Here is a 54,046-nt window from a genome sequence, read left to right on the forward strand (position 1 = left end):
TAAAGTCCTCTTCTGCTCCGCTTCCATCGCGGGACGAACACACGATACCATCTTCCAGACGAATTCGATCTGCCTGTGTCAGGTGCAGAATCGTATCTTTCAAATGATTTTCAATGACAGTGTCCAGAATCCGGTTATCTTCCACAAAGTCTTCTCGGCGCGGCTTATCGGTGTCTACCCAGCTATTTAGCCCAAGCCCGGGCGTTTTATTCGTTGACGGCATGCCAGTTCCTCCTGATTCCAGTCATTTCCATCCCTATTCCAATTCTTGGATTTGCTCCCAGGTCAAGTCTGCCCGTGCAAGTTCCCCAAAGCTTTTTTTCGTTTGATGAAGATAGTCCCAAGTGATTTTTCCAAAATCAAAACTCAGTTCCAAATGAGCAGGCAAAAAACGAATGACGGAATCTATCAGTCTGGCCCGCTCCATTGTTTGATCAAGGAGCTCCACACAGGAAATATAAAGTTTTTGATCCCTGAAATTTTCAAAAATAGAAGTGCGGATTCCCACTGCCAGCAAAGCCCGCTCCATGCCCGCTTTTGTGTTATCGTTAACGGTAACAGCGTTTCTGTGCATCAGCATATTCCGCCGATGGTTTAACGAAAGATCCCTTCGTTCTGACCCAAAGGCCAGCTCCCGCATGGCAAGCCCCAGTTCCCGAGCCGTGGGCAAAAAAGCCTCTTGCAAAAGCCTGTCTAGTTCTTCATAGACACAATCCAGCCCCTGTGCGGTAGCGGCCAGTTCTGCTTCTACAATCGTATTCCCGGTCAGCTGGTACAATCCCATGGGCCGAAGTTTTCGCACCATCGAATCCAGTGCCCGCATGCTACACTACACTCCCCATCAATTGTACATAAACGGGATCCGCCACCGCCAACTGTGAAATATCCATTTTTTTATCTTTGGTCAGCCCTCCGTCAAACCGATAATTCCGCACCATTCCGGTGTCCAGAATACGCTTGCCCAAATGCACCAAAATTACCGATTCCCCCACAGAAAGCAAGTCAAAATATCTTTGTATTTCTTGCAGAACCTGCTCTGTAGCAGCAGAAAACGTGCACCCCTGAGCAGGCTCGATATAAAGGGATAAAGGCACCGCCACCAGTTCTGCCGCCTGAACGGTAACCGCCACATTGATTTCTCGCAGGCGGTTCAGCTCCGCCTGAATCTGTACCAGCAAATCCTTTGGTGGTGCGGCTCCCTTGCCGGCCGCATACACAGTAACCGTACCGATTCCATCGGCTCGGGGCAAAACGCTGGCCGACTGAATCCCGTCATACTGCACCACATAACTGCGGTAAAATTCCGCATTGGTTCCGTTTGGCACTACCTCATAGCTTTTCAGCAGGCGCTTGCGCAGTTCTTCATCGGTTTCCGCATCTGCTCCGCCTGAAAATGCCTGGGGATTGGTAACGGTTTCTATCCCGGCCGGCGGGGTCAGCAAAAAGGTAATGGTTCCAGCCGCCGCGTTAGAAACTCGCCCGCCCTCCTGCGCAGCGGCCGCAACCTGCACTATCCGTTCTCCGGCTGCCAGCACCGCATCCTCTTCTGTCACAAACCGAAAACAACTTTCCCCCGAAGCGGCACAAACCGTTCCTTTGGGAATCGGCACTTCATAAGGCAATGGAACTGATCGGCCAAACGTCAGCATTCCGGCAGAAGGCACTGCGTCCTTGCGGGAAATTCCCCGCTGGGCGGCGTGCATCTCCAAATATTCCTGTTGTGCTGTCTGGGGGAACATCTGGTTTTTCAGCCACTCTGCCCCATGAAGCAACGAGTAGATTTCCCCAGCCAACACCTTGAGCCGAATTCCCAAATCTGACGCATCATCCGCATGAAATCCGGCCAGTTCCGAAAAGGTATTGTTCATTCGTTCCAGTATGGCATCGTAGCTTTCCATCTTATTCCCCCTTATTTTCCAGTTTTAGAGATATACTGCCCAATCCGTAAGGTGTCACCAATTCCACTTTTAAAAGGGCATGATTTTGATCCACAAGATCACAGCGTACTTTTTCCACAGAAAGCTCCGTCATTTTAGCCAGCGCTTCTTCCGTCAGTTCCCGGGCTCTTGCGTTTAAATCGCTTCCGGACAGTTTCAGCGTATGCAGCCTGCTGCCCAGCTGCGAATCATAAGAAAAACTTCCCTTCGGTACCGACAACCGTATTTTGGCCCGCTGCAGAAGCTCCTCTTTTGTGCTGACAGAAAAGGGCAGCCCATTCTGCCCCACGGCAAAGTCCCCCTGTTCCAGCTTTATGTCCACTCCGTTTCCTCCTCAGCGGCAAAAGTCTTTCCGTTAATCACAACTTCTCCCGAATTTTTCAGACAAATCCTCGCGCCTCCGGCAGAAAAGAGCATCAGCTCGCCCGGTTCTAGCCCGGATTCCTCCACAATAGTTCCGGCGCACACCGGTTTTTCCGCACCGCCAAGAATCACCGCCCGGGCTCCAGCCGGCGGAAGATAGGCGATTCCCCAGGGAGCCGCCAGCTCTAAATGGCGATATTCCTGTTCCCCCTGAACAGCAATCCGGGCACCTTGTCCTGCGGTTACCTGACCAGAGGCTACCGGATTTTCCGCCAAACGGTTCCCGGCTATTTTTCGTGAAATCCACATGATAGTTCCTCCTTACGAATATGCGCGGCGCAAAATAACGGAACAAAACATTCCATCTGCATCCAAAATACGGTTTACGCTCCAAATCTGAAGCCCTTCCTGCACGCCCAGATACGGGTTTTCCAGCCGTACATACATTCCGGGGCTTAGCCTTGGCCAGCCGGGAACCTGAAGAACCCATTCCCATGCCTTTTGGCGCGATCTTTGAAGAATCTGTTCGGCCCCGAGTCCGGCTGCGGAAAAAGCACTGAAACAACGGCGGCGCTGAACCCCATTGCGCATCGCCTCTGTGTCCGATACGCATCCCTCATAGTTTCCATTTCGAGCCGATTGCAATCTTATCTGGCTGATGCGCTCATAATTTTTTTGTTTTTTCGTAAAGGAACTATACGAAATTCCCTGCCCGGAATGAGAAAACAGTATTGTGTCCTGTCGATTCTCCGGGGTGACTGTCAGTACCTGATTTGGCCCTATCATAGGAACGGTGTTCCAAGCAAGGCGGCAAAAAAGTTCCAGCACCTGCCATTCACTCATCCCTTTTGTCACGGTCAATTCGCCAATTCTCTTCTGTCCGTCCGGCACCCGGTATTGTGTAAGACCGTAAGGGGCGGTATGGCGAGAAAAAATCGTAGAAAAAGGCGGAGAATAATAAGTTTGGGGCAAAGCTTGATTATCCAGCAAAAGGGCAGCCAAACTGCGTGCTGTCAGCCGAAGAACGGCTCCCTGTTCCGAAAATTGCTCCGTCTGCTCATCCACAATTCCATAAAATATAGTTTTACCATTTTGCTCCACATGCAGCCGAAACAAAGGGGGTAGTTTTTGCCACGGGAATTCCCCCGTTAAATCATCGGCGGGCGCATCCACCGCCTGACTAATCCGCACGGCAATGGGCCTCCCCAATAAAATGCGCATCCCCTGAGGGGTAATCCCTTCAAATTTCATGAAATTACCACCTTTTGCCCCTCTGTTAAATAATTTGGCCATCGAATCATGGGGTTTTGCTTTAAAAGAGCTTCCACTGTGGTGGAATACGCGGAGGCAATTTGCCACAAATTATCGCCTTCCCGGCACTCATAAATTTGCCCCGAAACTGATTGGGATGTAATATCGGTCTTGCCGTCTTCCCAAAACACAAAATGGTATCGCACCAAATCAGGCTCCGGATTTCCCATCATTTGCAAAGAAACAAACCGGGCGAAAAAGGGCAAAACATTCGGCAAAGACAGCACTGCACAACTGGTTTTTTCCAGATGAGAAGAAAGGTGCTGAAATTGCTGAATACAGTCTGAACCGTAAAATTCCCCCTCTCCTTCCACCACCCGTTTTTGTACCCCGTAATCCTGCATCACACTTCCGGAAAAGGGCATTGAAAGTTCCCTAATATTCCGTTTTAGGGAAATCGTCAATTTCTCCGGATTATGGGGCCAGGTATACTCCCCATATTTCATCGGCAAGAGCTTCATAACAGCTCCTCCTCTAAAATCAGGTGGGGATACCGCCGATAATCCTGCTCCAACAATTCAGACAACCGTTCTGCCGCCAGTGCATCTCGAACCAGCGAGGCATTCCATTTTGGAATTTCTGGTTTTTGTTCCATTCCTATTCCTCCCGCACCCGTTTTTTGGCGGTTATCACAGCCCGCTCCGCCAGCACACCATCCCCCGGTTCTGCCAGCTCTTCCAGCTCTTCCCACTCGCATCCGCTATAAGTGGTTCTTACACCGTCCTGCACCGCAACCAGCCGAAAGTTACTCATGCCGTAAAGAGATGTTTGGGCTGCGCCTTCCCCACACAGACTTAGCTGCCGAAGCTCCAGCCGATATATGCTTGGACGTTCCAAAAAGGCCACGGGTTCCGCCTCCCCAAAAGCCCGTATCGCTCGCCGTTCCCGCACACAGCGGCATGTTACTTTTTGCGCAAAAGCCAAACGAATTCCATTCATCTCTATAAATACGCTTTGTCTGCGGGGAATAAAAATTTCCATTTTACTTCCCGCTTTCCCGGCAGTATCCTGTCATACCCACTTGACTTTCCATTCGGAACGTCCCCGTTACTTCGGAATATTCCACCTTACCACAAGAGATGGTTTGCAGGCACAGTCCATTTTCGCCGAACAGTAATGCATCGCTGATTCGCGAAAAAGCATCCACACAGGCATTGGAGCCGTATTCTCTTGGCGCAGAGATCCAAATCCGAACTGTTAAATCCGCTCGGCGCAAAGAGCTGTCTAAAGAAGCCGGTGCAAACCGCACGGGGGAAATCTTTAAAAAAGCACTTACCCCTGCGCTCAACCTTCCCCTGCGTTTTTCCCCGCCCAGTTCAAACCGGATATCCCCAAGGGATTCTTCCGATTGCAGCTTGTGCAGCAGCTGCTGTTCCAATTGATCAAATTCCGTCATCTATTTCCTCCTTTGGCATTTCCCTGAGAACTGCCCATACATATAAAAGTTGATTTTGCATCCAATATCCCCGGGAACGGATCACCATGTAATCGCCGTCATCCTGACTAACCACCGCATTTTTCATCTGATCCAAACGGCAGTCGGCCGGGCCCAAATAAAAGAAATGAGAATTGTCATAATATCCTTCCGGCAGCCAAACATCTTCGGGATACGCCTTATGTTTTACGCCCATTGCCTGTATCAAAGCATAGGCACAAACCGGTTCCGCATCCCGGCACCGCACCATCGTCTTTGCTCCGTATTGCCGAAGCATGCGCCGAACAAATTCTTTCTGGTTCATGAGCGCACCTGATAAAACGAAAAGGTATCATCCCGAAGATACGGCACGGCGGCACGGTAAGAATCCAGCCAAAGCTGTTTTGCCGCCCTGATTCCTCCAGAATCCTTTGTGATTTTAATTTCCCCGGCAGAAAAACTGCTTTCCGGCCCACAGGACTGAAACAAAGAGTAACGATAAAAAGCCAAGGCAGCACCGGCAGCATTCAAAAGGCTCTCCCCCCGGTCGGTATATCTTGCTTTGGCAGACAGCTCTTCCATTGCCTCCTGACAAAGCCCCTGCCAAAGAAGGGATTCTTCCCCAGAAAGCCCGGCCAGCTGCGCAAAACGCTCCAGAATTTTTTCCTGACTCATCGCCTTCCCTCTCCTTCATTCTTTATATTTCGGAATAGCAAACCGCGCGCCCGGCCCCGGCAAAAATTTTTGCAAAGCCTGCAATGGTGCTGATAGAGGCTCTTTCCAGCTGACGGTCAATCAGTTTGTCCGAATCCGTAATAATATCCCCGGCCTGCACCATTTCCAAAGCACAGTTTTTGTCCAGACCAATCAGGCAGTTCCCAGACAAAGACGGCACATGAAGCAGATTGGCACCCAAAGGGGTTGCCAGTTTTCCGGTTCCCTGAAAATTTAGTCCTGCCGCGGAATCCTGAAATTCTTTCAGGGTAAGAATATCTTCCATGGCAGGAGTAGAAGCCAGAATCGTATTTAGCTCATAGGGCTGAAGATTGCTCCACAGGCTGACCATATCCCGATAGGATAAGCCTGTGTCGAGTTCCGTTACCGGTGTGGGGTTGTCATTTCCATCACCTTCCAAAAGAACCTGAACCGCGTCTTCCAGTTGGGCGCGGGCAATATAAGCGCCAATTTGCCGCAGGGTAACCGTAAACAAATCCAACTTTTGAAACCGAAGTGCTTCATAAGAGGCCACCAGCATTCGGCCGCGTTTTTTCAGGCACACCAGGTTTTCCTGCGTTTTAATCACCGTGCGGGGAATTTCCGCTCCCTCTGCCACCGGCATCAATTCCTTCTCTTTCGGTGAAGGATCCGAAGTGATGGTGCGATAATCCATGGAATTGATTTTAGTGACCGTGGCCACAATGGCGGGCAGCAAATCGGTTCGTTCCATCCCCTGACGCACCGCCCGAGTCACATATTCGGGGAATAAAGCGGCACTGTCGCTGGTTTGAAAGAATTTTTCCACCGGATCCGACCCCGGCCCTCCCACACGAATGTCAAACCGTTTCAGCTGACGCTGATAAGCATCCAGCCCGGCCAAAGCAGTCCCTTCGTAATTTTCGGAAGGATCCAATTCCTCCAATCGCTGGGCAAAGCCCTTACCGTTCCCATACATGCCTTTTTCCAGCTTCAAAGAATCATAATAAGCCATGTCTTTTTCCTCCCCTGATTAAAGAATCACGCCGCAAAGCGCATTGGCAGTGTCTACATCCACCACCAGCAAAGAGCGCCCTGCTGCATCTGATTTGATTTTTCCGCTTCCCGCCCCGGCCAGTGTTTGGTAACCCACTGCCGGGGCTGTGCCGGAATAAGGCAGCCTTACATACCCGGCCAACTGAATGGCGGCAAAGCCTTCTCTAACATTCACTGCTACACCGCAAAAGTTTTTCCCCGCTTCACAGGGTGACACCAAGCCGTTTTGGGTCACCTGTACCGGCATGCGGGCCGTTACCCCATCCGTGGCCTCAAAGGTTGCCGTTTTTTCTCCATATCCGCCAAATGATACTTCCATGTTTTTTCCCCTTTTCTACTTTTGATTAAATGCGGAACATCTCGTTTCCACCCCTTGGCAGTTCACCCTTTTCCGGGGCCAGCTGCGGCCGAAGCGGAAGCACCTTATCCACTTGTTTTTGAAAGGCCTTCTCAAAATCCAGCAAATCCTCCAGACTCATGCTCTCGGCTGCACGCCGCATTGCTTCCGGTGAAATTCCTGTTTTGGCCAGCCCACACAGGCGCACTACACGATTACAAACTTTTTCCCGATACATCTGCCCCGTTTCTGCCAACTGCTCTAACTCTTCCATTCGTTTTTCCAATTGCCGCGCCTGACTGCCGGAAAGGATCACTTGATCTTCCGCCTGCCGCAATGCCTTTTTTAACTCCTCCATATTGTCCTCCTCCTTTTGGGGCAAAAATGCTTTGATAACCCCCGCCGCCCGCTGGGCAGGAACCGCCACAAACGACCATTCATAGGCGTCCCGGGGCTCATCCAGAACGGTACAGCAAATTTGTTCCTGCCCAGCCTGTTGATACATTTTTCCTTTTCTATGTTCGCAGCTTTTTTGGCTTCGATCCATCCCGCAAACCGAACAGCTCGAAATTCCCACTGCACATCCCACACTCACTTCTTTTTTAATTCCGGACTCCAATTCCAAAATTAAATCGGCATTTTTTTGGATTTTAGGCAGATACGCTCTGGCTGTCAGCCGGGTATACGGTTCCCCGGCCTGCGTCATTTTGCCCTCCACCGTTTCCACCTGAGTGGAATAAATTCGGGCAGTTTGGTCACCGCTTTTCATACTGTGGTCAAAAATGCCGGTCTTTCCCAAGAAAAGTTGACCGAGCTTATGAAGCGCTGGAATCGTAAACCGCTCAAAATCTCGATCCACCTCGTTGTCACACAGCACTACCGAAAACACATAAATTTCCTCCGGAAGAAAGGTGCGTCTGGTGTAACAGTTAATCTTCTCCATTTCTTCCGGTGAGGCAAAACCTCCCGATTCTCCCTTATAAACATAACCATCCCTCATGCTCGCGGCTCCTTTTCCTTTTGAATTTCCCATTCCATCTTTTCGGCCTGGGCGTTTTTCAGCCGGGCTTCTGCCAAAATCACCATATCCTGCAAGCTGATATCGTCCCACAGAATTTCCACTTTCTCTGGGTACCCGTTCATACATAGCCACATGCGGCAAATTTTCTGAATAACCGGATCCAACAAACGGCGATAACTTTCCAATTCGCTGGTCAGCAAATCCGATTGCTGAGAAGACATCCTTTCGGTGGATGACCATGACAACCCCAAAAGAAAAGGAGGAATCCCCAGTTTTGCCACAATCTGTTCCAGCAGCTGGCGCACGGGGATTTCGCTGTCCAAAATTTGATTGTCCGCCCCAATCACCTGAATCCGAACATCGCCTACCGCCACAAAATCACTGACCCCGGTGCCGGGCTGCATGGCACGACTCCACTGTTCGGCAATTTGCCGGGCTCGTTCCCCGGCCCAGGCTCGGTCCCCTTCTCCATTTGGTTTATAGGTAACGGCAAAACGGGTATTTCCCACCCTGTCCCAATTCACGCCAATCACATGATATATTTTCAAAAGCACATTCCCCAAAAAAGGCAGCCCCCGCAGCAAAGAAACCCCCTTCACCTGGCCAGGTTCCGGGTTCAGTGCCGTAAACAGAATCAAGTCCGGATATCGAACCGATTCTGCCTCTCCGGCTCCGGTTCTGAGACAAACCTGAACATCAAAGGGAGTATCCCCCTGCCGCAGTTCCAGATCCTCTAAATTAGCATTGTACAGTCCGGCAATACTTGTCCCATCCGAAAGCGGAACCATCTCCCCAACGGCAGTTCCATACATCAGAAGCTGATCTAAATAGGTATTTAGAAAGCTTTGAATTCCCGTTTGAGCAGCATTGACCTGCACATAACGCAAAAAACTTTCCAGTTCCTTTTGCGCCAGAACATTGGGGCACGCCACCTGAAAGGAACCGATCAGCCGCGTGGTTTTTTCCAACGCGGCAGCCACCATGGGTACTGCTTCCCGCAAAGCGGTATACAGCCTTTGCTCGTTTCCCACCAGCGGAACTCGCCTTTCCAGTTCCCACCCCACCTGCTGTTCCGGGCGCAGAGCCGTCTGCACCACGGGGTCGGCTGCCGGCCGTTTTGTTTTAAACCAACCCATCATACTCTCCCATCCGGCGCGGAGCCGCTATCGCAAAACAATCCCCCGCGTCCTGCTGTAATATCGTCGCAACAAAATAGCGGATATCATCCATGGCATGGTCGTTTTCTTTTACCGGCGCGTCCCGCGTCAAATCGGCGTTCCAGCGGTAAAGAGAAAATTCCCGCATCGCATCGATACACGTGTCACAAATACAGACATCCCCTTGTTTCAAGGCAACCCCCACCAGCCGAATCCCGTCCAGCACGTCGTTATTGGCTGGAACCACCCGATATTTTCCATGGCGGCCGATCACTGCCATAAAGCTGGCGGCAGAAGGATCTGCCACCACACAATCAATGTTCCTGCCATCAATCAGCTGTTCCAGCCCGGTGTAATGTTCCTCGTCTGTTCGCTGCAATCCCTCGCGGCGAGAATCGTAATAATACTCTTCCAAACGGTACCAGCAGCCATTTTGTTTTCCCCACAGCCCAAAGGAAGAAGGATTTGCCGTTCCATAATCGCAAGAAACCACAAACCGCTCAAAATCCCCTTTGGGCATCGGGCAAAATCGCTCAGCCGTCATAAACGGATACACCAAGCCCTGAGCGGCCACCCATTTTCCCAGCACAAAACGCTGATAGAAGGTTCCGGAATAAAGATCCCGGTATCGATCCAGCACCTGGCGGGACAAAGAAGGATTATCTTCCATCCGAAAATGTAGATACAAGGCATTTTTTCGCTTTGGATCTCGAATCCATTCCTGATAAAACCAATGGCCCGGATGTTCCGGATTGCAGTTAAACCAAAAGGCCGCACCTTCCACCGAACATCGGGCCAAAGCCTGCTCCACAAAAGAGCGGGGCATCAAAGCCACCTCGTCAAACAACACCCCAGCCAAAGTCATTCCCTGAATCAAAGCGGAAGAGGATTCATCTTTCCCTCCAAATAAATAAAAACGATTCGTGTACTGTCCTGCCGAAACTTCCAAAAGGTTCTCTGTCAAGCGAAAGGTACAGTCAAATCCATTGTCCTTTAAAATCGGCAGCATAGGGGTAACCAAATTTCGTTTGACCGATCGAATGGTTTTTCCACACAAGGCAAAAGACTGCCCTTGAAATCGATAAAAAGACCAAGCAATAAAAGAAATGCTCAGGCAAAGGGTTTTTCCGCTTCGAACCGCTCCGTCACAAATAACTGCATTGCAATGCTCATAAGGGCTGCCTTTGCACCACCAGCTCAAGGCCTGAAGCTGCTTTTGAGAAAAAGAATGAAATCCCACCGTCAGTCCTCCTTCGGATCTGCCGAGTCAAAACACCGGACACTTTGCTCCAAAGCACGGTAAAATTCCCCTAGCCCGCCAGTCTGTTCATCACTGATTTGCTCCAAACACTGCAGTGCTTTGATCCGATCAAAAAACCTTATCTCCATGCCGCCACCCTTGGGCCGTTTGATTTCTGCCACATTAAACAAATCCATATTTTCAATTTCCGTCACATCCATGTTTTCGCAGAACATCAGGCGCACCGCGTCAGAAATTCCACCGAAAGCTAACTTATCATAGCCCCGCATGATTTTTCGTTTGGATCTGCTTTGGTTTGCCATACGCCCTCCTTTTAAAACAATAGGTATAATATTTAAATAAAATTACCTATAGTAAGACATTTTTTACCCATTCATCCTGCCTTTTTTCAAAATCCAATTTTTCTAACATCATTTCTCTGAAAAAACTTTCGATTCTTCTGTAACCGACAAAAAGAAAAAAACTTTCCCTAAAAAGGGAAAGCTTTGAAAAAGAAAGAGAAAAAACAGAAAAAATAAGTTTTTATTTAACTTTATTGTAATTATATAAGTTTTTAATACATTTAGTATAAATGATTTTTTAATTTGAAAAAGTTTGAATTGACAAATATCTCCACCGTAACTATACTGTATATATAAGGTATACACAGTATAGAAAGGAGGCAGGCTTGTGAATATCATCATCAGCAATTCCGACAGCAAACCCATTTATGAGCAAATCACCTTTCAGATAAAAAATCAAATTATCAGCGGGGTGCTCAAAGAAGGGGACGCTCTCCCCTCTATACGAATGCTGGCCAAGGAACTGCGTATTAGTGTGATCACAACCAAGCGTGCCTATGAAGACTTGGAAAGAGAAGGCTTTCTCATTACCAAGGCGGGAAAGGGAAGCTTTGTGGCTCCAAAAAACCTGGAGGCCATTCACGAAGAATATCTCAGCCGAATCAATCATCTGTTGCTTCAGGCGGTGCATCTGGCTCAGGCAGGCTCCATTCCTTTGGAACAGCTTTGCCAAACACTCACTTCTGTTTATAAAGGAGAATCGGTATGAACTCTATTTTAGAAATAAAAAACTTATCAAAAGAATTCCCCACTTTCTCTTTGAACAAGATTAGTTTCTCCCTTCCCGGCGGCTGCATTATGGGCATGGTGGGGGAAACAGGGGCTGGAAAAACCACAACAATTAAGCTAATTCTAAATGAGCTGCATGCAGACAGCGGAGAAATCAAAATTTTCGGATTGGATCTCAAAGAACATGAGCGCAAAATCAAGGAACAAATCGGTGTGGTATTTGATGACGCCTATTTCCCCTCTGAATTTAACGCCATACATGTCAACGATATGCTCAGCCATTTTTTCGCCAATTGGGATAAAGACTTATATGAAACTTATCTGCGCGAGTTTCAACTGCCCAAAGAGCAAAAAATCAAAGAATTTTCTAAAGGCATGCGCATGAAGCTTTCCCTTGCGGCCGCACTCTCTCATCATCCCAAATTTTTAATTCTGGATGAAGCTACAGGGGGCTTGGATCCGGTCGCTCGAAACGAAATTTTGGATCTTTTATTAAACTTTGTACAGGATGAGGAACATTCGATTTTATTCTCTTCTCATCTTACCGCTGACCTGGAACGCATATCTGACTACATGACTTACATCCACAACGGCTCTATTCTATTCAGTGAATCCAAGATGGAACTGCTGGAGTCGTATGGCCTTGTGAAATGCACGCAAGAGGAACTGGAAAAAATAAACCCGGACGAGATTCTGGGAATCCGTGAAAATTTGTTTGGATGCGAAGCTTTGGTAAAAAACCGGGCAGATATGCTCAAACAGTACCCCCATCTGGTTATTGACCCCGCTTCTATTGAAGAAATTATGATCTTCTGGGGCAGGAGGCAGAAAAAATGAAGGGATTACTTTATAAAGATCTGATGAATTCCAAAGGCCCTCTCATCGGTACTTTCTTTTACTTTCTGGTTTTTGCTATCTTTGCAATTCCAAAACATGCCGATGGCAGAAGCCTGCCGGGCACACTATTTTCTGTTTTCTTGTTTTACAGTTCCTTAGCGTTAGCACACAACTCTTTTCAACAGGATGAGCAGAACAAGTGGAATGTTTATGCTCTTTCTCTCCCCATCGATAAAAAACTATTGATCCAAAGTAAATACCTTTTTCTGACCGCCTATTTACTGTTGGGCCATGCTTTGGCACTTGGCCTTACGGCGATTCAGCCGTCTATCGGTTCTGAAATACTCCTGGTACAAATAATGCTCATCGCTCGAACCTTCCTGTTTCTCAGCATGTTTCTTCCTTTGATTTATCGGTTCGGTTCCCGAAATGCAACCGTATTAATTGTATGTACTTTCTTCGCCCTGGGCTTACTAAAACTGGCAATCAATGATTCTGAAATTTTAAATTTGTTAACACAAAATCAGCAAACCATAGTTTTTTATTGCTGGTGTGCCGGTTGTGTAATCCTCTATTGTGCATCCTATCATTTTTCTTATAAAATGCTCGAAAAAGGCGATGTGCATTAGCATTGCCAAATATTTCGCCGGGATTTAATCTGACCTCCCGGATTTTGAATATTTTATGTAAGGAGCGAAACAAATGAAAGGGTTATTCTATAAGGATGTGAAGAACTCCCGATGGGCACTGCTCATAACAACACTTCTCCTAATTATTGACACCTTGATGTGTCCCTTCTTTATAAATTTTGTCGCTATGAATGGCTTGTTTATCACCAAATGGATCTACTGGTTTTTATTTTTATTGGTTTACACCTCATTCCAGCACGATGAGGCCAGCAAATGGAACCTTTATGCTCTTTCGTTGCCGGTAACGAAAAAAATGTTGGTACAAAGCAAATATATTCTTTTTACCCTCATCCTTTTTGTATTCAATATTTTTGCAATTTTGGTTTCCTATGGTTTCGGCAATTTGACCTTCGATATTGCTTGGGCACACTTGATGCTCATTGCCCTGTCGATGTTGATAATCGGCCTCTTTATTCCAATGATTTATCGCCTGGGCACCCAAAAAGCTTTTCTGTTTCTGATCCTCCTGATTTTATTGGCAAATGGAGTCTGTTTTGTCTTTGAGGAAAATAGATTTTATCTGATATATAAAAATTCGATCAACGTTGTTTTCTGCCTGTTGAGCCTATTTTCCTATTACTATTCCTATCGATTCTCCTGCCAGCTTATGGAACAAAAAGACTTCTGACGAATGCCTAACTGCTACCCCTTTACTCAATGGTATTGCTGCGCCTTTCATCTTGCGTTTGTTGTTCCATGTTTCAAAATATCCAAAAAAATAATGCAAATCCAAAAGAAAAGGCAGCAAAAAAACACCCTCTTTTTCAACATATACAATAAAAAAACCCAAGAAGGTCAACCCTTAATTGAGGGCTGACCTTCTTGGATTTTCGCTCTGCGCTGAATGCATTTTTATCTAAAAAACTCATAGTTCAGAAAACCTTTCGATTGCTATTTTTCTTCGACATTTCTCTACCGCTTTCAAAACAGTTCATGAAAAACAAACAAAAGGCGGTCAAGTCATTTCCTAGAACCAGCCATAAGAAAAAACTATATAGTTAAAATCTATGGCACAGCATAAAAAATACGAATTACCATATAACTCTCATTGCATGATAGAATAACTCAACCGATAACGAAAGGAAGATTATCATGCAGGTATCCGTTGTCAATTACCCCAGAGTGGGTGCGTTAAGGGAATTAAAATTTGCCACTGAAGCCTATTTTAAAGGCAATTCGTCAAAAGAAGAGCTGCAGGAGATCGCCGCTCAGCTCAAAGAATCGCACTGGAACATGCAAGACAAAAATCAAATTGATTTTATCTCATCGAATGATTTCTCTTTTTACGATACGATGTTAGATACTGCCGTTTTGCTCAACGCGGTTCCCAAACGCTATCAGCAATTAAATCTGGATCCTTTAGACGAGTATTTTGCCATGGCAAGAGGATACCAAGGCAAAAACGGCGATGTCAAAGCGCTGGCAATGAAAAAATGGTTTAATACCAATTATCATTATATGGTGCCTGAAATTGAGGACGACGCTGCAATTTCTCTGGTGGGAACCAAGCCATTTGATGAGTTCGCCGAAGCAAAAAAACTTGGAATAACAACAAAGCCTTCCATAATCGGGGCATTTACCTTTTTGAAGCTTGCCAAACGAACCGGACAAAAAACAAGTGAAGATTTTCTGCCGGATCTAATTCAGGCGTATGCCGATCTGTTAAAGAAATGGAACGAATTGGGCGCAGAATGGGTTCAATTGGAAGAACCGGCCCTTGTTATGGATTTGTCCTTAAAAGACATTCGTCTGTTTCATCAGCTGTATCGTGGAATTCTGCCTTTTAAAGGCAACGTAAAAATCCTTCTGCAAACATATTTTGGGGATATCCGAGACTGCTATGACAATGTAATTACAATGCCTTTTGATGGAATTGGATTAGATTTTGTTGAAGGCAGCAAATCACTGGAACTGGTGAAGCATTTTGGATTCCCCGCAGATAAAACGCTTTTTGCAGGAGTAATTAACGGAAAAAACATCTGGCGCAACCGCTATTCCAACACAGTAGCTCTTATGAAAGAATTAAGGCGGCATTGTCAGTCCATTGTTTTAAATACCTCCTGCTCACTTCTTCACGTTCCCTATACTCTAAGGAATGAAAGCAAGCTGACAGAAGATTACAAAAAACACTTTGCTTTTGCAGAAGAAAAGCTTTCAGAACTGTCGGAGCTAAAACGTATTTTATCCCGCAGTGCGCCAACATCAGCCGAAGAATATATTCAAAACGAAAAGGCATTCCGTCAAACCAGAAACAGCGAAAACTCAGCTGTTCAGTCTTCCGTTTCCGCTCTTTCTGAAAAAGATTTTATTCGTTCTCCCGCTTTCTCTGAACGTGAAAAAATACAAAAGGCCACATTCCGCCTGCCCTTTCTCCCAACCACCACAATCGGTTCCTTCCCGCAAACGGCAGAAGTAAAGACAAACCGTTCCCAATATAAAAGCGGTAAAATTTCATTGGAACAGTACACGGCTTTTAATCAGAAAAAAATTGCGGAATGCATTGCTTTGCAAGAAAAAATCGGTTTGGATGTACTGGTTCACGGTGAATTTGAACGCAATGATATGGTGGAGTATTTCGGCGAAAATCTAAGCGGATGTATCTTTACCGAAAAAGCATGGGTGCAGTCTTACGGAACCCGATGCGTAAAACCACCTGTGATCTGGGGGGATATTTCCCGCACCCGGCCAATGACAGTGGACTATGCTGTGTATGCGCAGTCCCTGACCCAAAAACCGGTCAAAGGAATGTTAACCGGGCCCGTTACCATTTTAAACTGGTCATTTCCCCGCGAAGATCTTTCACTCAAAGAATCTGCTTTCCAAATTGCTTTGGCAATTCGGGAAGAGGTTCTGGAGCTGGAGGCAAACGGAATTAAAATAATCCAGATTGACGAGGCTGCCCTTCGGGAAAAACTGCCTTTGCGAAAAAGCGACTGGCACCAAGGGTATCTGGACTGGGCCATCCCCGCTTTTCGTCTGGTTCACAGCGGCGTAAAACCCGAAACGCAAATTCACACCCATATGTGTTACAGTGAATTTGCAGACATCATCAAAGAGATCGACAATATGGATGCGGACGTCATCACCTTTGAAGCATCGCGATCTGACTTAACCATTATCGACACGCTGAAAGAATCTGAATTTCAAACAGAAGTCGGGCCCGGGGTGTACGATATTCATTCCCCGCGCGTACCTGACATTCTTGAAATGAAAGAAACCATATTAAAAATGCTGGAAAAAATCCCGGCAGAAAAACTATGGGTAAACCCCGACTGCGGCCTGAAAACCAGAGGAAATTCTGAAACAATTGCCAGCCTGACCAATCTGACTGCCGCTGTAAAAGAGATTAGAGAGAGTTTATTGCTATGAAAACATCAGAATTGTTTAAAAGGAAGCGAGTGCTGTCCTTTGAAATATTCCCGCCAAAACGCACCGATCCGATTGACACGATTTATGATACGGTAGAAAAGCTAAAAGATCTTTCTCCCGATTTTATCAGTGTAACCTATGGTGCCGGAGGAAACGAAAGCAATCGAAATACGTTTGAAATAGCGTCTGCGGTGAAAAATCGCTATGGCGTTGAAAGCGTTGCCCACCTTCCCTGCATCAACCTGACAAAAGAAGCTGTCCTTGACATGCTGGATAATCTAAAAAAAGCGGGAATTGAAAATATGCTGGCTCTGCGTGGGGATATCAATCCCGATTTTACCCCTAAAAATGATTTTAAACACGCCAGCGATTTAATTTCCTTTATCAAAGAGCACAGCGATTTTAACATCATTGGGGCTTGCTATCCCGAAAGACATATCGAATGCGGATCTGTCATTGAGGATATCCGCAACCTAAAAACCAAAGTGGATGCAGGAACCGATCATTTAATCACCCAACTGTTCTTTGACAACTCCTATTTCTATTCCTTTCAAGAACGAGCCGCCATTGCAGGAATCAACGTTCCGATTCAAGCTGGAATTATGCCTGTGGTTAATAAAAAACAAATTGAAAGAATGGTTAGCTTATGCGGTGTCGATCTTCCAAAAAAGTTTTTGTCCATTATGAATCGATATGAAAACAATCCAGAAGCAATGCGCGATGCCGGAATCGCTTATGCGGTGGATCAGATGGTGGATTTAATTGCACAAGGGGTGGACGGAATTCACCTGTACACCATGAATAACCCCTACATTGCATTCCGCATTTACGAAGCCATAAATGTTTTGCTGGCGGCTTGACAAATTCTTTCTTACTCAAAAGGAAAACATTTTTTCTATTTCAAACGAAAACAGATCTGTATACAAAAAAAGAGGCGCTGTCCCGGCTGGGATGGCTGCCTCTTTTTGTAATAAATGAAAAATCTCTCTGTTTTTAAACTCACCGGTTGTCGAAAATCGCAAAACAACATAACAAAATGTAGTAAAAAGCAGGATAATACCAACAGTAAATAAATTTACAACGATTCTACTATTCTTGTATTGTTTTTTGGGTTTCTCCGGTATCGGCCAAAAGCTTCACGCTGACTTCAAAGGTTTCCCCTTGCTTGCCCAGTGAACCCGGACGATAAATCGTTACCTTTAAAGAATCCCCCGCTTTGTGAAGCCCCAATTTCTGATATAATTCTGCCATAGTGGAAATTTGAACCCCTTCCACTTTGGTAATAATATCGTTGGCTCTTACCTTCGTTCCCTGAAAAGAACTGTCCTCATCCACACGAACGATAATCACCCCGCGTGGCCATCCCTGCACCTGTGCCTGTAAGTCAGACACCTGATTGGCACCAATGCCCAAGCGTGCCCGGCCGGAAACATATCCGCGCAAAATAAGATCATCCACAATGTTCTTGGCTTTGGTAATGGGAATGGAAAACCCCATGCCCTCATATCCTTCTGCCACCAGTTTAGAAGTATTGACACCAATCACCTGACCGTGCATATTCAGCAAAGCGCCACCGGAAGCACCGGGGCTGATAGCGGTATCCGTCTGAATATATGTCATGTTTCCTGCGTCGCTGTAACCCACCGAACGGTTCAGTCCAGAAACGACTCCCCGGGTCAAAGAACTGGCAAACGTCATGCCGCCGGGGTTCCCAATGGCCAGCACCCAATCGCCCACTGCAATGGCATTGGAATCACCAAAAACAGCAACCGGCAAACCGGATGCGTCAATTTTCAGAACTGCCAAATCGGTAGTTTTATCAAACCCAACCACAACGGCGTTATACTTCTTGTTATCGTGCAGAATAACATGCACCTGAAGATTATTCTTCGTATCATTGATCACATGAGAATTGGTAATAATATAGCCATCCGTGCGGCAAATAATCCCGGAGCCGGAGTTCTGCCCTTGCTCTGTCAGGCACACCACTCCTACTATAGAAGGGGAAACTTGATTATAAATCTCTCGGGCGCTGTGCTCCATCTCAGTGGGCAACGGCGTAATTACAACACCGGTAAACTTGGGATCCACCGCGGCTCCGGACGGAGCTTTCACCGCATCATCTGCCGCGTCAATCGGCGGCACACTGGATTCAGGAGAAGGCTCATAAGGACCCTCATCCGGCCCCGGTTCCGAAACAGATGGGGTTTCCGGTGCAGGGGCCAAGGCGGAATAAACACCAAAAGAAAAGAAACCCAGCACAAAAACCGCTCCCAGAACCGCCAAAGAACCCACAAACAGACGATATCCCCGATTCTTCGGCGGCCTCGGGGAAAAATCCGGCTGCGGCGGCTCAGAATAAGGAGCCTGACCGTAAGGCGCATAAATTCGCTGCGGCGGCACCCCAAAAGGCTGCCTTCTCTGGGAATCCGATGGATATCCATAGGGCGGGGTTGGTGACGGATGCGCAGGCGGGGTCTGATTTTGCTCCTGCGTTTCTGGAATTTCAGATGGCTGTTCCAAAGGAATCGACTGGGGTTCCTTTGGATGTTCCGGTACGGATGAGTCCGGTTGTTCCGGCGCAGAAAGTCTCACAGACTGTTCAAAAGGAGTAGCCTGCCGTTCCGGCTCCACCTGATGAACCGGCTCCGGGTGAACCAGTGTTTCTGCTTTTTCTGGCACAAAAGAGCTTGCAGACTCTTCAAAAGGAACCGCCTGCCGTTCCGGCTCTGCCTGATGAACAGGTTCTGCAGAAACCAGCGGAGTTTCCTCTGTTTTCGGCGAAAAAGAGCTTGCAGACTGTTCAAAAGGGGCAGCCTGCCGTTCCGGCTCCACCTGATGAATCGGCTTCTCTTCTTTTTCCTCAAAAGAAAAACTAGATGGGTTCTGCCGCACAGAAGATTCCTCCGTATTCTTCGGCGATTCTTCTTGCCGCCAAAAGGTATGTTGTTCTTCTGCTTTGGGTGAGTTTTCCTCTTTCAGGGAACGTCCCACACTCTCTAAAAAATCCCGGGGAAAAGAAGAATCCTCCTCCGGTTCCACACCCGAATGTTCCTCTTTTGAATCAGGTCTTTTCCATTCAAAATCACTCATGCTCACAAGCCCTCCAGAAAAAATTACTGCCCCTTTGGTTCCTTTTTCTCTTTGGATATTTCCTTGAAGGGAGCATCCTCCGCTTCTATTTTTAACTGTTTCTCTTTGTTCTTCGGCAGCCAGAACTGGAATTTGCAATATTCATTTTCTACGCTGGACACTGTAATTTCACCACCGTGCAAACCAATAATAGTACGCACAATATATAGGCCCAGCCCCATTCCGTTTTTATCCTGACTGCGGGATTTATCCGTTTTATAGAAACGTTCAAAAATCATATCCACTTCATCCGGAGGAATTCCCGCGCCACTGTTCTTCACGCTGACAATATCTTTATCCGGCTTATCTTCCACATGAATTTCAATGTAGCCGCCAATGTTTGTAAATTTTACGGCATTCTCAATTAAATTATACAACACCTGATGAATCATATCCGGATCCCCGTCTACAAACAGGCTTTCCGCATCTTCCAGTCCACGAACTTCCAGATGTTTTTCTTCAATCGCTTTTTCAAATGAAAGCAAAGCGGACAAAATTGTATTGGTCAAATCAAACCGGCCCGGCCGAAGCTTTAGCTCCCCGTTGTCAATCCGGGACAAGTCCAGCATGGTTCGTACCAGCCGAGACAGCCTTTTGACTTCGGTAGAAACAATTTTCAGGTAATGCTCCTGCTTTTCCGGCGGAATGGTTCCATCCAGAATGCCATCGATAAAACCCGCGATTGTTGTCATCGGTGTTTTCAATTCGTGGGACACATTGGCAATAAAATTACGGCGCACCGTTTCACCGGACGCAAGAGAGGCCGCCATATTATTAAAAGCCAAAGCCAGCTGGCCAATTTCATCATTGCTGGTAACCGGTACCCGCACGGCAAAATTCCCTTCGCCAAAGCTGTGTGCCGCCAAAGACATATCATGCAAAGGCCGCACCAGCTGATACGAAAACAGCCACACCAGCGCAAAAGACAGCATAAACACCATCACGGCAGCAAGCAAAAACATTCGCAAAGCTTCTGTTCGGTATACCTGCAGCGAATAGATATTCGAAGCGGTAAAAACTGCCCCAATGCTGACGGATACTCCGTCCTCTCCCTTTACCTGTATGGGAACACCAACAATATAATGGGGCTGCTGATAGATATCCCCCAAGGTTCCGGTTCCAAGATATCCACCCCGAAGAGCCTGAGCCATAATTTGCGCTTCCACATCTGCGCCGCCGACATCGCCCCCGCCCGCATAGGCAGAAAGAAGCCGCACCCCATTTTTATCGGTAACAAAAATGTCTGCATCAATATTCACAGAAAAGGCCGAAATAAACGCCTGCATGCGCTTTCCGTCCACCATATACTGGTTATCCTGAATCATAATAACGCTCTCTGAGGCTACGCTGGCCACGCTCTGAGCATTTTTGCTGAGCAAATCCCGCTTTTCATCCTGCCAATAGCGAGAGATAAAGCTGATCATCACCACGCCCAGAAAAATAAAACTGACCAGAATAATCAGCAGGGTGATGCGCAAATATTTTTTAAACAGCGTTTTTCTCACGCAACCAGACGTCCTTTCCCAGAATTAATCTTATTCCTTAACCTCAAATTTATAACCAACACCCCATACGGTTTTCAAAGCCCATCTGTCCGAAACGCCTTCCAGCTTTTCGCGCAACCGTTTTACATGTACGTCAACCGTGCGGGAATCACCGTAATAGTCAAAGCCCCAAACCTCATCCAACAGTTGATCTCGGGTGAATACTCGGTTCGGATTGCTTGCCAGATGATAAATCAGTTCCATTTCTTTGGGTGGTGTATCCACCTGCACGCCCTTTACCCGCAGCTCATAGTTGGTCAGGTTGATAGAAAGCTGATCAAATTTCACTTCTTTAATTAATTCGTCGGTATTCTGGCCCATGCGGCGAAGAACCGCTTTGATGCGGGCCACCACTTCCTTGGCCTCAAAAGGCTTGACCACATAATCGTCAGCACCCAGCTCGAGCCCAAGAACCTTGTCAAACACTTCGCCCTTGGCTGTCAGCATAATAATCGGGCACTGCGACTTTTTGCGAATTTCTCGACAGACCTGCCACCCGTCCAATTCCGGCAGCATAATGTCCAGAAGAATCAGATCCGGGTTTTCCGAATCAAAAATATCCACTGCCCTTTTTCCATCATTGGCAATTGCCACATGAAAGCCTTCTTTTTCCAGATACAGCCGCAGCAGTTCGCAGATGTTCTGATCATCGTCTACCACAAGGATTTTTCCTGCCGCCATTGCGATTCTCCTCCTGTAAAAATAAATAGGTATAAAAACACGCGGGCCATCTTGCCAAACCAGACTTTACGCGCATGGTATTCCAATCATTATTGTACTAAACCGGGACGAAAAAAGGATGAATATTTTATAAAACTTTTTTTCTCAACCTTCCTTAATCATTTGAAGATAAGGCAAGGCGGAATACCCCAAACGACAGTACAAATCTCGTGCCCGCTCATTATCCGGCTCCGTTTCCAGCCGCAGGCGCCTCACCTGCTTGCCCAAAAGCTGATCCATCTGCATCAGCACCTTGCTTCCGAGCCCTTTGCCCTGAAATTCCGGGCGCAGATACAGTTCTTCTACCCACAGCACCAAGCCGCCTGCTTCCTGCGAAAACGTTTTCGACAAAAGCACATATCCGGCCGTTTTTCCTTCTTCCTCCAGAATATATGCCTTGGCATATTGATCCGAGCGCATCAGCTCCTCAAAAGTTGCCTCACAGTGCTCCTTGGGAATATCATGCACAACCGCATCTGAAGCGTAAAATTCTCCCGTCATTTCCAAATATACATCTTTATCTTGCTGCGTCAATTCACGCATCATCTGAATCACACTCTCCGTTCTCTGTCTCTTTTTATCGTATCCAATCAGGATTTTTCTTCCTGTTCAGCATAGCATATTCTTTCGTTTTGGGCAAATTCTATTCCCGGCTTACGAATAGTATTCCTATTCACCTTTCTTTCTTCCCGCTTTGTGTAAATTTGCTTGCAGGAAGCGTCGGGGAATGTTACACTATAGTGTATGGCTATACGGGAGGAATTACCGATGGAAAAGCTAAAAAAAGCATGGCGGTTCCTGACTTCGCCGGAAATGCTTTCTTATCTGGTGTTCGGGGTCCTGACGACACTGATTAATATTTTGCTGGCTGGCCTTTTATATGATGCCCTTCACTGGAATTTGTATGTTGCCAACACGCTGGCCTGGGTGGCTTCCGTTGCCTTTGCCTTTATCACCAACAAGCTGTTTGTGTTTCAAAGCAAAAGCTTTGAGCCTTCTGTCCTGATGCATGAATCCATATCCTTTTTGGGGGCACGCCTGTTTTCTTTGGGTGTCGATACCTTGGGAATGGGGCTTTTGGTGCAGTTGTTTCATTGGAATTTCTGGTTGTCCAAGATCCTGATGAACGTGATCGTGGTCGTCCTGAATTATATTTTTAGCAAGCTGCTTATTTTCAACCAGAAAAAATAAAGGGGCGCAGCCAGCGTCCCGAAATCGGAGGATGAATTATGTTAAAGAACAGCGAAAAAACCATGGATAAAGTTGTCGGCCTATGTAAAAACCGGGGATTTGTCTATTCCGGCTCTGAGATTTACGGCGGATTATCCAACACTTGGGATTATGGCCCGCTGGGAGTGGAATTTAAAAATAACGTGAAAGCGGCGTGGCGCCAGAAGTTTGTTCAGGAAAGCCCCCATAACGTGGGGTTAGACGCTGCAATTCTGATGAACCCGCAAGTATGGGTGGCCTCGGGCCATGTGGGCGGATTTTCCGACCCGCTGATGGACTGCCGCGACTGCCATACCCGCCACCGTGCCGATAAGCTGATTGAAGATAAAGGCGGCGATGCCAACGGCATGACCTTCCAGCAAATGGCAGACTATATTCAGGAGCACGAAATTACATGCCCCGGCTGTGGTGCGAAAAACTTTACGGATATCCGCAAATTTAACCTGATGTTTAAAACCTTTCAAGGCGTTACCGAAGATGCTAAAAACGAAATCTTTCTGCGCCCCGAAACCGCTCAGGGCATTTTTGTAAACTTTGCGAACATTCAGCGCACCACCCGCCGCAAAATTCCTTTCGGCGTTTGCCAAATCGGCAAATCTTTCCGCAATGAAATCACTCCCGGAAACTTTACCTTCCGCACCCGTGAGTTCGAGCAGATGGAACTGGAGTTCTTCTGTAAACCAGGCACCGATTTGGATTGGTTCTATTACTGGAAAGATTTCTGCAAAAACTGGCTTTTGAATCTGGGACTCAGAGAAGAAAACTTGCGCCTGCGTGACCATGAAGCAGAAGAGTTGTCTTTCTATTCCAAAGCCACCACCGATATTGAATTCCTGTTCCCCTTTGGCTGGGGTGAGCTTTGGGGAATTGCAGACCGTACCGATTACGATCTCAAACAGCATCAGGATCATTCCGGCAAAGCGCTGGACTATTTTGATCCGGAACTGAACGAGCGCTATATCCCCTATGTGGTAGAGCCTTCCCTCGGCGCAGATCGCGTGGCTCTGGCCTTTTTAGTGGATGCTTACGACGAGGAACAGCTGGGTGAAAATGACAGCCGCATCGTCATGCACCTGCATCCGGCGCTGGCGCCTTATAAGGCGGCCATTCTCCCCCTTTCCAAAAAGCTGGGCGAAAAAGCGCAGGAAGTTTATGCACTGTTAGCCAAACACTTTATGGTGGAATATGACGATGCCGGCTCCATCGGCAAGCGTTACCGCCGCCAAGACGAAATTGGCACTCCCTTCTGCCTGACGTATGATTTTGAAAGTGAAGCCGATGGCTGTGTCACGGTTCGCGACCGCGATACCATGCAGCAAGAACGCATTTCCATCGACAAGCTGGTGGATTATATTAAAGAGCGCTTGCAATTCTAATTGATTTTGTAACGCATTCGTTTACCCCTGTGGCAGCTTGCCACAGGGGTGCGCTTTTATCCTTCGCAAATCAACAGTGTCCTGATAAAGATCATGAGGGCTCGCATTATAAGATTAAGGTACCGTATTCTTTCAAACGGTTGACGGAGGTTCCTATGCTGGGCGCAGTGCTTTACTATACCATAAACACTCTACCTGTATTGATCTGTTTGTTTCTGGTTTTTCTATCGTTTTCCATCTATTCCAGCCGAAAAAAGAACAGCAAATTAAACTGGAAATCGCTATTAATCCAATATGTATTTACCGCATATTTGGTTTTGGTCTTATCTATCGTCGGTGTCACATCCCTTCTGTTTTTCCTGCGAAACCCCCAGTACTTCAGGACATCAAACATAGATGTAAATCTGATTCCCTTTGTGAACATACGCTCCGACTTTAGTCAATACCTTGCAAATATTCTTTTATTTGTACCGTTTGGCTTTCTTTTTCCTCTGCTCACTCCAGAAAATCGTCCGTGTTCCACCCTGTTATGGGGAATCGGCTTTTCCTTTTCCATTGAATTTCTGCAGCTTTTTTCCCTGCGCACCACAGACATTAACGATCTGATGATGAACAGCCTGGGTGTCCTATTGGGGTATCTTTTCTTTTCTATTTTACAAAGAACTCGTCTTCACGCTGGATTTCAGGCATTTTCCACTGATCTCTACAAGAAAAAATGGGAACGAAGTTATTATTTTCTGCTGGCATATGGATTTCTGTTTCTCTATGATTTTTTCACTATGCTGAGAACAAAATAAAGACCTCACATGATCAGAAAGAATATCCCCTTTCTAAAATGATTTTCCCTATGTAAAACAGGATATCCCTGGCTCAAAAAGTACAAGCCAAAGCACGAACCATTTCCTCACATGCGAAAAGAGCGGCAGAATGTAACGTTACATTCTGCCGCTCTTTTGGCGTTGTATTTTATTTTACCCAATCACCATTCCACCGTTGACCCCCAACACCTGCCCGGTAATAAAATCGGACCGGCTGTCTGCCAAAAAGAACACGGCTTCCGCAATGTCGCGGCAAGTTCCCACCACCCCAAGCGGGGTTTCCTCACAAAGCTGTTCCAGGGTTTCCGGCGATAAGGCACAGTTCATTTCCGTATCAATCACACCGGGCGCAACGCAGTTAACCTGAATTCCAGATGGCCCCACTTCTTTGGCCAAGGCCCGGGTTAATCCAATCAGCGCAGCCTTAGCGGCAGAATAGTGTACTTCGCAAGAGCCGCCAATCTGCCCCCACATGGAAGAAACATTGATAATTTTGCCCCGGTGACGATGAATCATTCCACGAAGCGCACATTGACTGCAATGAAAAGCCCCGTCTACATGCACGGCAAACATCCTGCGCCAATCATCTTCCGTCAAATCGGTAAACAGCTTTTGCTGGGCAATGCCTGCGTTGTTTACCAACACATCCACATCCCCGAACCGCCCCTGAATTTGTGCAAACATCTGCTCCACCTGTTTGCGATCAGACACATCAGCATGAATGGGCAAAATCCGCTCCCCGGCAGAAACGCCCAAACATTCTTCCAGCGCTGCCGCCAATTCTTCCGCCTGCTTTTTGCTGGTATGATAATTCAGTGCCACCCGGCAGCCTTCCAACGCAAATCGGCGGGCAATTTCACTGCCGATTCCGCGGGATGCCCCGGTCACCAACACGGTCTTTTCCATTGTTTTCTCCTATCCCTGCCATCCTAAAAAATGAGATTACTCAGATATATTACATATTTCCGGTCAAAAGCATCAAAGCAGAGAGTGCAGCTACCGGCGCGGTTTCTGTACGAAAAATCCGGGGTCCCAAGGTTGCCACGTGGGCACCTTTCTGCTGGGTCAATTCCACCTCGCTGGTTTCAAATCCACCCTCCGGCCCGACAAACAAAGAAATCCGTTTTTCCTGTTCCACTGCAAGTGCCCTCAGGCTCTTCCCTTCCCCTTCATAAAAGAACAGCAGCCTGTCCCCATCCGCCACAGCCTGATCCAATGCCTTTGCAAAGGGGGTAATAGCCATTACCTGCGGCACAATTCCCCTGCCACACTGCTTGGCAGCTTCCAGTGCAATTTTCTGCCAGCGTTCCACCTTGCGGCGGGCAGCTTTTTCATCGGGCCGAGAAATACATCGGGCACTAAACACAGGCACAATCCGGCAAGCGCCGCTTTCCACCGCTTTTTGCACCACCGTGTCCATTTTATCGGCTTTGGGCAAAGCTTGGTACAGTGTAATAAATACCGAAGGCTCCCCCGCGCTGAGCTGCTGATCCAGAACCCTTACCTGTGCCCGTCCGCTTTCGGTCTTTATTAAAACACAGCGGTAATCTGTCCCCTGGCCGTTACATAGAGTCAGTTCCTCCCCTTCGCGCATCCGCAGCGACTTTACAATATGAGTTCCATTTTCCCCGTCAACCCAAGGCTCATCGCCCAGTGCACAGAAAAAATCAATAAAAAATCTTGGCAAAATACTCTCACTCTTTCCGGCTGAATGCCCTAGTCTGATCCCAATGGTTGGTTAAAAAGATCCGCTGGCTCCATATCCTTCTCTCGAATTCCAGATGCCTGCGGCAATTCCTGCTATTTGGTTCCCAGAAAAGGGCGCCTTTGCGCGGCAAAGATGCTTTTATATTCCCTTCGGTTCCCCAGTATTTATGAATTTAATAAACCTATAAACCAGCACACAGCCATACAAAAGGCAACCACAGGCAACCCATGGTGTGCAACCAGTAAATAGTCAAAAACACAATGAATGCACTTATTATATTCTACCGATAAACCCAAAGTCAATGCCATAATTTGAAAAAAGGTTCGGCGGTCAAATTCCGCCGAACCTTTTTTGTGGAACAGAAACAGAGGATTATCCTAAAATTGTTTTAAGATCTTGTTCCGGAGTTGAAATGGGGGTCAGTCCAAAGGTTTCTACCAGAACATTCAGCACACCGGGAGAAACAAAGGCGGGCAAAGACGGCCCTAACAAAATGTTCTTAATTCCCAAGTGCAGAAGGGACAGCAGAATGCAAACGGCCTTCTGCTCGTACCAAGACAGAACTAAGGTCAGCGGCAAGTCGTTTACGCCGCACTCAAAGGCTTCTGCCAAAGCCACCGCCACACGAATGGCACTGAAAGCATCGTTGCACTGTCCCATATCCATCAAACGGGGCAGACCGGCCACTTCGCCCAGATGCATGTCGTTAAAGCGGTATTTTCCGCAGGCCAATGTCAGGATAATGGAGTCCTCGGGGGTTTGCTTTACAAAGTCGGTATAGTAATTACGCCCGGGTCTTGCTCCGTCACAGCCGCCCACCAAAAAGAAGTGGCTGATTTTTCCATCTTTCACCGCCTGAATTACATCGCCGGCCACCGATAAAACCGTGCCGTGACCAAATCCGGTGGTGACATCTTTGCCGCCGTTGATTCCGGTCATCACATGGTCTTCGGGATACCCGCCCAGCTCCAGCGCTTTTTCAATAACCGGAGTAAAGTCTTTGTCATCGTCAATATGCACCATTCCGGGATAGGCCACCACTTCAGTGGTAAAGATACGGTCGCGGTAATTGTCCTTGACTGGCATCAGACAGTTTGTGGTAAACAGAACCGGCCCGGGAATATCTAAAAATTCCTTCTGCTGGTTCTGCCAGGCGGTGCCGAAATTACCTTTCAGATGCGGATATGCTTTCAGCTTGGGGTACCCATGAGCCGGCAGCATTTCACCGTGTGTATAAATATTAATTCCCTTGTCTTTGGTTTGTTCCAGCAGCAAATACAAATCATGCAAATCATGCCCGCTGATGACAATAAAGGGGCCTTTTTCAATGGTCAGCGGAACCGTGGTGGGAACGGGAGTGCCATAGCTTTCTGTATTGGCCTTATCCAGCATTTCCATACATTTCAGATTTACACGGCCCGTTTCCAGAACCAACGCCAGCAGCTCATCGCCGCTCATATTTTCGTCGCCGATAGCAGCCAGCGACCGCACGAAGAAATCGTTCACTTCGTCGTCGGAATATCCCAGCATCAGCGCATGAAACGCATATGCGGCCATCCCGCGAATTCCAAACAGAATCAACGACTTCAAAGAACGGACATCCTCGTTATCCTGCCAAAGTGTGTTCATGTCAAATCCCTGTTGGGGAACGGTTCCGGGCAACAATTTATGCTGCTCTTTGCGAATTCTTTGGGTGTGCTGCTCAATGGACTCATTGTCAAAACTAACATTGGTAATGGTGATAAACAGTCCTTCAATCAAAAGGCGGTAAGCAGCATCGGGCAGTTTCTTCCCGTTTGCCGCCTGACAGAAGTCCACCATTGCTCCGGTCAGTCCATCCTGAAAATTGGCGGTATCATCCTGCTTACCGCAAACACCTGCGCGTCCTGTGCAGCCTTTTCCTCCGGCTGTCTGCTCACACTGAAAACAAAACATCATTGCAAATCCCTCCGTTTTTCTGTTTCTTTCTTATTCAGACTGCGGAAAAACCACAGTCAAAAGCATTTTAAATTGCTTCGGCGCATAAACAGCGTGGGGCTTTTGTGCCGGCATAATTAAAAACTGCCCGGATGTTACGGTATGTTTTTCTCCGTTTACGGTAAACTCGCCGGTTCCGTCCAGTACATATACCATGGCATCGCCCTTAGAATCGTGGGTACTGATTTCCTCCCCCTCAGCAAAAGCAAACAAAGTCATGCTCACATGTGGATTCTGTGAAATCGTGCGGCTTACAATTTGCCCCGGCAGATAAGAGACCTGATCGGCCAGATTTTGAACCGATTCCGGATCCAAATTTTTTATAATTGCCACTACCATCCCAGCTTTCTTTTTAAAATTTGAATAGCAGCTTGTTCTGCACCCGCTTTCTAAAGTTATTATATGTAAAAACCCCGTATAAATCGGTTGCTTATGCAACAAACTATAAATTTTTTATTTTTATAAAAAAACAGGTTCCCTTCGCCGAAATTCGACGAAAGGAACCTGCTCTATTGCAGCGGTGCTGTTAACCGCTCATTATAATTTGAATAAAAAAAGATTCAGCGACTTGCCCTGGCTTCCAGCTGCTCATAGCGGAGTTTTGCATCGAACTCAGCCTTTTCAAACAGCGTCTCAGCACGATCCGGGAAAGCACGGGTCAAAGCACTGTAACGAACTTCACCCATAATAAAGTCACGATAGCTCTCTGTGGGAGCCTTGCTGTCAAGCTGGAAGGGGTTCTTGCCCTGATCCGCCAAACGGGGATCGAAGCGGAAGTTGTGCCAGTAACCGGCCGCAACCGCTTTCTTCTCTTCCTGCTGAGAAACAGTCATGCCACCCTTAATACCATGGTTAATGCAAGGTGCATACGCAATGATAAGGGACGGGCCGTTGTAGCTTTCTGCCTCGTGGAAGGCTTTCAGGCACTGATTGTAATCTGCGCCCATGGCCACGTGAGCCACATAAACATAACCATAGCTCATGGCGATGGCTGCCAAGTCTTTCTTCTTAATGGCCTTACCTGCCGCCGCAAACTGTGCCACAGAACCGGTAGGAGTTGCCTTAGATGCCTGACCGCCGGTGTTAGAGTACACCTCGGTATCGAACACCAGAATGTTGACGTTCTCACCGGTAGCAATCACATGATCCAGGCCGCCAAAGCCGATATCATAAGCCCAGCCGTCGCCGCCAAAGATCCACATGGACTTCTTGGCCAGATAATCTCTGTCGGCCAAAATCAGGTTTGCCAGTTCGCCCAGCTCGCCGTCTTTCTTTCCGTTTTCCAACAGGCTCAAAAGTGCCTGAGCGGCCTTTTTGTTTTCTCCGCTGCTGGAAAGGGTATCCAGATATTTCTGTGCCGCTTCCTTCAGCTCAGCAGATGCTTCACTCAAAGTCAGAATCTTTTCAACATATTCTGCCAAACGGTTGCGCACAGCCTTTTGTCCCAATGCCATACCCAAACCGAACTCGGCGTTGTCCTCAAACAAAGAGTTTGCCCAAGCAGGACCATGGCCCTCACGGTTTACAGTATAGGGAGTTGCCGGTGCAGAACCACCCCAAATAGAGGAGCAGCCGGTGGCGTTGGCAATAAACATCCGGTCGCCGAACAGCTGAGTTGCCAGCTTGGCATAAGGTGTTTCACCGCAGCCTGCGCAAGCGCCGGAGAATTCCAACAGCGGCTGACGGAACTGGCTTCCCTTAACGGTGGTATCCTTAAACTTCTCGAATACTTCCGGTTTGTCAGAAAGAGTTCTGCCATACTCAAATACTTCGGCAACCGGCAGCTGGGTGTCAATGGGTTTGAGAACCAAAGCCTTGTTGCCCTTCATACCGGGGCAAACCTGCGCGCAGGATCCGCATCCGGTGCAATCCAAAGTGGAAACCGCAATCGAGAATTTCAATCCCGGCAAGCCATTGAGATCCTTAGACTTGGTGTGGGCCGGAGCCTTTGCCAGTTCCTCAGGAGTCATAACCAGCGGGCGAATTACCGCGTGGGGACACACATAAGAGCAGAAGTTGCACTGAATGCAGTTTTCAGGCTGCCATTCGGGCACGTCCACTGCAATACCGCGTTTTTCATAAGCCGCACTGCCCTGAGGCACGGTGCCGTCGGCGTAGTTCTTAAAGTCTGCAACGGTCAGTTTGCTGCCGCGGAAGGAGTTAACGGGGTTAAGAATGTTCTTAACATAATCGACCAATTCGGGGCGATCTCCCAGAACCGGCACTTCAATGTCATCATCCTGTGCAGTCTTCCAGCTCTCGGGAACCGAAACCTCGTGTACGTCGGTAGCGCCTCTGTCAATCGCGGCATGGTTCATGGCAACAATCTTGTCACCCTTGGCGCTGTAAGACTTGGTCGCAGCATCTTTCATAAATTGTGCTGCCTGCTCAATGGGAATGATGTTGGCAATTTTAAAGAAAGCAGCCTGCAAAATGGTATTGATGCGTCCGCCCAGACCCAGTTCTTTACCGATTTTAATACCGTCGATAATATAGAAATGGATGTCGTTCTCCGCAATGTATCTCTTCATTTTACCGGGCAGGCGGTGCTCCAGCTCTTCTACACTCCAGGGGCAGTTCAGAAGGAAGCTTCCGCCTTTTTTCAGGTCTTCCACAATGTCATATTTGTGCAGATAAGAAGGATTGTGGCAGGCAACAAAGTCAGCCTGACTGATATAATAGGTGGATTTAATCGGCTTATCACCAAAACGAAGGTGAGAAACCGTCAGGCCACCAGATTTTTTGGAATCATAATCAAAATAACCCTGCGCATACATGTCGGTATGATCGCCAATAATCTTAATGGAGTTTTTGTTGGCACCAACCGTACCATCTGCGCCCAGTCCCCAGAATTTGCAGGAATGGGTTCCCTTGGGAACGGTATTCACACGCTCTGCATTGGTCAAAGACAAGTGGGTCAAATCATCCACGATACCGATAGTAAAACGTCTTTTGGGGGTCTCGCTCTGCATATTGCGGTAAACAGCGATGATATCATCCGGTGTGGTGTCTTTAGAACCCAATCCATAGCGGCCGCTATAAACCGAAACACCGTTAAAGTCGCTGTCTGCCAAAGCAGCCAGAATATCCAGGAACAAAGGCTCACCGATAGAGCCGGGCTCTTTGGTTCTGTCAAGAACAGAAATTCTTTTCACACTCTTGGGCAGAACATCCAGCAGATATTTTGCCACAAAAGGACGGTACAGATGAACTTTCACCAGACCTACCTTTTCGCCGGCAGCATTCAGGTAATCAATTACTTCTTCGGTACAGTCACAAACCGAACCCATGGCAACAATCACTCTGTCTGCCTCAGGATGTCCATAATAGTTAAAGGGTTTATAATCGGTACCGATTTTCGCGTTGACCTGATTCATATAGTCAACCACAATCTCCGGCACAGCATCATAATAGGGGTTGGTGGCTTCACGAGCCTGGAAGAAAATATCACCGTTCTGGGCACTTCCGCGCAGTACAGGATGCTCAGGGTTCAGTGAACGGCGGCGAAAGCGGCTCAGAGCCTCTTTGTCCAGCATATCGTCCAGATCCTGATAATCCCACATCGCTACCTTCTGAATTTCATGAGAGGTGCGGAAACCGTCAAAAAAGTGGAGGAAAGGCACTCTTCCACGGATAGCAGCCAAGTGTGCCACAGCACCCAAGTCCATGACTTCTTGGGGGTTATTGGAACACAGCATTGCAAAACCCGTTTGACGACAAGCATAAATATCCGAATGATCACCAAAAATAGACAACGCATGGGTTGCCAGGGCGCGTGCGGAAACATGAATTACAGAAGGCAACAGCTCACCAGCCATTTTATACATGTTTGGAATCATGAGCAACAGCCCCTGAGAAGCCGTATAAGTGGTGGTCAACGCACCTGCTGCAAGAGAACCGTGTACCGCGCCGGCCGCACCGGCCTCGGACTGCATTTCTGTTACCTGGACTTCTCTGCCGAACAGATTTTTTCGTCCGTTAGCGGCATACTTGTCCGTCTCATCCGCCATCACAGAGGAAGGCGTGATCGGATAGATGGCGGCAACATCCGTAAACGCATAAGAAACATGCGCTGCAGCGGTATTACCATCTATGGTTTTTGTTTTTCTTGCCATGTAATATTTCCTCCTTTAAGGATAAATGATTATGGTGAGCGAGCATAAGACTTGCACGGTCGCGCATCCATCTTTGCCTCGTTACATTTTATCATTTTTTTACAATAGTGTAAAGGCTAAGCAGCCCCATTTTCGGGGATTTCATTGCATGAAAAGACAATTTCAAAAAAAGTGTTACGGAATGAGGAAAAAAACTGGTACAATCTGCAAACAGCCAGATTTACTCATTTTGGGGTCAATCCGCCCAAAAATGGCGCACTTTGCAACACTATATCTCTCTTTCTGAGCCGCACCTCTTCGCAGAAAGCGCTGCCCAGCCGCAAGCTGTTTGACACATTCGCGTAAAATAAGATACAATAGAAAATAATTGAATCTTTTAGAAATCAATTGAATCCTTTTTGGCGGAAACACAATACTATTCTACATTTGAAAGGGGAAAAAATACATGCCTCCCGAACCTGCGGGCATATTATCCGACGCGCCCATGCTTTTGAGCGCGCAAACCACCGCTGTCGCTTCAGACTTTAATCCGTTTATCTCGCTGCTTATTCTGTTCCTTCTAATTTTGGTGAATGCATTTTTTGCGGCTTCTGAAATTGCTGTTATTACGCTTAACGACAATAAAATCAGAAAAATGGCCGAAGACGGCAATAAAAAAGCGGAAAAGATCCTAAAGCTGACAGAAAACTCCAGCCGGTTCCTTTCTACCATACAAATCGGGGTTACACTTTCTGGCTTTCTGACTTCTGCCTCTGCATCACAAAGCTTTGCCTACATTTTGACAGAAAAGCTAAGCTTTTTACCTTTTTCTTCGTCCATGATTCAGGGCATTTCAACAGTTCTGATTACCATTGTGTTGTCTTACTTTTCTTTGGTTCTGGGCGAACTGGTTCCGAAAAAAATTGCCATGCAAAAGGCCGAAGCGCTTACTTTTAAATTTGTGGGGATATTAAGTGCAACTGCCTCGATATTCAGTGTGTTTATTTCGTTCCTAACGCTATCCACCAACTTTGTACTAAAGATTCTGGGCTTTGACCCCAACTCTTCAGAAGACACTGTTACTGAAGAAGAAATTCTGATGATGGTGGATGTTGGCGAAGAAAAGGGCCTGATTGTGGGCAGCGCCAAGGATATGATAGAAAATATTTTTGATTTTTCTGACACAACAGTGGAAGAAATCATGACCCACCGTACCGACGTAACAGCGGTGGAAGACACCAGCACGGTACAAGATGTGGTAAACCTGGCCATTGAGGAAGGCTATTCCAGAATGCCGGTATTCCATGAAGATCTAGACACGGTTCTGGGCATTATTTATGTAAAAGATCTGCTGAAATATGTGGGCAGTGAAATTAACGGCGATGTAAAGATCACCGACTTGATGCGCCCGGCTTATTTTGTTCCGGAAACACAGCGTTGTACGGAACTGTTTGCCGAAATGACCGAGAAAAAGGTGCAAATTGCTGTAATTGTAGATGAATACGGCGGTACATCGGGTATTATTACACTGGAAGATTTGCTGGAAGCAATTGTCGGTAACATTCAGGATGAATTTGATGACGAAGAGGAAGAAATTCGCCGGGTCAGCGACAACAGCTACACCGTAGAAGGCAGTACCTCTATTGATGAAATATCCGACTTAGTAGGGGTTACCTTACCGGAAGGCGATTATGATACCATTGCCGGCTTGGTGGTGGAAAAAATCAGACGAATTCCCAAATCAGGCGAACATCCTGTGGTTCGGGTGGAAAACCTGACACTAACCGTACAGGAAGTGGAAGAGAATCGTATTTCCCGGATTTTAATTGTGAAAGATCTTCCTGTAAAAGAGGAAACTCCCCCGCCGGAACAAAAAGAAAAAAACAGCTTGTTCCGAAAAGAATCCGCCAAGGATACCGGGCCCTCTTTTATTGACACTGAATTATAATTGATTGATTAAAAAAACACCGTTGACTCCAAGCGTGAGTCAACGGTGTTTTTCACATATTAAAATTAGATTGTTTCCATGTAAAAGTGCATCAAGAAGTAAAATAGCTCAGATTTCTGGCTGCTACTCCGCCCTGTTTGACTCCTGCAGTCACCATCACCCGAATGGAGGAGTGAACTCCCCGTACGGAAGAAAAGACGGTAGTGGGATCATTGCTGGCCCGGTGCGCAGTAATGCGGTAATACACATCCACCTGTCCGTTGCCCCTGTCTACCCGGCGCAGCTCCCGAACCGATGCAATATGCGGGCGGCTGGAATAGGTGTTAACCTCATTGGCAGAAGCGCCCTGCAGCGTTACCTTATAGTCATAAATATTACCCGGCGCAAACTGATAAGAAAGCGTATCAATCATAACCCAACCGGTCGCTGGCTGTACAGTCAGCGTGTAGCTGGTGCTGGATCCGTTGGAAGACGTCACTGTAATTACAGAAACACCGGTGGAAAGTCCCTGCACTTTATATTGGGTTCCGCCATTAACAGCGGTTCCGCCCCCAATCACCTGTGCCACCGTCGGATTTCCAGAAGTCACCGTAAAGGTTCCTGTGGTTGGTTTCTGAATCAAAATCGATGCAGTAGCGCCAATCCCTACGGTTCCGGTATATGCACTAAGCTGTACCGAATCGGATGAACTGCTCCCCGAACTGGAAGAGCCGGAACCGGACAGGTTCAAATTCGTAGGAGTCAGCACATAAGTACCGCCGGTGGAAATGCCAAACCGAAACTCACAATCCTTATTCATCTTATATTTGCTGTTCGTTACATAAGCCAACTTCGAACCACTTTGCTTATACAGGAAAAAGGAATTTTTCTTGGCATACTCCAGCTCATCATCATAAAAAACCGGATAACCGATTTTTTCGTCATCATCACTTTCTTTGTCCACCGGAATAATCAGTTCTGTGTTCTGAGGCAATTCGGTGGTGTGCTTCATCTGCACCGCCGCACTGTTCACCGTAATCGGGTCTGTCAGTTTTAAAGGGCTGACCGAAGTGGTTTTCAGCGCTAAATTAATGTCAGCCATCTTATCCATTTTCCCTTTGTGAAAAACCCAGGCATATTCCATGCCCATATCGCTGCCATTTTCCGAGCCATTGTTAGAAAACACCTTAAACGTTGCTTTCCGGCCCGTTTTCTGAATAACCTGTAAGGTAGACTGTGGAACTGTAATCTTGCTCATGTCCTGCACCTGTTTTGAAGTGCCGTCAAAATGCAGCTCCACCACTACATCTTCCCGTTCATTGGTCAGAACATATTCAATTTCTGAAAGCTGTTTGGTCGTAAAACTATAAGTAGAAGTATACTTAATATCACTATATATCAGCTCTGTTGTCGCTGCCCTTGCCACCTGTAAGGGTATAGCCGACAACGTGAGTCCCAGCGATAAAGCAACCGCCAAACTCTTTTTCCACAAACCGCGCATTGGCTCAATTCCTCCTTATCGGCGACGCCTCACACCGCGCCGCAAATTCCCTGAATACTATCACAAATTCCCTATTTTTCCCTTTCATTATAAACAAAATCTAACCGGCAGTCAAGGTGATTGATTCTTTCCTCGTTATGTCAATAGATTCGTAATCATAAAACTAATCCGGCAAAACGATACAAATTCCATTGATTGACATCGGCCAAATCAATATGCTATGATTTGGGCAAGAAGCCCGCTATACCGACATTTTTTGTCGGAACAGTCTTCAATATTACCGGGAGGATTTGTTATGAAGAGAACCAAACCTTTAATGCTCTCTTTTCTGTCAATTGTCTTATTTCAGGTATTGTTTTTTACCACGCTGATTTTTTTATATCACATTATTCAAATTGCCCCGCCCTACATCAAACCCATTTCTTATGAATATTATAAACAGCTCATCGAACTCCCCTTTGTGCCACAGGACTATTTTTTTACGAGTCTGGTTCTGATACTGAACAGCCTGTTTTTGGTGTGTTTTGTGTCGATGATCACCTACATTTTGGTCACACGGGATCTGCGCCGGGCCGTGGGCGGAAAAAACTTTATTTTCTCAATTCTCATCGGTATTTTGGCGTATGTAATCTGTCTTTTGCTGATTCGATTTATAGCAGAACACTATCGGCTATATATGATTTTAATCCCCAACCAGATCCTCTCCCTCATGCTGCTCTATTATCTGACTGTAATTGGGCTGCACAAACTGTTTCGAAAAGATGCTGACGAGTCGGAGGAATCGGCAGAAGCCTTGGGTTCCTCTGTCAGTCAGGATACCGCCCCCATTCCAGAAATCCCAAATTTCAACCCGGATCTTAGTTCTGTGCCAACCGAAGAACCAATGGAAGATCAGGAAAACTCCTTGCCATAAAATAAATAGCGCACCCTTTTATTTCATCCGTTGAAGGAATCAATCTGGATACTCCGAATTCAGCCTGACAAAAAAACAAACAACCACCGGCATGGCCGGTGGTTGTTCTGTAATAAAAAAAACACCCTTCTGCACTGGTCAGAAGGGTGTTTCTCTATTTAAGAATTGATGGGAGAAACTCCAATCAAATCAGCTCAATAATTGCCATCTCGGCAGCATCACCGCGGCGGGGTCCGATTTTTGTAATGCGGGTATAACCGCCTTTACGATCGGCATATTTGGGGCCAATCTCTGAAAACAGCTTATGGGTTACGTCTTCCTTTGTAATAAAGGCAAGCGCCATGCGCTGATTGTGCAGATTGTTCTCCTTCGCCAGGGTAATCAGCTTCTCTGTCAGGGAACGAACTTCCTTGGCACGAGTCACTGTGGTCTCAATTTTGCCGTTTTCCAGCAAAAAGGTAACCATCCCTCTCAGCATAGCAGTTCTATGAGCAGTATCTCTTCCGAGCTTTCTGGTTCCAGGCATCGAAATATCACTCCTTTTACCTTAGGTTGCAAGTTTTTTGCTAAAAAATCATTCGTCGTCCTTGCGCAGGCTAAAGCCAAGGGAAGCCATTTTCCAAACAACTTCCTCCAGGGATTTACGGCCCAAGTTGCGAACCTTCATCATATCCTCTTCGGATTTATTGATCAGATCCTCCACTGTGTTAATGCCGGCGCGCTTCAGGCAGTTAAAGGAGCGAACGGAAAGATCCAACTCTTCGATGGTCATTTCCAGTACTTTTTCCTTGCCCTTTTCATCCTTTTCCACCATAATCTCGGTGCTGCTGCCCTTATCAGACAGGTCAACAAACAGATTCAGGTGTTCCGTCAGCACCTTGGCAGCCAAAGAAACTGCCTCTTGAGCGCTGATTACGCCGTTTGTCCACACTTCCATGGTTAACTTATCATAATCAATACTTTGACCAACGCGAGTATTTTCGACATTGTAATTTACTTTCAGAACCGGGGTATAAATAGAATCGACCGGAAGTTCACCAATCACGCTGCTGTTGCTGTTCCGCATATTCGCTTTATTCCGTTCAGCGGGAACATAGCCGCGGCCTCTATCCAGAGTCAGCTCCATATACAGCTTGGCGCCATCAGACAGCGTTGCAATATGCATATCGGGATTTAAAATCTCAACTTCACTGTCACATTTAATGGAATTAGCTGTCACTTCGCCGGGGCCCTCCACGCTGATTTCAACAGTCTTAGGACCGTCACAGTGCAGCTTGGCAGTTAAGCCCTTAATATTCAGTACGATCTCGGTGACATCCTCTTTCACGCCGGGGATTGTGGAAAACTCGTGCAGAACACCATCCAGCTTAATCGAAGTAACAGCCACACCGGGCAGGCTGGAAAGCAGCACGCGCCGCAGGCTGTTGCCAAGGGTAGTGCCAAATCCACGCTCCAGGGGCTCCACGACAAATTTGCCGTAGGTTCCGTCACTGGATAAGTCTTCTGTTTCGATTTTTGGCTTTTCAATCTCAATCATCAGCGAACCTCCTTCACACATAAGCAAATTGCTTTGCCGTCATGTACACTAGCCCTGCACAAAGGCATTACTTGGAGTACAACTCAACGATGAGAGTTTCGTCAACTGCCAGGTCAATGTCTTCACGCTGGGGCAGTGCCAGAACTTTTCCCTCCAAGGTGTTACGGTTCAGTTCCACCCACTTGGGCACGGGACGGGAAGCGTTCGCTTCCAGCACAGCCTTGATTTTCTCGCTGCTGCGGCTGGACTCTTTAATCGAAATGACCTCACCTGCTTTTGTCAGGTAAGAGGGGATATCCACACGCTTGCCATTGATGGTGAAGTGTCCGTGAACGACCAGCTGGCGAGCTTCCGCACGGGAGCTGCCCCAGCCCAGACGGTACACAACATTGTCCAGACGGCTTTCCAAGACGGCAAGCAAGTTGTCGCCTGTTTTTCCTTCGATGCGGGTAGCCATGTCATAATAGCCTCTGAACTGGCTCTCCAAAACGCCATAAAAACGCTTGGTCATCTGCTTTGCACGCAGCTGCAGACCATACTCAGAAGTCTTTTTGCGGCCCTGGCCATGCTGACCCGGGGCATACGCTCTGCGGCCTACTCCGCACTTATCTGTGTAGCAGCGTTCGCCTTTCAAAAACAGCTTTTGGCCTTCGCGGCGGCACAGCTTGCACACAGCCTCTGTATATCTTGCCATAATAAGGTTGCACCTCCTAAAAAATCGGTTTGGGTACTAGACGCGTCTTCTCTTGGGCGGACGGCATCCGTTGTGGGGGATGGGGGTAACGTCTTTAATCATGCTGACTTCCAGCCCGGCGCCTTGCAGCGCACGGATGGCGGCTTCGCGGCCGGCCCCCGGCCCTTTCACAAAAACCTCTACCGACTTCATACCGTGCTCCATCGCAATTTTAGCGGCTGTTTCCGCTGCAGACTGCGCGGCAAAGGGGGTAGATTTTCTGGAGCCTCTAAAGCCCAGCTCGCCGGAGCTGGCCCAGGAAATCGCGTTGCCCTGCACATCGGTAATGGTAACAATTGTATTATTAAAAGTGGACTGAATATGCGCAGCTCCGCGCTCAATGTTTTTGCGTTCGCGGCGTCTGCGGACTGCGGTATTTTTCTTACCGCCTTTTTGTGCTGCCATCTGAGTGATCCCTCCTGACTTAGCTTATTTCTTCTTGTTTGCCATGGTTTTTCTGGGTCCCTTACGGGTACGGGCATTCGTCTTAGAACGCTGTCCTCTTACGGGCAGGCCCTTACGGTGACGAATTCCACGGTAGCAGCCGATCTCAATCAATCGTTTGATGTCAAATGCCACGTCACGGCGCAGATCGCCTTCCACACGGCAACTACGGTCAATATATTCTCTCAGCTTGGCAGTGTCATCCTCGGTCAGATCCCTAACGCGGGTGTCCGGGCTAACGCCGGTTGCTTTCAGAATATCACTGGCGGTCTTGCGACCAATTCCAAAAATATAGGTAAGCCCAATTTCAATGCGTTTATCTCTGGGCAAATCGATACCTGCTATACGCGCCATACTGGTTGCACCTCCATAAGATCAAATTACGCCATCAACCCTGGCGCTGTTTATGCTTGGGATTTTCACAAATCACCATGATTTTTCCCTTGCGCTTGATAACCTTGCATTTTTCGCAGATTTTCTTTACAGAAGGTCTTACTTTCATTCTGTGCGCCCTCCTTGATGAAGTCGTTAACAATCGGATTTATCTTGTTTTATTTAGAACGCCATGTAATACGTCCGCGGGTCAGGTCATAGGGCGACAGCTCTACGGTAACCTTATCGCCGGGCAGAATGCGAATAAAATTCATACGCAGCTTGCCGGAAATATGCGCCAGTATTGTATGGCCGTTCGGCAGCTCCACCTGAAACATCGCATTGGGCAGAGCTTCTGTTACGGTACCTTCAATTTCGATAACATCTTGTTTTGACATAATTAGCATAACCTCCTCTTGCAGAAATCAACTGTTTTGCGAAAAGCTCCGCAAAGCACAGCGGATTTCACGGTTGGTGTTCATCGAGTCCAACAGGGTGTTCGTCGCGGCAAGGTGAATCGGGTTTTTTTTCTTTGGTTTTTCCAAGGTGCGGCGTTTGCCATCGCAAATAATGACTTCACCTGCGCCGGAATCCAGCACGACGAAAAACTCGCCCTTGTCGCGTCCTCTCAGCGACCGGACAACAAGCCCTCTAACAAAATCCATCCTGATTCCCCTTAATCCGGTAAGGTCAAAATGACAGGACCATCGGCGGTAATCGCAATTGAATGCTCATAATGAGCAGCCAGCTTACCGTCCGTAGTAACGGTGGTCCAGCCGTCAGATAATGTTTTGACGGTATGCACTCCGGCATTCACCATTGGCTCAATAGCTATTGTCATGCCAGGCAACAATCGCACGCCCCGGCCGGGCGAGCCAAAATTTGGTACACTAGGATCTTCGTGCAGCTTCGCGCCTACTCCGTGGCCGACAAAATCGCGTACCACCGAGTAACCGCGTGCTTCGACATAGGATTGCACCGCGTGACCGATATCGCCAACCCGGTTTCCCGCCTTGGCAGCGGCAATTCCCTGGTACAAACTTTCACGGGTAGTATCCATCAGACGCTGGGCTTCAGGTGAAACATCGCCACACGCAAATGTGTATGCGTTATCACCGGTAAAACCCTCGAAGAAGGCCCCGATATCAATGCTGACAATATCGCCTTGCTTCAAGATCTGATCCTTTTTAGGTATGCCGTGGATAACCACTTCGTTTACCGAAATACAGGCGCTGGCCGGAAAGCCGCCGTATCCCAGAAAGGAAGGTTTTGCACCTTCACTTTCGATATAACGGCGAACAATGCGGTCGATCTCCCAGGTGGAAATCCCTGGTTCGACCGCTTCGCCTGCCAGTTTTAACGCTCTGGCTGAAATTCTGCCGGCAACTCGCATGGCGGCGAGCTCTCGGCTTGTTTTTAGCACTATCATGGTTGCGCCTCTATAATGGAGAGGATTTTACGAGTCGTAGCCTCGATACCATCTTCTCCCTCCACAATAAACAGTTTTCCCTGCTGTTGGTAATATTCCTTCAGCGGTTCTGTCTGCTCATGATAAACCTTCAGCCGCTCCTTCACTGTTTCGGGTTGGTCATCCTTGCGCTGAATCAGGGTGCCGCCGCATTTGTCGCAAACGCCTTCTACCTTGCTGAGTTTGTACTTCACATGGTAGATAGCGCCGCAGCTGTCGCAGACACGGCGTCCGGATGTTCTGATGATAATATACTCATCGGCAACCTCAATATCAAGGACTTTGTCGATGGGAAACCCCATTTTATCCAGAGCCTCGGCCTGAACAATGGTTCTGGGGAAGCCGTCCAGAACAAAACCGTTTTTGCAGTCCTCTTCTTTCAGCCTTTCCTGAATGATCCCGATAACGGTCTCATCAGGAACCAGCTGGCCGGCATCCATATAAGACTTTGCCTTTCGGCCCATTTCAGTGCCGCTTTTCAGCGCTTCTCGAATTATCGTTCCCGTAGAAATAGCGGGAATGGACAAACGCTCGCAGATTATTTCCGCCTGCGTGCCCTTGCCGGCGCCCGGAGCGCCAAGAAGTATGATTTTCATAACCCTTCCTTCTTTCCCTATCTTATTTCAAAAGCTTACCTGTCAATCAAGAAAGCCCTTGTAGTGGCGCATCATCATCTGAGATTCCATTTGCTTCACTGTATCCAGAGCAACGCCTACCAAAATGATAAGAGAGGTACCACCCAACGACAGGTTATGCATACCGGTTGCCGCACCAAACAAAATGGGAAGCAAAGCAATGGCAGCCAGGAACAAGGCACCAATCAAGGTAATCTTGGAAAGGATCCGCGCAATGAAATCGGAGGTTGGCTTGCCCGGGCGAACTCCCGGGATAGTGCCGTTGCTTTGACGAAGATTATTGGCCATTTCAATCGGATTATACTGAATTGCTACATAGAAATAAGCAAACATAATAATCAAAAGGAAATACATGACCGAATACATCCAACCGGTGCTGGAAAACGCATCCAAAAAGCTTTTCCAAAACCCTTTTGTCGGGTTCGTAAACAGCTGGATGGTGCTGGGAATGGAAAGAATTGAGCTGGCAAAGATAATGGGAAGAACACCGGACATAGCCACTTTCAGCGGAATGTGGCTGGACTGTCCGCCGTACATTTTACGCCCCACCATACGCTTGGCGTACTGAATGGGAATACGGCGTTCGGAATTGTTCATCAGAACAATCACCCAAATAACTGCCAGGAACAAAATCACAAACAAAGGCACAAACGCATAGAATTTGCCATAGTTAGCCGGATCCTGATGCGCTGTCTGCAAATATTTGCCCAGCAAATTGATGGTATGCGGCAAACGCGCCACAATGCCCGAAAACAGCAGGATAGAGATACCATTTCCAATCCCGTATTTATTGATTTGTTCACCCATCCACATCAAAAGGGCAGTGCCCGCAGTAAAGGTGAAGATGATAACAAATGCAGAGAAAATCTGCTCCCAGCCCTTGTTAAACATCGTAATCGGAGCTCCCTCAAAGGAACTGTTATACAGGTAAAAATAGAACGCGGTACCCTGAACTAAACCGAGCACAACAGTGCCGTAGCGTGTAATGGAAGCAATCTTCTTACGGCCCTCCTCGCCCTCCTTGGCCAAACGCTCCAAAGGAGGTAAAGCCACGGTCAGCAGCTGCATAATAATGGAGCTGTTAATGTAGGGAGTAACGCTCATGGCAAACAGGGTGGCGTTCGCAAAAGCGCCGCCGGAAAGCATGTCTAAATACCCCAGTGCATTGCCGCTTTCCCCTATTTGACCCATTAACCCCTGCAGGGCTTCGACGTTCAGGAAAGGCACCGTAATAACGGAGCCAAACCGGAACACCACAATAATGAACAGTGTAAACAAAATCTTTTTTCGCAGATCGGGAATGGCCCAGGCGTTCTTCATTGTGGTAAGCAATTTAGATCACCTCTGCCTTCCCACCGGCAGCCTCAATCTTCTGCTTTGCCGCTTCAGAGAAGGCGGTTGCCTTTACTGTCAAGCTCTTAGTCAGCTTGCCATTCGAAAGGATCTTAATTCCATCAAAGGAATTTTTCACAATGCCTGCGTCAAGCAGCGCCTGAGCGTCAACCACTGCGCCGTTCTCAAAGGATTCCAGTGTACCAACATTAATTGCAACAATCTCTTTTGCAAAAATGTTGACAAAGCCTCTTTTAGGAATTCGTCTTTGCAGAGGCATCTGTCCGCCTTCAAACCCGGCTCTAAAACCGCGGCCGGCTCTGGCCTTCTGGCCCTTATGGCCTTTGCCAGAGGTTTTGCCCCAGCCGGAACCATGTCCTCTGCCGATCCGACGGGCCTTTTGGGTAGAGCCCGGGACTGCAGATAAGTCATGCAACTTCATTTACTCGCACCTCCTTGCTTACGCTTTGCTTACCTCGATGAGGTGGATAATCTTTGCCACCTTACCTTTGGTCTGTTCGTTGTCAGGCTGCGTGGTGCAATCCCCGATTTTTTTCAGACCAAGGGCCTGAGCGGTTGCAATCTGGTCCTTCTTGCTGCCGATAAGACTTTTTACCAGCTTGATATTAATCTGTGCCATATTGCTGCCCCCTCTGTTACAGAATCTCTTTTGCGGTTTTTCCGCGGGTCTTTGCCACTTCATCGGCTGTGCGCAGCTGGGAAAGTCCCTCGATGGTGGCGCGTACCACGTTGCACGGATTGTTAGAGCGCAGCGCCTTGGTACGAATATCTTTAATGCCTGCAGCTTCCACAACGGCACGAACCGCGCCGCCGGCAATCACGCCGGTACCGGGTGCTGCGGGTTTCATCAAAACACGGCCTGCGCCATAAGCGCCAATCGCCTCGTGAGGGATGGTGCTGCCGCGCAGGGAAACCTTAATCAGGTTTTTCTTGGCGTCTTCGATTCCTTTGCGAATGGAATCCGGAACTTCACCTGCTTTTCCGATGCCGAAACCAACAGTGCCATTTCCGTCGCCCACAACAACCAGTGCTGCAAACTTGAAGATACGACCGCCTTTAACTGTTTTAGAAACGCGGTTAATTGCAACTACGCGTTCTTTCAAATCCATAGTAGATGCGTCAATTCTAGCCAAAAGTATTCCTCCTTCTCTTAGAACTTGAGGCCGCCCTCGCGGGCGCCTTCGGCCAGCTCTTTGACGCGGCCGTGGAAAATATAACCGCCGCGGTCAAATACGACCTCGGTGATTCCCTTCTCAGCCGCGCGCTTAGCGATCAGCTCGCCAACCTTTTTCGCAGCATCCTTGTTTCCGCCATTGCCAGTGAACTCTTTGTCCAGCGTGGAAGCTGCCGCGAGAGTAACCCCCGCAACATCGTCGATGACCTGGGCGTAGATGTTTTTGGCGGAGCGGAATACATTCAGGCGCGGGCGCTCTGCAGTGCCCGAAACCTTGCCGCGCACCCTGCGGTGACGGTTCAGCCTGGCTTTATTGTTATCAGCCTTGTTCACCATATTGATTCACTCTCCTTCATTTACTTCTTAGAGCCCTTGCCGGCCTTACCTTCCTTGCGGCGGACATATTCGCCAGTATAGCGGATACCCTTGCCCTTATACGGCTCCGGCGGACGTTTCTCGCGCACTTCGGCGGCAAACTGTCCAACCTTCTGCTTGTCGGTACCCAAAATAATAATTTTGTTGGGCGACGGGACCTCTATTTTGATATCGTCGTTTTCAGACATGATAACCTGATGGGAATACCCCAGGTTCATGACCAAATCTTTGCCCTGCTTCTGCACACGGTAACCAACACCCAGAACATCCAGCTCCTTTTTGAAGCCTTCTGTCACGCCGACCACCATATTGCTCAGCAGTGTACGGGTCAGGCCGTGCAGAGCACGGTTATCTTTGTCGTCATTGGGGCGGGTAACCAACAGTTCGGCACCTTCCATGGTAATAGCCATGTTCGGGTGGAACGACTGAGTCAATGTACCTCTAGTGCCCTTAACGGTTACAACGTTGCCATCGATTTTCACATCGACGCCAGCGGGAATATTTATGGGTTTTCTTCCAATTCGCGACATAATAGCACCCCCTTGTTTACCAAATAAACGCCAGAACTTCGCCGCCAACATTCTCCTTGCGTGCCTGACGATCTGTCATGACGCCTTTGGAGGTGGAAATGACCGCGATGCCAAGGCCTTTTAAAACCCTCGGCAGCTCTTCTGCGTTGGAATAGATGCGCAGACCGGGTTTCGAAACCCTGCGCAGTCCTTTAATGACGGGGGTTTTGCCCTCGCCGTATTTCAGATTCACTTTCAGAATGCCCTGCTTGCCGTCTTCGATCACCGTATAATTCTTTACATACCCTTCTTCAACCAGAATCTTTACAATCGATTCTTTCATGTTGCTTTTGGGGATCTCAACGGAATCGTGCTTGGCAGAATTCGCGTTGCGAATACGGGTGAGCAAATCAGCAATTGTATCTGTAATCTGCATACCGTTACCTCCTTTGCTTTACCAGCTGGCTTTTTTCACGCCCGGGATCTCACCCTTATGGGCAAGCTCACGGAAGCATATACGGCAAACCCCGAACTTACGGAGATAAGCATGCGGCCGGCCGCAAATTTTGCAGCGGTTATGCTCTCTGGAGGAAAACTTCGCCTTCCTCTGCTGTTTGATCTTCATAGATGTTTTGGCCACAATAATCCCTCCTTATCTCGCAAACGGAGCGCCCATCAGTGTGAGCAACTCACGGGCTTCCTCGTCGGTTTTTGCGGTTGTGACAAAGCAGATATCCATACCGCGCACTTTGTCAACCTTGTCATACTCAATTTCAGGGAAAATAAGCTGCTCTTTAATTCCCATGTTGTAGTTGCCGCGTCCGTCAAAGGAATTGGGGTTAATGCCTCTAAAGTCTCTGACGCGGGGCAATGCGATGTTAAAGAAGCGATCGATGAATTCATACATGTTCTCGCCTCTGAGCGTAACCTTAACACCAATGTTCATACCTTCACGCAGCTTAAAGTTCGCAACGGATTTTTTCGCTTTGCAAATCTGGGGCTTTTGGCCGGTAATCGTAGCAATGTCAGCTACGATGGCGTCGATTACCTTAGCATTATCTCTAGCTTCACCGGCACCCACATTGATGACAATTTTTTCAAGCTTCGGAATCTGCATCACGCTGTCATAAGAAAACTTCTTCATCAGCGCGGGCGAGACCTCCTGCTTGTAGAACTCCTTCAGTCTGGCCATGTGTATCTTCCTCCCTTACAGCGACTCGCCGCATTTTTTGCAGATGCGGTCTTTGGTGCCGTCCTCATAGAGCTTATGCGCAACACGAGTGGGCTTTCCGCAGCGGGGGCACACGATTTGAACCTTGCAGGCGTACAAAGCGCCCTCGGCCTTGACGATCCCGCCCGGGGCACCCATCTTACGGGGCTTCACATGCTTTGTAACCATGTTGCGGCCCTCAATGATGACCTTTCCCTCTTTGGGGCTGACCGCCAGGATCTTGCCCTTTTTGCCGCGCTCTTTGCCGCTCAAAATGATGACGGTGTCACCAGTTTTTACATGAACTTTGTTATTCATTAGTGAACACCTCCAATCAAAGTACTTCCGGGGCAAGGCTTAAAATCTTCAAATAATCCTTATCGCGCAGCTCTCTGGCAACCGGCCCAAAAATACGCGTACCCCTGGGGTTTTTGTCGTCCTTAATAATAACCGCCGCATTCTCATCAAAGCGGATATAAGTTCCGTCCTGGCGGCGAACGCCAAAAGCGGTACGAACAATAACCGCCTTAACAACGTCGCCTTTTTTAACAACGCCGCCGGGTGCTGCTTTTTTGACCGAAGCTACCACAACGTCGCCAATATTGGCATACCTCCTGCCTGTGCCGCCCAGAACACGAATGCACATAAGCTCTTTCGCGCCCGTGTTGTCGGCAACCTTGAGGTAAGTCTGCTGTTGTATCACAGTGCGTTCCTCCTTTGCTGAAAGCTACCTTATTTGGCTTTCTCTATAATCTCGACAAGACGCCATCTTTTTTCTTTGGAAAGGGGACGGGTCTCCATCACACGCACACGGTCACCTATGGAGCATTCATTGTTTTCGTCATGAACCTTCAGCTTAACGGTACGCTTGATAATTTTTTTGTAAAGCGGGTGCTTCACGCTGTCCTGGATAGCGACAACGGCAGTTTTGTCCATCTTATTGCTGACGACCTTACCGACGTTGGTTTTTCTCATATTTCTGTCACTCACAGCTTAATCCTCCCTTCCCTTACGCTTTCGCGCTGTTCTTCAGCTCATTGTCACGCAACACAGTCTTGATACGGGCAATGTCTTTTTTAACAGCGGAAATTCGCATCGGGTTGTCAAGCTGATTAATAGCAAGCTGAAAACGCAGGTTGAAAAGTTCTTCTTTCAGATCCTTCAGCTTGCTCTGCAGCTCTTCTGTTGTCAACTCTCTAATCTCTGCGGCCTTCATGATTGCTCACCACCCGTTTCTTCCTTCTTGACAAACTTGCACTTAACCGGCAGCTTGTTCGCAGCAAGGCGCATCGCCTCTCTGGCAGCCTCTTCGGGCACACCAGCAATTTCAAACATAATTCTGCCGGGCTTAACCACGGCTACCCAATATTCAGGTGCGCCTTTACCTTTACCCATGCGGGTTTCGGCAGGTTTTTTGGTAATCGGCTTGTCAGGGAAAATCTTAATCCAAACTTTACCGAATCTTTTTGTATAACGGGTCATGGCGATACGGGCAGCCTCAATCTGATTGGCAGTAATCCATGCCGGCTCAAGTGACTGCAAGCCGAACTCGCCGTATGTGACCTTGTTTCCGCGGTGCGCTGTGCCGGTCATACGGCCACGGTGAACCCTGCGGTATTTTACGCGTTTAGGCAGCAACATTATTTATTGCCTCCTTCCCTCTTGGGTTTGCGGTTATCGTGCAAAACCTCTCCCCTGTAAATCCAAACCTTTACGCCAATACGGCCATAGGTGGTGGCAGCCTCGGCGAAACCGTAATCAATGTCGGCACGAATGGTCTGCAGCGGGATGGTACCCTCATGATAATGCTCGGTACGGGCAATTTCAGCTCCGCCCAAACGGCCGGAAACCTGAGTCTTAATACCCTTGGCGCCCAATTTCATGGAACGGCCGATGCACTGCTTCATAGCGCGGCGGAAAGAAATTCTCTTTTCCAACTGCTGGGCAATGTTTTCGGCAACCAGCTGTGCATTTAAATCGGGGGATTTAACCTCCACGATATTGATGGATACCGGCTTATTCAGCATTTTTTCGCACTGCACACGAAGCTTCTCAATTTCAGAGCCGCCCTTGCCAATGACCATGCCAGGCTTGGCGCAGTGGATATGAACACGAACCTTAGAGGCATCGCGCTCGATCTCGATTTTCGGAACACCCGCGGCTGTAAGCTGCTTTTTCAGCGTCTTGCGCAGGTTGTAATCCTCAACCAGGGTGTCGCCAAAGACATTGTCTTTTGCGAACCAACGGGAATCCCAATCTTTAATTACGCCCACACGAAAGCCGTGGGGATTGATTTTCTGGCCCATAGTTTACCTCCTCCGCTATTCTTTTTCCTTGAGCACGAGGGTTACGTGCGAAGTTCTTTTCAAAATTCTGAACGCGCGACCCTGCGCTCTGGGACGAATGCGCTTGAGGATCGGACCAGGGCTGACGAAGCATTCTGCAACGTACAGTCTGGAAACGTCCATGTTATGGTTATTCTCAGCATTTGCCATGGCCGACTTCAGCAGTTTCTGAAGATCTTCACAGGCGGCCTTTGGGGTATGCTTCAGGATAGCCATAGCAAGGTCTGTGTCCTTGCCACGGATCAAATCCAGCACAATTGACACCTTGCGGGGAGAAATACGGGCGTATTTCAAATAAGCCCTTGCTTCCATTGTATACACTCCTTTCGGCCTTTATCTGGTAGTTTTGGATCCGGCGTGACCTTTAAAGGTTCTGGTGGGGGCAAACTCACCGAGCTTGTGCCCAACCATATCTTCGGTAACATAAACCGGAACATGCTTGCGGCCGTCGTGGACGGCTATGGTATGACCGACAAAATCCGGGAAAATAATCGAAGCCCTGCTCCAGGTCTTAACGATTTTCTTTTCGCCAGCTGCGTTCATCTCTTGGATCCTCTTAAGCAGCACAGGCTGAACGTAAGGACCCTTTTTCACACTTCTGCTCATCAGTTAAGCTCCTTTCTGTCCGCCTTACTTGCTGTTTCTGCGCTTCACGATAAACTTATCGGAACGGTTCTTCTTAGAACGAGTCTTGTAACCCAGAGCCGGCTTACCCCAAGGAGTAACAGGACCGGGACGACCGATGGGGGCTTTACCCTCACCACCACCATGCGGGTGATCATTCGGGTTCATAACAGAACCGCGAACCGTGGGACGCCAGCCCATGTGGCGTTTGCGTCCGGCTTTACCGATTTTCATGTTCTCGTGATCCACATTGCTGACCTGGCCGATTGTAGCCATGCACAGCTGAGATACGTTGCGCAGCTCACCAGAGGGAAGACGCAGCAGAGCCATTCCATTTTCCTTCGCCATCAACTGTGCCTGGTTACCTGCAGAACGAGCCAGCTGGCCGCCCTTGCCGGGGTACAGTTCCACGTTGTGGATGAAGGTACCGGTGGGGATGCTGTGAAGGGGCAGCGCGTTGCCGGGTTTAATGTCGGCTCCGGTGCCAGAAACAACCTTATCGCCGACCTTCAGGCCATGAGGCGCCAGGATGTAGCTCTTCTGTCCATCCTCATACTGAATCAGAGCAATAAAAGCGGAACGGTTGGGATCGTACTCTAAAGTGAGAACGGTCGCCGGCATGTCTGCCTTCTGTCTCTTAAAATCGATGAGGCGATACTTTTTACGGTTTCCGCCGCCGCGGTGGCGAACCGTGATTCTGCCGTAGCTGTTGCGGCCGGATTTTTTATTAAGAGGTGCCAGCAGGCTCTTTTCGGGGCCTGTCTTTGACAACTGGGAATAATCAGTAACAGACATGCCGCGGCGACCCGCAGTAGTCGGTTTATAATTAATAATAGGCATTCGGTTTCACACTCCTTGTTGTGGCTTTGCGGGAACTTGCCCAGTCCCCATACTTTGCCCCTGCCTCAGGATTGGCAGGAAATTACATCATACCCTCAAAGAATTCGATTCCTTTGCTGTCGGGGGTCAAGGTAACAACAGCCTTTTTCCAAGCTGCGGTATAGCCCTGGGTTCTTCCCTGACGGCGCAGATGACCTCTGACATGCAGGGTATTCACCTTTGCAACTTTTACTTTGAAAAGTTCTTCGATAGCGCTCGCGATCTGAATTTTGTTCGCATCACGGGCAACCTCAAAGGTGTACTTTTTGGCGCCGATGGCGCTCATGCTTTTTTCAGTAATGATCGGGCGGATGACAATATCATGTGCAGTCATTACGCATACACCTCCTCGATCTTAGCTACGGCATCCTTGAGCACGATGAACTTATCGGCATTCAGGATATCGTACACACTCAGCGTATTAACCGTGGCTGTTTTCACGCCGGGCAGGTTGCTGGCCGAAGCGATAACCTTCTTATTCTCCTCGGGGAGAACGATAAGGGCCTTCTTCTCAGCGCCCAGGTCTTTCAGCATAGCCACAATTACCTTGGTCTTGTATTCGTCCATGTTAATCTGATCCAGTACGATGATCTCGTTGTCAACCACCTTGCTGGAGAAAGCGGATTTCATGGCAAGACGGCGAACCTTCTTGTTCACGGTATATCTGTAGTCGCGGGGCTTCGGGGCAAACACGACGCCGCCGTGTCTCCACTGGGGAGCGCGGATGGAGCCTTGTCTTGCGTGTCCTGTGCCCTTCTGACGCCAGGGCTTTCTGCCGCCGCCGGCAACCTCAGCACGAGTCAGTGCGGACTGTGTGCCCTGACGCTGATTTGCCAGATAGTTTTTAACCATCTCGTGCATTACAGCGACATTGGGTTCAATTCCAAATACAGCTTCGGAAAGTTCAATCTGTCCGACTTCTTTTCCGGCCATATCAAGTACTGCTACTTTAGGCATTCCTAATTCCTCCTTCCCTTACGCCTTTACGCTGTCGCGGATTACAACAGTGCCGCCGTTGGGACCAGGGACAGCCCCTTTAATGGCGATCAGGTTGTTTTCAGCATCCACCTTAACAACGGTTAAATTCTGTACAGTCACCTTTTCAGCGCCCATGTGTCCGGCCATCTTCATGCCCTTAAACACACGGGAGGGGCTGGAGCAGGCGCCGGTGGAACCGCCGTGTCTTGCAACAGGGCCGGTACCATGGGATTCCTTCAGTCTGCCGAAGTTCCAGCGTTTAATCACGCCGGCGTATCCCTTACCTTTGCTGGTGCCGCTTACATCGACCTTGTCCCCTTTTTCGAAGACATCAGCCTTAATCAGGTCGCCCACGTTGTAAGCATCCGGGTTGGAGAGTTTAAACTCTCTCAAAGTTCTTTTGGGGGCTACGTCCGCTTTTGCGAAGTGTCCCGCCAGGGGTTTGTTCACCCGGCTCAGTTTCAGATCGCCGAAGCCGACCTGAATTGCAGCATAACCATCGTTTTCCACAGTCTTTTTCTGCGCTACTACGCAGGGACCGGCTTCCACGACAGTAACAGGGATGACATTGCCCTTTTCATCGAAGATCTGCGTCATGCCGATCTTCTTGCCAATGATTGCCTTTTGCATTATTTTACCTCCAATGCAGGTTATTGGTTGGCACTATGCCAACATGACCCCAGCCGCTCGGTTGGTCGATTTAGAGTTTAATCTCAATCTCGACGCCCGCGGGAAGTTCCAAGCCCATCATCGCCTCAACAGTTTTGTTAGAGGGTCTGAGGATGTCGATAAGTCTTTTGTGAGTTCTCATCTCAAACTGCTCACGGCTGTCCTTGTACTTATGAACAGCGCGCAGGACGGTAACAATCTGCTTCTCGGTGGGCAGCGGAACAGGCCCGGACACTCTTGCTCCGGTACGCTTCGCTGTTGCCACGATTTTCTCAGCGGACTGATCTACCAACTGATGATCATACCCCTTGATTCTTATCCTGATTTTTTCTTTGACTGCCACTTTGAATCGCCTCCTTCTTGTAGTTGGCGGGCGGCGTTTTTTAAAACCTAACACTGTGCCGGGTGTTTCACCTAAGAACACTAAAAACCGGATTGACTTCTTTACGAAGTTAATCCGGGTAAAGGCATAAAAAACGTCTGGGCGCACAAAGGCATAACTTCAGCCTCGGCAGTCCCAAAATATCTGTCGCCCGGTTTAAAATCGGACATACTCCACGGAAAAACCGGCAAAACTGCCGCAACCTCCCGCTTCATCGCATATCTGTCGCAGTCACGCTCAATTATATTACCATATTGGCACTTAGAACGCAAGAGTTATTTTCTCTTTTCTGCAAGAAAATTTAAAGTTATTTTTATTAAACAGTAACAAAATCCAAATATTTCCTATTTGCTACGCATTTACTGCAAGATCTGCCTCTTCCAAAGGATCCACTTCCAGCTGTAAGAAGGGTTTCATCTCCCAATAAGGAACCACAATCTGATAAAAATCGCCTTGGGAATACGAAAGCGGAATCGCAAATCCAACTCCGTCCGGCGTCATATAAACTGAAGTATCTGCCTTTTTCTGCTGAATAGATTCCGTAGGCAGCGCACTGACAATATCCGGCGGCGCATTGTCTCTGACCGCCTCCCAGATCACTTCATACAAATCTTCGTCCTCTTTCAGCATGTCCGAAACCGCCAACTCTTTGCCGGAACGCAAATCGAAATTCACAGAGTGGGTCATCCGGTCCGGGTGAGAAGCATCTGATCGTTCATATGAGGTAATAAACAACACACTGACAAAATCGCCGCTTTGTCGGGTGAGTTCATATTCCGTACTGATATTGATCTGTACTAGCTGTTTGCTGGAAGCATCCACTTCCGATTCATACCCGTTTTGCTCCACATCCCGCATCGCAGCTTGTTTCGCCGCCGCGTTGAGCAAATCTGCATTGCGCAGC

General features: G+C 48.0%; 72 protein-coding genes (2 of these 72 only partly in view). 11 read left to right on the forward strand and 61 right to left on the reverse strand.

Annotation, left to right across the window (positions count from 1 at the left end):
• The 18 genes in view from C1A02_RS05745 to C1A02_RS05825 are tightly spaced (at most 33 nt apart) and all read right to left on the reverse strand, a layout consistent with a single transcriptional unit that may run on beyond the window.
• Positions 1 to 223, reverse strand: the start of a protein-coding gene (locus C1A02_RS05745; RefSeq protein WP_101697249.1) for a hypothetical protein. The gene continues 251 nt to the left of window position 1, outside the view; the window shows 223 of its 474 coding nt (coding positions 1-223); it begins with the start codon at positions 221 to 223; the stop codon falls past the left edge of the window.
• Between the two features lie 33 nt (positions 224 to 256).
• Positions 257 to 823 carry a hypothetical protein gene (locus tag C1A02_RS05750; RefSeq protein WP_101697250.1) on the reverse strand — a complete coding sequence of 189 codons (567 nt, stop codon included), beginning with the start codon at positions 821 to 823 and terminating at the stop codon, positions 257 to 259.
• A gap of 1 nt (position 824) precedes the next feature.
• Positions 825 to 1,898, reverse strand: coding sequence for a baseplate J/gp47 family protein (locus C1A02_RS05755; RefSeq protein ID WP_101697251.1), 1,074 nt, complete (start codon positions 1,896 to 1,898; stop codon positions 825 to 827).
• Position 1,899: 1 nt separating this feature from the next.
• On the reverse strand, positions 1,900 to 2,259 hold the full coding sequence (locus C1A02_RS05760; RefSeq protein ID WP_101697252.1) for a histidine kinase: 360 nt from the start codon (positions 2,257 to 2,259) through the stop codon (positions 1,900 to 1,902).
• Entirely contained in the window at positions 2,250 to 2,609 is a 360-nt protein-coding gene (locus tag C1A02_RS05765) for a hypothetical protein (protein ID WP_101697253.1), read from the reverse strand. Before C1A02_RS05765 ends, C1A02_RS05760 begins: the two co-directional genes overlap by 10 nt.
• Positions 2,610 to 2,621: 12 nt before the next feature.
• On the reverse strand, positions 2,622 to 3,551 hold the full coding sequence (locus tag C1A02_RS05770) for a hypothetical protein (RefSeq protein WP_101697254.1): 930 nt from the start codon (positions 3,549 to 3,551) through the stop codon (positions 2,622 to 2,624).
• Positions 3,548 to 4,072 carry a LysM peptidoglycan-binding domain-containing protein gene (locus C1A02_RS05775; protein ID WP_101697255.1) on the reverse strand — a complete coding sequence of 175 codons (525 nt, stop codon included), beginning with the start codon at positions 4,070 to 4,072 and terminating at the stop codon, positions 3,548 to 3,550. The genes C1A02_RS05770 and C1A02_RS05775 overlap by 4 nt, the downstream gene beginning before the upstream one ends.
• A complete protein-coding gene (locus C1A02_RS13465; protein ID WP_164997156.1) occupies positions 4,069 to 4,206 on the reverse strand; it encodes a hypothetical protein in 138 nt (45 codons plus the stop codon). The genes C1A02_RS05775 and C1A02_RS13465 overlap by 4 nt, the downstream gene beginning before the upstream one ends.
• Before the next feature lie 2 nt (positions 4,207 to 4,208).
• The gene (locus C1A02_RS05780) at positions 4,209 to 4,592 is read right to left on the reverse strand and encodes a hypothetical protein (RefSeq protein ID WP_101697256.1); all 384 of its coding nucleotides are present in this window, start codon (positions 4,590 to 4,592) and stop codon (positions 4,209 to 4,211) included.
• Position 4,593: 1 nt separating this feature from the next.
• Entirely contained in the window at positions 4,594 to 5,007 is a 414-nt protein-coding gene (locus tag C1A02_RS05785) for a hypothetical protein (RefSeq protein WP_101697257.1), read from the reverse strand.
• A complete protein-coding gene (locus C1A02_RS05790; RefSeq protein ID WP_101697258.1) occupies positions 4,994 to 5,350 on the reverse strand; it encodes a hypothetical protein in 357 nt (118 codons plus the stop codon). Before C1A02_RS05790 ends, C1A02_RS05785 begins: the two co-directional genes overlap by 14 nt.
• A complete protein-coding gene (locus C1A02_RS05795; RefSeq protein WP_101697259.1) occupies positions 5,347 to 5,700 on the reverse strand; it encodes a hypothetical protein in 354 nt (117 codons plus the stop codon). Before C1A02_RS05795 ends, C1A02_RS05790 begins: the two co-directional genes overlap by 4 nt.
• Before the next feature lie 22 nt (positions 5,701 to 5,722).
• Positions 5,723 to 6,733 (reverse strand): phage major capsid protein, encoded by a 1,011-nt coding sequence (locus C1A02_RS05800; protein WP_101697260.1) that lies wholly within the window; start codon positions 6,731 to 6,733, stop codon positions 5,723 to 5,725.
• Between the two features lie 18 nt (positions 6,734 to 6,751).
• Positions 6,752 to 7,093, reverse strand: a complete 342-nt coding sequence (locus C1A02_RS05805; RefSeq protein ID WP_101697261.1) for a hypothetical protein — start codon at positions 7,091 to 7,093, stop codon at positions 6,752 to 6,754.
• A 25-nt stretch (positions 7,094 to 7,118) separates the two neighbouring features.
• Entirely contained in the window at positions 7,119 to 8,111 is a 993-nt protein-coding gene (locus C1A02_RS05810; protein ID WP_101697262.1) for a hypothetical protein, read from the reverse strand.
• Positions 8,108 to 9,271: a phage portal protein gene (locus tag C1A02_RS05815; protein WP_243577931.1), complete on the reverse strand. Its 1,164-nt coding sequence runs from the start codon at positions 9,269 to 9,271 to the stop codon at positions 8,108 to 8,110. The genes C1A02_RS05810 and C1A02_RS05815 overlap by 4 nt, the downstream gene beginning before the upstream one ends.
• Positions 9,255 to 10,529 carry a PBSX family phage terminase large subunit gene (locus tag C1A02_RS05820; protein WP_101697264.1) on the reverse strand — a complete coding sequence of 425 codons (1,275 nt, stop codon included), beginning with the start codon at positions 10,527 to 10,529 and terminating at the stop codon, positions 9,255 to 9,257. The genes C1A02_RS05815 and C1A02_RS05820 overlap by 17 nt, the downstream gene beginning before the upstream one ends.
• 2 nt (positions 10,530 to 10,531) lie before the next feature.
• Positions 10,532 to 10,852, reverse strand: coding sequence for a hypothetical protein (locus tag C1A02_RS05825; protein ID WP_101697265.1), 321 nt, complete (start codon positions 10,850 to 10,852; stop codon positions 10,532 to 10,534).
• Positions 10,853 to 11,219: 367 nt separating this feature from the next.
• Here C1A02_RS05825 and C1A02_RS05835 point away from each other — a divergent pair, with 367 nt between their 5' ends.
• The 6 genes from C1A02_RS05835 (at position 11,220) to metF (ending at position 17,375) form a co-directional block, all read left to right on the forward strand.
• Positions 11,220 to 11,600, forward strand: coding sequence for a GntR family transcriptional regulator (locus C1A02_RS05835; protein WP_101697267.1), 381 nt, complete (start codon positions 11,220 to 11,222; stop codon positions 11,598 to 11,600).
• Positions 11,597 to 12,457 carry an ABC transporter ATP-binding protein gene (locus tag C1A02_RS05840; RefSeq protein WP_101697268.1) on the forward strand — a complete coding sequence of 287 codons (861 nt, stop codon included), beginning with the start codon at positions 11,597 to 11,599 and terminating at the stop codon, positions 12,455 to 12,457. The genes C1A02_RS05835 and C1A02_RS05840 overlap by 4 nt, the downstream gene beginning before the upstream one ends.
• Positions 12,454 to 13,086, forward strand: coding sequence for an ABC-2 transporter permease (locus C1A02_RS05845; RefSeq protein ID WP_101697269.1), 633 nt, complete (start codon positions 12,454 to 12,456; stop codon positions 13,084 to 13,086). Before C1A02_RS05840 ends, C1A02_RS05845 begins: the two co-directional genes overlap by 4 nt.
• A gap of 73 nt (positions 13,087 to 13,159) precedes the next feature.
• Positions 13,160 to 13,774 carry an ABC-2 transporter permease gene (locus tag C1A02_RS05850; protein WP_101697270.1) on the forward strand — a complete coding sequence of 205 codons (615 nt, stop codon included), beginning with the start codon at positions 13,160 to 13,162 and terminating at the stop codon, positions 13,772 to 13,774.
• 464 nt (positions 13,775 to 14,238) lie between these two features.
• Positions 14,239 to 16,515, forward strand: a complete 2,277-nt coding sequence (gene metE, locus C1A02_RS05855; protein WP_101697271.1) for a 5-methyltetrahydropteroyltriglutamate--homocysteine S-methyltransferase — start codon at positions 14,239 to 14,241, stop codon at positions 16,513 to 16,515.
• A complete protein-coding gene (gene metF, locus C1A02_RS05860) occupies positions 16,512 to 17,375 on the forward strand; it encodes a methylenetetrahydrofolate reductase [NAD(P)H] (protein WP_101697272.1) in 864 nt (287 codons plus the stop codon). Before metE ends, metF begins: the two co-directional genes overlap by 4 nt.
• Before the next feature lie 229 nt (positions 17,376 to 17,604).
• On the opposite strand, the gene C1A02_RS05865 is transcribed toward metF, so the two are convergent.
• The 4 genes from C1A02_RS05865 to C1A02_RS05880 all read right to left on the reverse strand — a co-directional run bounded on the left by C1A02_RS05865 (position 17,605) and on the right by C1A02_RS05880 (position 22,457).
• Positions 17,605 to 19,608, reverse strand: a complete 2,004-nt coding sequence (locus C1A02_RS05865) for a S1C family serine protease (RefSeq protein ID WP_101697273.1) — start codon at positions 19,606 to 19,608, stop codon at positions 17,605 to 17,607.
• 23 nt (positions 19,609 to 19,631) lie between these two features.
• Positions 19,632 to 21,152: a HAMP domain-containing sensor histidine kinase gene (locus C1A02_RS05870; RefSeq protein WP_101697274.1), complete on the reverse strand. Its 1,521-nt coding sequence runs from the start codon at positions 21,150 to 21,152 to the stop codon at positions 19,632 to 19,634.
• Between the two features lie 30 nt (positions 21,153 to 21,182).
• Positions 21,183 to 21,872 (reverse strand): response regulator transcription factor, encoded by a 690-nt coding sequence (locus tag C1A02_RS05875; RefSeq protein WP_101697275.1) that lies wholly within the window; start codon positions 21,870 to 21,872, stop codon positions 21,183 to 21,185.
• A gap of 144 nt (positions 21,873 to 22,016) precedes the next feature.
• A complete protein-coding gene (locus C1A02_RS05880; protein WP_101697276.1) occupies positions 22,017 to 22,457 on the reverse strand; it encodes a GNAT family N-acetyltransferase in 441 nt (146 codons plus the stop codon).
• 222 nt (positions 22,458 to 22,679) lie between these two features.
• On the opposite strand from C1A02_RS05880, the gene C1A02_RS05885 reads away from it, so the two are divergent.
• The 3 genes from C1A02_RS05885 (at position 22,680) to C1A02_RS13925 (ending at position 25,314) form a co-directional block, all read left to right on the forward strand.
• Positions 22,680 to 23,102: a GtrA family protein gene (locus C1A02_RS05885; RefSeq protein ID WP_101697277.1), complete on the forward strand. Its 423-nt coding sequence runs from the start codon at positions 22,680 to 22,682 to the stop codon at positions 23,100 to 23,102.
• Positions 23,103 to 23,140: 38 nt separating this feature from the next.
• Entirely contained in the window at positions 23,141 to 24,517 is a 1,377-nt protein-coding gene (locus tag C1A02_RS05890; protein ID WP_101697278.1) for a glycine--tRNA ligase, read from the forward strand.
• 155 nt (positions 24,518 to 24,672) lie between these two features.
• Positions 24,673 to 25,314 carry a VanZ family protein gene (locus C1A02_RS13925; protein ID WP_101697279.1) on the forward strand — a complete coding sequence of 214 codons (642 nt, stop codon included), beginning with the start codon at positions 24,673 to 24,675 and terminating at the stop codon, positions 25,312 to 25,314.
• Positions 25,315 to 25,488: 174 nt separating this feature from the next.
• Here the strand turns inward: C1A02_RS13925 and ymfI are convergent, their stop codons facing one another.
• The 5 genes from ymfI to nifJ all read right to left on the reverse strand — a co-directional run bounded on the left by ymfI (position 25,489) and on the right by nifJ (position 33,135).
• On the reverse strand, positions 25,489 to 26,241 hold the full coding sequence (gene ymfI, locus C1A02_RS05900; protein ID WP_101697280.1) for an elongation factor P 5-aminopentanone reductase: 753 nt from the start codon (positions 26,239 to 26,241) through the stop codon (positions 25,489 to 25,491).
• A gap of 49 nt (positions 26,242 to 26,290) precedes the next feature.
• A complete protein-coding gene (locus C1A02_RS05905; RefSeq protein WP_101697281.1) occupies positions 26,291 to 27,022 on the reverse strand; it encodes a 16S rRNA (uracil(1498)-N(3))-methyltransferase in 732 nt (243 codons plus the stop codon).
• A gap of 393 nt (positions 27,023 to 27,415) precedes the next feature.
• A complete protein-coding gene (gene hcp / locus C1A02_RS05910) occupies positions 27,416 to 28,978 on the reverse strand; it encodes a hydroxylamine reductase (protein ID WP_101697497.1) in 1,563 nt (520 codons plus the stop codon).
• A 33-nt stretch (positions 28,979 to 29,011) separates the two neighbouring features.
• Positions 29,012 to 29,359: a cupin domain-containing protein gene (locus C1A02_RS05915; protein WP_207204875.1), complete on the reverse strand. Its 348-nt coding sequence runs from the start codon at positions 29,357 to 29,359 to the stop codon at positions 29,012 to 29,014.
• 221 nt (positions 29,360 to 29,580) lie between these two features.
• On the reverse strand, positions 29,581 to 33,135 hold the full coding sequence (nifJ, locus tag C1A02_RS05920) for a pyruvate:ferredoxin (flavodoxin) oxidoreductase (RefSeq protein ID WP_101697282.1): 3,555 nt from the start codon (positions 33,133 to 33,135) through the stop codon (positions 29,581 to 29,583).
• Positions 33,136 to 33,580: 445 nt separating this feature from the next.
• Between nifJ and C1A02_RS05930 the strand changes: the two genes are divergently transcribed.
• Complete coding sequence (locus C1A02_RS05930; RefSeq protein WP_101697284.1) at positions 33,581 to 35,062, forward strand: hemolysin family protein; 1,482 nt, start codon at positions 33,581 to 33,583, stop codon at positions 35,060 to 35,062.
• Between the two features lie 91 nt (positions 35,063 to 35,153).
• Here the strand turns inward: C1A02_RS05930 and C1A02_RS05935 are convergent, their stop codons facing one another.
• The gene (locus C1A02_RS05935; protein ID WP_101697285.1) at positions 35,154 to 36,542 is read right to left on the reverse strand and encodes a hypothetical protein; all 1,389 of its coding nucleotides are present in this window, start codon (positions 36,540 to 36,542) and stop codon (positions 35,154 to 35,156) included.
• 295 nt (positions 36,543 to 36,837) lie between these two features.
• Between C1A02_RS05935 and C1A02_RS05940 the strand changes: the two genes are divergently transcribed.
• On the forward strand, positions 36,838 to 37,455 hold the full coding sequence (locus tag C1A02_RS05940) for a hypothetical protein (RefSeq protein ID WP_101697286.1): 618 nt from the start codon (positions 36,838 to 36,840) through the stop codon (positions 37,453 to 37,455).
• Between the two features lie 184 nt (positions 37,456 to 37,639).
• On the opposite strand, the gene rplQ is transcribed toward C1A02_RS05940, so the two are convergent.
• From rplQ to C1A02_RS06105, 33 genes are all read right to left on the reverse strand, one after another.
• Positions 37,640 to 37,981 carry a 50S ribosomal protein L17 gene (gene rplQ, locus C1A02_RS05945; protein WP_101697287.1) on the reverse strand — a complete coding sequence of 114 codons (342 nt, stop codon included), beginning with the start codon at positions 37,979 to 37,981 and terminating at the stop codon, positions 37,640 to 37,642.
• A gap of 48 nt (positions 37,982 to 38,029) precedes the next feature.
• Positions 38,030 to 38,992, reverse strand: a complete 963-nt coding sequence (locus C1A02_RS05950; protein WP_101697288.1) for a DNA-directed RNA polymerase subunit alpha — start codon at positions 38,990 to 38,992, stop codon at positions 38,030 to 38,032.
• A 67-nt stretch (positions 38,993 to 39,059) separates the two neighbouring features.
• Entirely contained in the window at positions 39,060 to 39,686 is a 627-nt protein-coding gene (rpsD, locus tag C1A02_RS05955; protein WP_101697289.1) for a 30S ribosomal protein S4, read from the reverse strand.
• Positions 39,687 to 39,722: 36 nt separating this feature from the next.
• Complete coding sequence (gene rpsK, locus C1A02_RS05960) at positions 39,723 to 40,130, reverse strand: 30S ribosomal protein S11 (protein WP_101697290.1); 408 nt, start codon at positions 40,128 to 40,130, stop codon at positions 39,723 to 39,725.
• A gap of 24 nt (positions 40,131 to 40,154) precedes the next feature.
• On the reverse strand, positions 40,155 to 40,523 hold the full coding sequence (gene rpsM, locus C1A02_RS05965) for a 30S ribosomal protein S13 (RefSeq protein WP_101697291.1): 369 nt from the start codon (positions 40,521 to 40,523) through the stop codon (positions 40,155 to 40,157).
• A gap of 34 nt (positions 40,524 to 40,557) precedes the next feature.
• Positions 40,558 to 40,671, reverse strand: a complete 114-nt coding sequence (rpmJ, locus tag C1A02_RS05970; protein ID WP_022264963.1) for a 50S ribosomal protein L36 — start codon at positions 40,669 to 40,671, stop codon at positions 40,558 to 40,560.
• A 49-nt stretch (positions 40,672 to 40,720) separates the two neighbouring features.
• On the reverse strand, positions 40,721 to 40,939 hold the full coding sequence (gene infA, locus C1A02_RS05975; RefSeq protein WP_101697292.1) for a translation initiation factor IF-1: 219 nt from the start codon (positions 40,937 to 40,939) through the stop codon (positions 40,721 to 40,723).
• A 27-nt stretch (positions 40,940 to 40,966) separates the two neighbouring features.
• Positions 40,967 to 41,206 (reverse strand): KOW domain-containing RNA-binding protein, encoded by a 240-nt coding sequence (locus C1A02_RS05980; protein WP_243577932.1) that lies wholly within the window; start codon positions 41,204 to 41,206, stop codon positions 40,967 to 40,969.
• 11 nt (positions 41,207 to 41,217) lie between these two features.
• Positions 41,218 to 41,970, reverse strand: coding sequence for a type I methionyl aminopeptidase (map, locus tag C1A02_RS05985; RefSeq protein WP_101697293.1), 753 nt, complete (start codon positions 41,968 to 41,970; stop codon positions 41,218 to 41,220).
• Positions 41,967 to 42,605 carry an adenylate kinase gene (locus tag C1A02_RS05990; protein WP_101697294.1) on the reverse strand — a complete coding sequence of 213 codons (639 nt, stop codon included), beginning with the start codon at positions 42,603 to 42,605 and terminating at the stop codon, positions 41,967 to 41,969. Before C1A02_RS05990 ends, map begins: the two co-directional genes overlap by 4 nt.
• Before the next feature lie 42 nt (positions 42,606 to 42,647).
• On the reverse strand, positions 42,648 to 43,976 hold the full coding sequence (gene secY / locus C1A02_RS05995; protein WP_243577933.1) for a preprotein translocase subunit SecY: 1,329 nt from the start codon (positions 43,974 to 43,976) through the stop codon (positions 42,648 to 42,650).
• 1 nt (position 43,977) lies between these two features.
• A complete protein-coding gene (gene rplO, locus C1A02_RS06000) occupies positions 43,978 to 44,418 on the reverse strand; it encodes a 50S ribosomal protein L15 (protein WP_101697295.1) in 441 nt (146 codons plus the stop codon).
• Positions 44,419 to 44,436: 18 nt separating this feature from the next.
• On the reverse strand, positions 44,437 to 44,616 hold the full coding sequence (gene rpmD, locus C1A02_RS06005; RefSeq protein WP_101697296.1) for a 50S ribosomal protein L30: 180 nt from the start codon (positions 44,614 to 44,616) through the stop codon (positions 44,437 to 44,439).
• 16 nt (positions 44,617 to 44,632) lie between these two features.
• Positions 44,633 to 45,130: a 30S ribosomal protein S5 gene (gene rpsE, locus C1A02_RS06010; RefSeq protein ID WP_101697297.1), complete on the reverse strand. Its 498-nt coding sequence runs from the start codon at positions 45,128 to 45,130 to the stop codon at positions 44,633 to 44,635.
• A gap of 17 nt (positions 45,131 to 45,147) precedes the next feature.
• On the reverse strand, positions 45,148 to 45,507 hold the full coding sequence (rplR, locus tag C1A02_RS06015) for a 50S ribosomal protein L18 (protein ID WP_101697298.1): 360 nt from the start codon (positions 45,505 to 45,507) through the stop codon (positions 45,148 to 45,150).
• 20 nt (positions 45,508 to 45,527) lie between these two features.
• Positions 45,528 to 46,076 carry a 50S ribosomal protein L6 gene (gene rplF, locus C1A02_RS06020; protein ID WP_101697299.1) on the reverse strand — a complete coding sequence of 183 codons (549 nt, stop codon included), beginning with the start codon at positions 46,074 to 46,076 and terminating at the stop codon, positions 45,528 to 45,530.
• A gap of 16 nt (positions 46,077 to 46,092) precedes the next feature.
• Positions 46,093 to 46,491 carry a 30S ribosomal protein S8 gene (gene rpsH / locus C1A02_RS06025; protein WP_101697300.1) on the reverse strand — a complete coding sequence of 133 codons (399 nt, stop codon included), beginning with the start codon at positions 46,489 to 46,491 and terminating at the stop codon, positions 46,093 to 46,095.
• A gap of 18 nt (positions 46,492 to 46,509) precedes the next feature.
• Positions 46,510 to 46,695, reverse strand: coding sequence for a type Z 30S ribosomal protein S14 (locus C1A02_RS06030; protein ID WP_101697301.1), 186 nt, complete (start codon positions 46,693 to 46,695; stop codon positions 46,510 to 46,512).
• A 12-nt stretch (positions 46,696 to 46,707) separates the two neighbouring features.
• On the reverse strand, positions 46,708 to 47,247 hold the full coding sequence (gene rplE / locus C1A02_RS06035; protein WP_101697302.1) for a 50S ribosomal protein L5: 540 nt from the start codon (positions 47,245 to 47,247) through the stop codon (positions 46,708 to 46,710).
• Between the two features lie 15 nt (positions 47,248 to 47,262).
• Positions 47,263 to 47,583, reverse strand: a complete 321-nt coding sequence (gene rplX / locus C1A02_RS06040; RefSeq protein WP_101697303.1) for a 50S ribosomal protein L24 — start codon at positions 47,581 to 47,583, stop codon at positions 47,263 to 47,265.
• 16 nt (positions 47,584 to 47,599) lie between these two features.
• Positions 47,600 to 47,968 (reverse strand): 50S ribosomal protein L14, encoded by a 369-nt coding sequence (gene rplN, locus C1A02_RS06045; RefSeq protein WP_101697304.1) that lies wholly within the window; start codon positions 47,966 to 47,968, stop codon positions 47,600 to 47,602.
• 29 nt (positions 47,969 to 47,997) lie between these two features.
• A complete protein-coding gene (gene rpsQ / locus C1A02_RS06050) occupies positions 47,998 to 48,255 on the reverse strand; it encodes a 30S ribosomal protein S17 (protein ID WP_207204876.1) in 258 nt (85 codons plus the stop codon).
• A 19-nt stretch (positions 48,256 to 48,274) separates the two neighbouring features.
• Entirely contained in the window at positions 48,275 to 48,481 is a 207-nt protein-coding gene (gene rpmC / locus C1A02_RS06055) for a 50S ribosomal protein L29 (protein ID WP_101697305.1), read from the reverse strand.
• Positions 48,478 to 48,906, reverse strand: a complete 429-nt coding sequence (rplP, locus tag C1A02_RS06060; RefSeq protein WP_101697306.1) for a 50S ribosomal protein L16 — start codon at positions 48,904 to 48,906, stop codon at positions 48,478 to 48,480. Before rplP ends, rpmC begins: the two co-directional genes overlap by 4 nt.
• On the reverse strand, positions 48,906 to 49,571 hold the full coding sequence (gene rpsC / locus C1A02_RS06065) for a 30S ribosomal protein S3 (RefSeq protein ID WP_101697307.1): 666 nt from the start codon (positions 49,569 to 49,571) through the stop codon (positions 48,906 to 48,908). The genes rplP and rpsC overlap by 1 nt, the downstream gene beginning before the upstream one ends.
• Positions 49,572 to 49,586: 15 nt before the next feature.
• Positions 49,587 to 49,922 carry a 50S ribosomal protein L22 gene (gene rplV, locus C1A02_RS06070; protein ID WP_101697308.1) on the reverse strand — a complete coding sequence of 112 codons (336 nt, stop codon included), beginning with the start codon at positions 49,920 to 49,922 and terminating at the stop codon, positions 49,587 to 49,589.
• A gap of 21 nt (positions 49,923 to 49,943) precedes the next feature.
• Positions 49,944 to 50,216, reverse strand: a complete 273-nt coding sequence (rpsS, locus tag C1A02_RS06075; protein ID WP_009065752.1) for a 30S ribosomal protein S19 — start codon at positions 50,214 to 50,216, stop codon at positions 49,944 to 49,946.
• Between the two features lie 24 nt (positions 50,217 to 50,240).
• The gene (gene rplB / locus C1A02_RS06080) at positions 50,241 to 51,074 is read right to left on the reverse strand and encodes a 50S ribosomal protein L2 (protein WP_101697309.1); all 834 of its coding nucleotides are present in this window, start codon (positions 51,072 to 51,074) and stop codon (positions 50,241 to 50,243) included.
• An 82-nt stretch (positions 51,075 to 51,156) separates the two neighbouring features.
• On the reverse strand, positions 51,157 to 51,447 hold the full coding sequence (gene rplW / locus C1A02_RS06085) for a 50S ribosomal protein L23 (protein WP_101697310.1): 291 nt from the start codon (positions 51,445 to 51,447) through the stop codon (positions 51,157 to 51,159).
• Positions 51,447 to 52,070, reverse strand: coding sequence for a 50S ribosomal protein L4 (rplD, locus tag C1A02_RS06090; RefSeq protein ID WP_101697311.1), 624 nt, complete (start codon positions 52,068 to 52,070; stop codon positions 51,447 to 51,449). The genes rplW and rplD overlap by 1 nt, the downstream gene beginning before the upstream one ends.
• 18 nt (positions 52,071 to 52,088) lie before the next feature.
• A complete protein-coding gene (gene rplC, locus C1A02_RS06095) occupies positions 52,089 to 52,721 on the reverse strand; it encodes a 50S ribosomal protein L3 (RefSeq protein ID WP_101697312.1) in 633 nt (210 codons plus the stop codon).
• 70 nt (positions 52,722 to 52,791) lie between these two features.
• Complete coding sequence (gene rpsJ, locus C1A02_RS06100) at positions 52,792 to 53,103, reverse strand: 30S ribosomal protein S10 (protein ID WP_101697313.1); 312 nt, start codon at positions 53,101 to 53,103, stop codon at positions 52,792 to 52,794.
• A gap of 390 nt (positions 53,104 to 53,493) precedes the next feature.
• Positions 53,494 to 54,046 carry the 3' portion of a hypothetical protein gene (locus tag C1A02_RS06105; protein ID WP_101697314.1) on the reverse strand. The gene runs 275 nt beyond the window's last position, so only the last 553 of its 828 coding nucleotides appear in the window; the start codon falls outside the window, past its right edge; the stop codon is at positions 53,494 to 53,496.

The sequence above is a fragment of the Clostridium minihomine genome (assembly GCF_900240385.1).
Taxonomy (GTDB): Bacteria; Bacillota; Clostridia; order Oscillospirales; family Acutalibacteraceae; genus Faecalispora; species Faecalispora minihomine.

What these genes read in the sequence shown, in the direction of transcription:
- C1A02_RS05805 (WP_101697261.1), bottom strand. Translation starts at nt 7,093, where the DNA reads ATGGAAGTATCATTTGGCGGATATGGAGAAAAAACGGCAACCTTTGAG.
- rplV (WP_101697308.1), bottom strand. Translation starts at nt 49,922, where the DNA reads ATGGAAGCAAGGGCTTATTTGAAATACGCCCGTATTTCTCCCCGCAAG.
- C1A02_RS05950 (WP_101697288.1), bottom strand. Translation starts at nt 38,992, where the DNA reads ATGATTGAGATTGAAAAGCCAAAAATCGAAACAGAAGACTTATCCAGT.
- rpsC (WP_101697307.1), bottom strand. Translation starts at nt 49,571, where the DNA reads ATGGGCCAGAAAATCAATCCCCACGGCTTTCGTGTGGGCGTAATTAAA.
- C1A02_RS05845 (WP_101697269.1), top strand. Translation starts at nt 12,454, where the DNA reads ATGAAGGGATTACTTTATAAAGATCTGATGAATTCCAAAGGCCCTCTC.
- map (WP_101697293.1), bottom strand. Translation starts at nt 41,970, where the DNA reads ATGATAGTGCTAAAAACAAGCCGAGAGCTCGCCGCCATGCGAGTTGCC.
- C1A02_RS05785 (WP_101697257.1), bottom strand. Translation starts at nt 5,007, where the DNA reads ATGACGGAATTTGATCAATTGGAACAGCAGCTGCTGCACAAGCTGCAA.
- rpmD (WP_101697296.1), bottom strand. Translation starts at nt 44,616, where the DNA reads ATGGCACAGATTAATATCAAGCTGGTAAAAAGTCTTATCGGCAGCAAG.
- C1A02_RS05940 (WP_101697286.1), top strand. Translation starts at nt 36,838, where the DNA reads ATGAAGAGAACCAAACCTTTAATGCTCTCTTTTCTGTCAATTGTCTTA.
- rplQ (WP_101697287.1), bottom strand. Translation starts at nt 37,981, where the DNA reads ATGCCTGGAACCAGAAAGCTCGGAAGAGATACTGCTCATAGAACTGCT.
- rplW (WP_101697310.1), bottom strand. Translation starts at nt 51,447, where the DNA reads ATGACTGCACATGATATTGTCATCCGCCCGATCATTACTGAAAAAAGC.
- rpsK (WP_101697290.1), bottom strand. Translation starts at nt 40,130, where the DNA reads ATGGCAGCACAAAAAGGCGGTAAGAAAAATACCGCAGTCCGCAGACGC.
- C1A02_RS13465 (WP_164997156.1), bottom strand. Translation starts at nt 4,206, where the DNA reads ATGGAACAAAAACCAGAAATTCCAAAATGGAATGCCTCGCTGGTTCGA.
- rpsS (WP_009065752.1), bottom strand. Translation starts at nt 50,216, where the DNA reads ATGAGCAGAAGTGTGAAAAAGGGTCCTTACGTTCAGCCTGTGCTGCTT.
- C1A02_RS05765 (WP_101697253.1), bottom strand. Translation starts at nt 2,609, where the DNA reads ATGTGGATTTCACGAAAAATAGCCGGGAACCGTTTGGCGGAAAATCCG.
- rplD (WP_101697311.1), bottom strand. Translation starts at nt 52,070, where the DNA reads ATGCCTAAAGTAGCAGTACTTGATATGGCCGGAAAAGAAGTCGGACAG.
- rplB (WP_101697309.1), bottom strand. Translation starts at nt 51,074, where the DNA reads ATGCCTATTATTAATTATAAACCGACTACTGCGGGTCGCCGCGGCATG.
- rpmJ (WP_022264963.1), bottom strand. Translation starts at nt 40,671, where the DNA reads ATGAAAGTAAGACCTTCTGTAAAGAAAATCTGCGAAAAATGCAAGGTT.
- C1A02_RS05790 (WP_101697258.1), bottom strand. Translation starts at nt 5,350, where the DNA reads ATGAACCAGAAAGAATTTGTTCGGCGCATGCTTCGGCAATACGGAGCA.
- metF (WP_101697272.1), top strand. Translation starts at nt 16,512, where the DNA reads ATGAAAACATCAGAATTGTTTAAAAGGAAGCGAGTGCTGTCCTTTGAA.
- C1A02_RS05930 (WP_101697284.1), top strand. Translation starts at nt 33,581, where the DNA reads ATGCCTCCCGAACCTGCGGGCATATTATCCGACGCGCCCATGCTTTTG.
- C1A02_RS05890 (WP_101697278.1), top strand. Translation starts at nt 23,141, where the DNA reads ATGTTAAAGAACAGCGAAAAAACCATGGATAAAGTTGTCGGCCTATGT.
- C1A02_RS13925 (WP_101697279.1), top strand. Translation starts at nt 24,673, where the DNA reads ATGCTGGGCGCAGTGCTTTACTATACCATAAACACTCTACCTGTATTG.
- rplE (WP_101697302.1), bottom strand. Translation starts at nt 47,247, where the DNA reads ATGGCCAGACTGAAGGAGTTCTACAAGCAGGAGGTCTCGCCCGCGCTG.
- C1A02_RS05775 (WP_101697255.1), bottom strand. Translation starts at nt 4,072, where the DNA reads ATGAAGCTCTTGCCGATGAAATATGGGGAGTATACCTGGCCCCATAAT.
- ymfI (WP_101697280.1), bottom strand. Translation starts at nt 26,241, where the DNA reads ATGGAAAAGACCGTGTTGGTGACCGGGGCATCCCGCGGAATCGGCAGT.
- C1A02_RS05780 (WP_101697256.1), bottom strand. Translation starts at nt 4,592, where the DNA reads ATGGAAATTTTTATTCCCCGCAGACAAAGCGTATTTATAGAGATGAAT.
- metE (WP_101697271.1), top strand. Translation starts at nt 14,239, where the DNA reads ATGCAGGTATCCGTTGTCAATTACCCCAGAGTGGGTGCGTTAAGGGAA.
- C1A02_RS05770 (WP_101697254.1), bottom strand. Translation starts at nt 3,551, where the DNA reads ATGAAATTTGAAGGGATTACCCCTCAGGGGATGCGCATTTTATTGGGG.
- rplR (WP_101697298.1), bottom strand. Translation starts at nt 45,507, where the DNA reads ATGGTGAACAAGGCTGATAACAATAAAGCCAGGCTGAACCGTCACCGC.
- C1A02_RS05935 (WP_101697285.1), bottom strand. Translation starts at nt 36,542, where the DNA reads ATGCGCGGTTTGTGGAAAAAGAGTTTGGCGGTTGCTTTATCGCTGGGA.
- C1A02_RS05915 (WP_207204875.1), bottom strand. Translation starts at nt 29,359, where the DNA reads ATGGTAGTGGCAATTATAAAAAATTTGGATCCGGAATCGGTTCAAAAT.
- infA (WP_101697292.1), bottom strand. Translation starts at nt 40,939, where the DNA reads ATGTCAAAACAAGATGTTATCGAAATTGAAGGTACCGTAACAGAAGCT.
- C1A02_RS05880 (WP_101697276.1), bottom strand. Translation starts at nt 22,457, where the DNA reads ATGATGCGTGAATTGACGCAGCAAGATAAAGATGTATATTTGGAAATG.
- C1A02_RS05800 (WP_101697260.1), bottom strand. Translation starts at nt 6,733, where the DNA reads ATGGCTTATTATGATTCTTTGAAGCTGGAAAAAGGCATGTATGGGAAC.
- rpsM (WP_101697291.1), bottom strand. Translation starts at nt 40,523, where the DNA reads ATGGCGCGTATAGCAGGTATCGATTTGCCCAGAGATAAACGCATTGAA.
- C1A02_RS05755 (WP_101697251.1), bottom strand. Translation starts at nt 1,898, where the DNA reads ATGGAAAGCTACGATGCCATACTGGAACGAATGAACAATACCTTTTCG.
- C1A02_RS05795 (WP_101697259.1), bottom strand. Translation starts at nt 5,700, where the DNA reads ATGAGTCAGGAAAAAATTCTGGAGCGTTTTGCGCAGCTGGCCGGGCTT.
- C1A02_RS05815 (WP_243577931.1), bottom strand. Translation starts at nt 9,271, where the DNA reads ATGATGGGTTGGTTTAAAACAAAACGGCCGGCAGCCGACCCCGTGGTG.
- C1A02_RS05825 (WP_101697265.1), bottom strand. Translation starts at nt 10,852, where the DNA reads ATGGCAAACCAAAGCAGATCCAAACGAAAAATCATGCGGGGCTATGAT.
- rplO (WP_101697295.1), bottom strand. Translation starts at nt 44,418, where the DNA reads ATGAAGTTGCATGACTTATCTGCAGTCCCGGGCTCTACCCAAAAGGCC.
- C1A02_RS05810 (WP_101697262.1), bottom strand. Translation starts at nt 8,111, where the DNA reads ATGAGGGATGGTTATGTTTATAAGGGAGAATCGGGAGGTTTTGCCTCA.
- rpmC (WP_101697305.1), bottom strand. Translation starts at nt 48,481, where the DNA reads ATGAAGGCCGCAGAGATTAGAGAGTTGACAACAGAAGAGCTGCAGAGC.
- C1A02_RS05850 (WP_101697270.1), top strand. Translation starts at nt 13,160, where the DNA reads ATGAAAGGGTTATTCTATAAGGATGTGAAGAACTCCCGATGGGCACTG.
- C1A02_RS05980 (WP_243577932.1), bottom strand. Translation starts at nt 41,206, where the DNA reads ATGGATTTTGTTAGAGGGCTTGTTGTCCGGTCGCTGAGAGGACGCGAC.
- rplX (WP_101697303.1), bottom strand. Translation starts at nt 47,583, where the DNA reads ATGAATAACAAAGTTCATGTAAAAACTGGTGACACCGTCATCATTTTG.
- rpsH (WP_101697300.1), bottom strand. Translation starts at nt 46,491, where the DNA reads ATGCAGATTACAGATACAATTGCTGATTTGCTCACCCGTATTCGCAAC.
- nifJ (WP_101697282.1), bottom strand. Translation starts at nt 33,135, where the DNA reads ATGGCAAGAAAAACAAAAACCATAGATGGTAATACCGCTGCAGCGCAT.
- C1A02_RS05750 (WP_101697250.1), bottom strand. Translation starts at nt 823, where the DNA reads ATGCGGGCACTGGATTCGATGGTGCGAAAACTTCGGCCCATGGGATTG.
- rplP (WP_101697306.1), bottom strand. Translation starts at nt 48,906, where the DNA reads ATGTTGCTGCCTAAACGCGTAAAATACCGCAGGGTTCACCGTGGCCGT.
- C1A02_RS05990 (WP_101697294.1), bottom strand. Translation starts at nt 42,605, where the DNA reads ATGAAAATCATACTTCTTGGCGCTCCGGGCGCCGGCAAGGGCACGCAG.
- hcp (WP_101697497.1), bottom strand. Translation starts at nt 28,978, where the DNA reads ATGTTTTGTTTTCAGTGTGAGCAGACAGCCGGAGGAAAAGGCTGCACA.
- C1A02_RS05875 (WP_101697275.1), bottom strand. Translation starts at nt 21,872, where the DNA reads ATGGCGGCAGGAAAAATCCTTGTGGTAGACGATGATCAGAACATCTGC.
- C1A02_RS05840 (WP_101697268.1), top strand. Translation starts at nt 11,597, where the DNA reads ATGAACTCTATTTTAGAAATAAAAAACTTATCAAAAGAATTCCCCACT.
- rplC (WP_101697312.1), bottom strand. Translation starts at nt 52,721, where the DNA reads ATGCAAAAGGCAATCATTGGCAAGAAGATCGGCATGACGCAGATCTTC.
- C1A02_RS05865 (WP_101697273.1), bottom strand. Translation starts at nt 19,608, where the DNA reads ATGAGTGATTTTGAATGGAAAAGACCTGATTCAAAAGAGGAACATTCG.
- C1A02_RS05885 (WP_101697277.1), top strand. Translation starts at nt 22,680, where the DNA reads ATGGAAAAGCTAAAAAAAGCATGGCGGTTCCTGACTTCGCCGGAAATG.
- rplF (WP_101697299.1), bottom strand. Translation starts at nt 46,076, where the DNA reads ATGTCGCGAATTGGAAGAAAACCCATAAATATTCCCGCTGGCGTCGAT.
- rpsD (WP_101697289.1), bottom strand. Translation starts at nt 39,686, where the DNA reads ATGGCAAGATATACAGAGGCTGTGTGCAAGCTGTGCCGCCGCGAAGGC.